Origin of the sequence: Sulfuracidifex metallicus DSM 6482 = JCM 9184 (genome assembly GCA_032834875.1) — an archaeon.
GTDB classification, from domain to species: Archaea; Thermoproteota; Thermoprotei_A; order Sulfolobales; family Sulfolobaceae; genus Sulfuracidifex; species Sulfuracidifex metallicus.
Genome location: CP135238.1, coordinates 457,397 through 513,626, shown reverse-complemented (window position 1 = coordinate 513,626; position 56,230 = coordinate 457,397). Strand labels below are relative to the sequence as shown.

The 56,230-nt window shown below is 40.6% G+C and carries 68 protein-coding genes and 1 pseudogene (1 of these 69 only partly in view); 38 read left to right on the top strand and 31 right to left on the bottom strand.

Annotated elements, in window-relative coordinates:
- The 11 genes and pseudogenes from hisC to serS form a co-directional block, all read left to right on the top strand.
- On the top strand, nt 1-634 hold the 3' portion of the coding sequence (hisC, locus tag RQ359_RS02995; protein WP_054838251.1) for a histidinol-phosphate transaminase. Its footprint begins 431 nt before the window's first position; 634 of the gene's 1,065 nt are visible here — the last part of the coding sequence; its start codon lies beyond the left edge, outside the window; the stop codon is at nt 632-634.
- On the top strand, nt 612-1,472 hold the full coding sequence (hisG, locus tag RQ359_RS02990) for an ATP phosphoribosyltransferase (protein ID WP_054838263.1): 861 nt from the start codon (nt 612-614) through the stop codon (nt 1,470-1,472). The genes hisC and hisG overlap by 23 nt, the downstream gene beginning before the upstream one ends.
- The gene (hisA, locus tag RQ359_RS02985) at nt 1,472-2,170 is read left to right on the top strand and encodes a 1-(5-phosphoribosyl)-5-((5-phosphoribosylamino)methylideneamino)imidazole-4-carboxamide isomerase (protein WP_054838250.1); all 699 of its coding nucleotides are present in this window, start codon (nt 1,472-1,474) and stop codon (nt 2,168-2,170) included. Before hisG ends, hisA begins: the two co-directional genes overlap by 1 nt.
- Before the next feature lie 109 nt (nt 2,171-2,279).
- Nucleotides 2,280-2,743 (top strand): annotated as a pseudogene (gene hisB, locus RQ359_RS02980) (imidazoleglycerol-phosphate dehydratase).
- Nucleotides 2,734-3,489 carry an imidazole glycerol phosphate synthase subunit HisF gene (gene hisF / locus RQ359_RS02975; protein WP_157042954.1) on the top strand — a complete coding sequence of 252 codons (756 nt, stop codon included), beginning with the start codon at nt 2,734-2,736 and terminating at the stop codon, nt 3,487-3,489. The pseudogene hisB and the gene hisF overlap by 10 nt, the downstream one beginning before the upstream one ends.
- On the top strand, nt 3,486-4,697 hold the full coding sequence (hisD, locus tag RQ359_RS02970; RefSeq protein WP_054838247.1) for a histidinol dehydrogenase: 1,212 nt from the start codon (nt 3,486-3,488) through the stop codon (nt 4,695-4,697). Before hisF ends, hisD begins: the two co-directional genes overlap by 4 nt.
- Nucleotides 4,690-4,968, top strand: a complete 279-nt coding sequence (hisE, locus tag RQ359_RS02965) for a phosphoribosyl-ATP diphosphatase (protein WP_054838246.1) — start codon at nt 4,690-4,692, stop codon at nt 4,966-4,968. The genes hisD and hisE overlap by 8 nt, the downstream gene beginning before the upstream one ends.
- Nucleotides 4,965-5,555 carry an imidazole glycerol phosphate synthase subunit HisH gene (gene hisH / locus RQ359_RS02960; protein ID WP_156016124.1) on the top strand — a complete coding sequence of 197 codons (591 nt, stop codon included), beginning with the start codon at nt 4,965-4,967 and terminating at the stop codon, nt 5,553-5,555. The genes hisE and hisH overlap by 4 nt, the downstream gene beginning before the upstream one ends.
- Nucleotides 5,540-5,914, top strand: coding sequence for a phosphoribosyl-AMP cyclohydrolase (hisI, locus tag RQ359_RS02955; RefSeq protein ID WP_420856760.1), 375 nt, complete (start codon nt 5,540-5,542; stop codon nt 5,912-5,914). The genes hisH and hisI overlap by 16 nt, the downstream gene beginning before the upstream one ends.
- A 25-nt stretch (nt 5,915-5,939) precedes the next feature.
- On the top strand, nt 5,940-6,335 hold the full coding sequence (locus RQ359_RS02950) for a metal-sulfur cluster assembly factor (RefSeq protein WP_054838244.1): 396 nt from the start codon (nt 5,940-5,942) through the stop codon (nt 6,333-6,335).
- 25 nt (nt 6,336-6,360) lie between these two features.
- Complete coding sequence (gene serS, locus RQ359_RS02945) at nt 6,361-7,719, top strand: serine--tRNA ligase (protein ID WP_338116935.1); 1,359 nt, start codon at nt 6,361-6,363, stop codon at nt 7,717-7,719.
- Between the two features lie 103 nt (nt 7,720-7,822).
- On the opposite strand, the gene RQ359_RS02940 is transcribed toward serS, so the two are convergent.
- The 12 genes from RQ359_RS02940 to pyrB all read right to left on the bottom strand — a co-directional run bounded on the left by RQ359_RS02940 (nt 7,823) and on the right by pyrB (nt 15,790).
- A complete protein-coding gene (locus tag RQ359_RS02940) occupies nt 7,823-9,343 on the bottom strand; it encodes a B12-binding domain-containing radical SAM protein (RefSeq protein WP_240899944.1) in 1,521 nt (506 codons plus the stop codon).
- A 42-nt stretch (nt 9,344-9,385) separates the two neighbouring features.
- Nucleotides 9,386-9,625: a hypothetical protein gene (locus RQ359_RS02935; RefSeq protein WP_156016125.1), complete on the bottom strand. Its 240-nt coding sequence runs from the start codon at nt 9,623-9,625 to the stop codon at nt 9,386-9,388.
- Between the two features lie 156 nt (nt 9,626-9,781).
- The gene (locus tag RQ359_RS02930) at nt 9,782-10,084 is read right to left on the bottom strand and encodes a DNA-directed RNA polymerase subunit M (protein ID WP_054838241.1); all 303 of its coding nucleotides are present in this window, start codon (nt 10,082-10,084) and stop codon (nt 9,782-9,784) included.
- A 53-nt stretch (nt 10,085-10,137) separates the two neighbouring features.
- Nucleotides 10,138-10,608: an Lrp/AsnC family transcriptional regulator gene (locus RQ359_RS02925; RefSeq protein WP_054838240.1), complete on the bottom strand. Its 471-nt coding sequence runs from the start codon at nt 10,606-10,608 to the stop codon at nt 10,138-10,140.
- A 55-nt stretch (nt 10,609-10,663) separates the two neighbouring features.
- Complete coding sequence (locus RQ359_RS02920; RefSeq protein ID WP_054838239.1) at nt 10,664-11,269, bottom strand: MarC family protein; 606 nt, start codon at nt 11,267-11,269, stop codon at nt 10,664-10,666.
- Nucleotides 11,266-11,562 carry a hypothetical protein gene (locus RQ359_RS02915; protein WP_156016126.1) on the bottom strand — a complete coding sequence of 99 codons (297 nt, stop codon included), beginning with the start codon at nt 11,560-11,562 and terminating at the stop codon, nt 11,266-11,268. Before RQ359_RS02915 ends, RQ359_RS02920 begins: the two co-directional genes overlap by 4 nt.
- A complete protein-coding gene (locus RQ359_RS02910) occupies nt 11,543-11,851 on the bottom strand; it encodes a hypothetical protein (RefSeq protein WP_054838237.1) in 309 nt (102 codons plus the stop codon). The genes RQ359_RS02915 and RQ359_RS02910 overlap by 20 nt, the downstream gene beginning before the upstream one ends.
- Entirely contained in the window at nt 11,848-12,729 is an 882-nt protein-coding gene (gene pyrD / locus RQ359_RS02905; RefSeq protein WP_156016127.1) for a dihydroorotate dehydrogenase PyrD, read from the bottom strand. Before pyrD ends, RQ359_RS02910 begins: the two co-directional genes overlap by 4 nt.
- Nucleotides 12,713-13,870 (bottom strand): dihydroorotase, encoded by a 1,158-nt coding sequence (pyrC, locus tag RQ359_RS02900; RefSeq protein WP_054838236.1) that lies wholly within the window; start codon nt 13,868-13,870, stop codon nt 12,713-12,715. The genes pyrD and pyrC overlap by 17 nt, the downstream gene beginning before the upstream one ends.
- On the bottom strand, nt 13,860-14,417 hold the full coding sequence (locus tag RQ359_RS02895; protein WP_054838235.1) for a hypothetical protein: 558 nt from the start codon (nt 14,415-14,417) through the stop codon (nt 13,860-13,862). The genes pyrC and RQ359_RS02895 overlap by 11 nt, the downstream gene beginning before the upstream one ends.
- Nucleotides 14,418-14,885: an aspartate carbamoyltransferase regulatory subunit gene (gene pyrI / locus RQ359_RS02890; protein WP_054838234.1), complete on the bottom strand. Its 468-nt coding sequence runs from the start codon at nt 14,883-14,885 to the stop codon at nt 14,418-14,420.
- Nucleotides 14,882-15,790 carry an aspartate carbamoyltransferase gene (gene pyrB / locus RQ359_RS02885; RefSeq protein WP_156016128.1) on the bottom strand — a complete coding sequence of 303 codons (909 nt, stop codon included), beginning with the start codon at nt 15,788-15,790 and terminating at the stop codon, nt 14,882-14,884. Before pyrB ends, pyrI begins: the two co-directional genes overlap by 4 nt.
- Nucleotides 15,791-15,845: 55 nt before the next feature.
- Here pyrB and pyrE point away from each other — a divergent pair, with 55 nt between their 5' ends.
- The 3 genes from pyrE to RQ359_RS02870 are packed head-to-tail and all read left to right on the top strand — an operon-like array spanning nt 15,846 to nt 17,735.
- Nucleotides 15,846-16,430 (top strand): orotate phosphoribosyltransferase, encoded by a 585-nt coding sequence (gene pyrE, locus RQ359_RS02880; RefSeq protein WP_054838232.1) that lies wholly within the window; start codon nt 15,846-15,848, stop codon nt 16,428-16,430.
- Nucleotides 16,431-16,435: 5 nt separating this feature from the next.
- Nucleotides 16,436-17,104, top strand: coding sequence for an orotidine 5'-phosphate decarboxylase (locus RQ359_RS02875; RefSeq protein WP_054838231.1), 669 nt, complete (start codon nt 16,436-16,438; stop codon nt 17,102-17,104).
- A 13-nt stretch (nt 17,105-17,117) separates the two neighbouring features.
- The gene (locus RQ359_RS02870) at nt 17,118-17,735 is read left to right on the top strand and encodes a hypothetical protein (RefSeq protein ID WP_240899945.1); all 618 of its coding nucleotides are present in this window, start codon (nt 17,118-17,120) and stop codon (nt 17,733-17,735) included.
- On the opposite strand, the gene RQ359_RS02865 is transcribed toward RQ359_RS02870, so the two are convergent.
- From RQ359_RS02865 to RQ359_RS02845, 5 genes are read right to left on the bottom strand one after another with little or no spacing between them, the layout of a single operon-like run.
- Nucleotides 17,698-18,729, bottom strand: a complete 1,032-nt coding sequence (locus tag RQ359_RS02865; protein ID WP_054838230.1) for a phosphate uptake regulator PhoU — start codon at nt 18,727-18,729, stop codon at nt 17,698-17,700. The two genes, RQ359_RS02870 and RQ359_RS02865, sit on opposite strands and share 38 nt — an antisense overlap.
- Nucleotides 18,730-18,754: 25 nt before the next feature.
- Entirely contained in the window at nt 18,755-19,252 is a 498-nt protein-coding gene (cdvB3, locus tag RQ359_RS02860) for a cell division protein CdvB3 (protein WP_054838229.1), read from the bottom strand.
- 58 nt (nt 19,253-19,310) lie between these two features.
- Nucleotides 19,311-19,622, bottom strand: coding sequence for a winged helix-turn-helix domain-containing protein (locus tag RQ359_RS02855; RefSeq protein WP_338116936.1), 312 nt, complete (start codon nt 19,620-19,622; stop codon nt 19,311-19,313).
- Between the two features lie 44 nt (nt 19,623-19,666).
- A complete protein-coding gene (locus RQ359_RS02850; protein ID WP_156016129.1) occupies nt 19,667-21,037 on the bottom strand; it encodes a dihydrolipoyl dehydrogenase family protein in 1,371 nt (456 codons plus the stop codon).
- Nucleotides 21,038-21,039: 2 nt separating this feature from the next.
- Complete coding sequence (locus RQ359_RS02845; RefSeq protein WP_054838227.1) at nt 21,040-21,414, bottom strand: hypothetical protein; 375 nt, start codon at nt 21,412-21,414, stop codon at nt 21,040-21,042.
- Nucleotides 21,415-21,476: 62 nt separating this feature from the next.
- Here RQ359_RS02845 and RQ359_RS02840 point away from each other — a divergent pair, with 62 nt between their 5' ends.
- Nucleotides 21,477-22,115, top strand: coding sequence for a tRNA(Phe) 7-((3-amino-3-carboxypropyl)-4-demethylwyosine(37)-N(4))-methyltransferase (locus RQ359_RS02840; protein ID WP_054838226.1), 639 nt, complete (start codon nt 21,477-21,479; stop codon nt 22,113-22,115).
- On the opposite strand, the gene RQ359_RS02835 is transcribed toward RQ359_RS02840, so the two are convergent.
- Genes RQ359_RS02835 through metG form a run of 3 tightly spaced genes read right to left on the bottom strand, consistent with a single transcriptional unit; the run spans nt 22,041 to nt 23,978 of the window.
- Nucleotides 22,041-22,661 (bottom strand): 7-carboxy-7-deazaguanine synthase QueE, encoded by a 621-nt coding sequence (locus RQ359_RS02835; RefSeq protein WP_338116937.1) that lies wholly within the window; start codon nt 22,659-22,661, stop codon nt 22,041-22,043. The two genes, RQ359_RS02840 and RQ359_RS02835, sit on opposite strands and share 75 nt — an antisense overlap.
- Entirely contained in the window at nt 22,642-23,631 is a 990-nt protein-coding gene (locus tag RQ359_RS02830; RefSeq protein WP_054838225.1) for an NOG1 family protein, read from the bottom strand. Before RQ359_RS02830 ends, RQ359_RS02835 begins: the two co-directional genes overlap by 20 nt.
- Complete coding sequence (gene metG, locus RQ359_RS02825; RefSeq protein ID WP_156016130.1) at nt 23,625-23,978, bottom strand: methionine--tRNA ligase subunit beta; 354 nt, start codon at nt 23,976-23,978, stop codon at nt 23,625-23,627. Before metG ends, RQ359_RS02830 begins: the two co-directional genes overlap by 7 nt.
- 104 nt (nt 23,979-24,082) lie before the next feature.
- Between metG and purC the strand changes: the two genes are divergently transcribed.
- The 15 genes from purC to lysX all read left to right on the top strand — a co-directional run bounded on the left by purC (nt 24,083) and on the right by lysX (nt 41,184).
- Nucleotides 24,083-24,781: a phosphoribosylaminoimidazolesuccinocarboxamide synthase gene (gene purC / locus RQ359_RS02820; RefSeq protein WP_156016131.1), complete on the top strand. Its 699-nt coding sequence runs from the start codon at nt 24,083-24,085 to the stop codon at nt 24,779-24,781.
- On the top strand, nt 24,778-25,032 hold the full coding sequence (locus RQ359_RS02815) for a phosphoribosylformylglycinamidine synthase subunit PurS (protein WP_240899947.1): 255 nt from the start codon (nt 24,778-24,780) through the stop codon (nt 25,030-25,032). The genes purC and RQ359_RS02815 overlap by 4 nt, the downstream gene beginning before the upstream one ends.
- Nucleotides 25,022-25,696 (top strand): phosphoribosylformylglycinamidine synthase I, encoded by a 675-nt coding sequence (purQ, locus tag RQ359_RS02810; protein ID WP_054838224.1) that lies wholly within the window; start codon nt 25,022-25,024, stop codon nt 25,694-25,696. The genes RQ359_RS02815 and purQ overlap by 11 nt, the downstream gene beginning before the upstream one ends.
- The gene (purL, locus tag RQ359_RS02805; protein WP_054838223.1) at nt 25,693-27,798 is read left to right on the top strand and encodes a phosphoribosylformylglycinamidine synthase subunit PurL; all 2,106 of its coding nucleotides are present in this window, start codon (nt 25,693-25,695) and stop codon (nt 27,796-27,798) included. The genes purQ and purL overlap by 4 nt, the downstream gene beginning before the upstream one ends.
- A complete protein-coding gene (purF, locus tag RQ359_RS02800) occupies nt 27,788-29,143 on the top strand; it encodes an amidophosphoribosyltransferase (RefSeq protein WP_054838222.1) in 1,356 nt (451 codons plus the stop codon). The genes purL and purF overlap by 11 nt, the downstream gene beginning before the upstream one ends.
- Before the next feature lie 2 nt (nt 29,144-29,145).
- Entirely contained in the window at nt 29,146-30,357 is a 1,212-nt protein-coding gene (locus tag RQ359_RS02795) for an amidophosphoribosyltransferase (RefSeq protein WP_054838221.1), read from the top strand.
- A 5-nt stretch (nt 30,358-30,362) separates the two neighbouring features.
- Nucleotides 30,363-31,790 (top strand): phosphoribosylamine--glycine ligase, encoded by a 1,428-nt coding sequence (gene purD, locus RQ359_RS02790; RefSeq protein WP_054838260.1) that lies wholly within the window; start codon nt 30,363-30,365, stop codon nt 31,788-31,790.
- Nucleotides 31,784-32,758: a phosphoribosylformylglycinamidine cyclo-ligase gene (purM, locus tag RQ359_RS02785; protein ID WP_156016132.1), complete on the top strand. Its 975-nt coding sequence runs from the start codon at nt 31,784-31,786 to the stop codon at nt 32,756-32,758. The genes purD and purM overlap by 7 nt, the downstream gene beginning before the upstream one ends.
- 56 nt (nt 32,759-32,814) lie before the next feature.
- Nucleotides 32,815-33,279, top strand: a complete 465-nt coding sequence (locus tag RQ359_RS02780) for a hypothetical protein (protein ID WP_054838220.1) — start codon at nt 32,815-32,817, stop codon at nt 33,277-33,279.
- Nucleotides 33,280-33,322: 43 nt separating this feature from the next.
- Nucleotides 33,323-33,526 (top strand): ribbon-helix-helix domain-containing protein, encoded by a 204-nt coding sequence (locus RQ359_RS02775; RefSeq protein ID WP_457921234.1) that lies wholly within the window; start codon nt 33,323-33,325, stop codon nt 33,524-33,526.
- Between the two features lie 75 nt (nt 33,527-33,601).
- Nucleotides 33,602-34,777: an argininosuccinate synthase gene (locus RQ359_RS02770; RefSeq protein ID WP_054838219.1), complete on the top strand. Its 1,176-nt coding sequence runs from the start codon at nt 33,602-33,604 to the stop codon at nt 34,775-34,777.
- Between the two features lies 1 nt (nt 34,778).
- A complete protein-coding gene (argH, locus tag RQ359_RS02765; RefSeq protein WP_054838259.1) occupies nt 34,779-36,122 on the top strand; it encodes an argininosuccinate lyase in 1,344 nt (447 codons plus the stop codon).
- Complete coding sequence (gene carA, locus RQ359_RS02760; RefSeq protein ID WP_054838218.1) at nt 36,103-37,221, top strand: glutamine-hydrolyzing carbamoyl-phosphate synthase small subunit; 1,119 nt, start codon at nt 36,103-36,105, stop codon at nt 37,219-37,221. Before argH ends, carA begins: the two co-directional genes overlap by 20 nt.
- Entirely contained in the window at nt 37,214-40,342 is a 3,129-nt protein-coding gene (gene carB, locus RQ359_RS02755; protein WP_054838217.1) for a carbamoyl-phosphate synthase (glutamine-hydrolyzing) large subunit, read from the top strand. Before carA ends, carB begins: the two co-directional genes overlap by 8 nt.
- Entirely contained in the window at nt 40,339-41,184 is an 846-nt protein-coding gene (gene lysX / locus RQ359_RS02750) for a lysine biosynthesis protein LysX (RefSeq protein ID WP_156016134.1), read from the top strand. Before carB ends, lysX begins: the two co-directional genes overlap by 4 nt.
- Here lysX and RQ359_RS02745 read toward each other — a convergent pair.
- Nucleotides 41,152-41,763, bottom strand: a complete 612-nt coding sequence (locus tag RQ359_RS02745; protein ID WP_156016135.1) for a translin family protein — start codon at nt 41,761-41,763, stop codon at nt 41,152-41,154. The two genes, lysX and RQ359_RS02745, sit on opposite strands and share 33 nt — an antisense overlap.
- A 209-nt stretch (nt 41,764-41,972) precedes the next feature.
- Here RQ359_RS02745 and RQ359_RS02740 point away from each other — a divergent pair, with 209 nt between their 5' ends.
- On the top strand, nt 41,973-42,938 hold the full coding sequence (locus RQ359_RS02740) for a 3-hydroxyacyl-CoA dehydrogenase family protein (RefSeq protein WP_054838216.1): 966 nt from the start codon (nt 41,973-41,975) through the stop codon (nt 42,936-42,938).
- Nucleotides 42,939-43,116: 178 nt separating this feature from the next.
- Here RQ359_RS02740 and RQ359_RS02735 read toward each other — a convergent pair whose 3' ends face one another.
- Complete coding sequence (locus RQ359_RS02735; protein ID WP_156016136.1) at nt 43,117-43,668, bottom strand: cupin domain-containing protein; 552 nt, start codon at nt 43,666-43,668, stop codon at nt 43,117-43,119.
- A gap of 44 nt (nt 43,669-43,712) precedes the next feature.
- On the opposite strand from RQ359_RS02735, the gene RQ359_RS02730 reads away from it, so the two are divergent.
- Nucleotides 43,713-43,904: a hypothetical protein gene (locus tag RQ359_RS02730; protein ID WP_054838215.1), complete on the top strand. Its 192-nt coding sequence runs from the start codon at nt 43,713-43,715 to the stop codon at nt 43,902-43,904.
- Here RQ359_RS02730 and RQ359_RS02725 read toward each other — a convergent pair.
- A complete protein-coding gene (locus RQ359_RS02725) occupies nt 43,901-44,449 on the bottom strand; it encodes a VIT1/CCC1 transporter family protein (RefSeq protein WP_256201933.1) in 549 nt (182 codons plus the stop codon). The two genes, RQ359_RS02730 and RQ359_RS02725, sit on opposite strands and share 4 nt — an antisense overlap.
- Nucleotides 44,450-44,510: 61 nt before the next feature.
- Between RQ359_RS02725 and RQ359_RS02720 the strand changes: the two genes are divergently transcribed.
- Nucleotides 44,511-44,903, top strand: a complete 393-nt coding sequence (locus RQ359_RS02720) for a hypothetical protein (protein WP_054838214.1) — start codon at nt 44,511-44,513, stop codon at nt 44,901-44,903.
- 75 nt (nt 44,904-44,978) lie between these two features.
- Nucleotides 44,979-45,467, top strand: a complete 489-nt coding sequence (locus RQ359_RS02715; protein WP_338116938.1) for an adenosine-specific kinase — start codon at nt 44,979-44,981, stop codon at nt 45,465-45,467.
- 106 nt (nt 45,468-45,573) lie between these two features.
- Here RQ359_RS02715 and RQ359_RS02710 read toward each other — a convergent pair whose 3' ends face one another.
- Nucleotides 45,574-46,620: a DUF309 domain-containing protein gene (locus RQ359_RS02710; RefSeq protein WP_457921233.1), complete on the bottom strand. Its 1,047-nt coding sequence runs from the start codon at nt 46,618-46,620 to the stop codon at nt 45,574-45,576.
- 66 nt (nt 46,621-46,686) lie between these two features.
- Between RQ359_RS02710 and RQ359_RS02705 the strand changes: the two genes are divergently transcribed.
- Nucleotides 46,687-47,445 carry an enoyl-CoA hydratase/isomerase family protein gene (locus RQ359_RS02705; RefSeq protein ID WP_054838257.1) on the top strand — a complete coding sequence of 253 codons (759 nt, stop codon included), beginning with the start codon at nt 46,687-46,689 and terminating at the stop codon, nt 47,443-47,445.
- Here the strand turns inward: RQ359_RS02705 and amrS are convergent.
- From amrS to RQ359_RS02670, 7 genes are all read right to left on the bottom strand, one after another.
- On the bottom strand, nt 47,442-48,497 hold the full coding sequence (amrS, locus tag RQ359_RS02700; RefSeq protein WP_156016138.1) for an AmmeMemoRadiSam system radical SAM enzyme: 1,056 nt from the start codon (nt 48,495-48,497) through the stop codon (nt 47,442-47,444). The two genes, RQ359_RS02705 and amrS, sit on opposite strands and share 4 nt — an antisense overlap.
- A gap of 87 nt (nt 48,498-48,584) precedes the next feature.
- Nucleotides 48,585-49,448, bottom strand: a complete 864-nt coding sequence (gene cyoE, locus RQ359_RS02695; RefSeq protein WP_054838211.1) for a heme o synthase — start codon at nt 49,446-49,448, stop codon at nt 48,585-48,587.
- A gap of 137 nt (nt 49,449-49,585) precedes the next feature.
- On the bottom strand, nt 49,586-50,518 hold the full coding sequence (locus tag RQ359_RS02690; RefSeq protein ID WP_054838210.1) for a homoserine dehydrogenase: 933 nt from the start codon (nt 50,516-50,518) through the stop codon (nt 49,586-49,588).
- Between the two features lie 50 nt (nt 50,519-50,568).
- Entirely contained in the window at nt 50,569-50,712 is a 144-nt protein-coding gene (locus RQ359_RS02685) for a hypothetical protein (protein WP_156016139.1), read from the bottom strand.
- Complete coding sequence (locus tag RQ359_RS02680; protein WP_156016140.1) at nt 50,709-51,857, bottom strand: RNA-guided endonuclease TnpB family protein; 1,149 nt, start codon at nt 51,855-51,857, stop codon at nt 50,709-50,711. Before RQ359_RS02680 ends, RQ359_RS02685 begins: the two co-directional genes overlap by 4 nt.
- 167 nt (nt 51,858-52,024) lie before the next feature.
- Nucleotides 52,025-52,204 (bottom strand): hypothetical protein, encoded by a 180-nt coding sequence (locus RQ359_RS02675; protein WP_156016141.1) that lies wholly within the window; start codon nt 52,202-52,204, stop codon nt 52,025-52,027.
- A 255-nt stretch (nt 52,205-52,459) separates the two neighbouring features.
- Complete coding sequence (locus tag RQ359_RS02670) at nt 52,460-52,852, bottom strand: CopG family ribbon-helix-helix protein (protein ID WP_054838209.1); 393 nt, start codon at nt 52,850-52,852, stop codon at nt 52,460-52,462.
- Between the two features lie 114 nt (nt 52,853-52,966).
- Between RQ359_RS02670 and tldD the strand changes: the two genes are divergently transcribed.
- The 3 genes from tldD (at nt 52,967) to RQ359_RS02655 (ending at nt 56,191) form a co-directional block, all read left to right on the top strand.
- Nucleotides 52,967-54,301, top strand: a complete 1,335-nt coding sequence (gene tldD, locus RQ359_RS02665) for a zinc metalloprotease TldD (RefSeq protein WP_054838208.1) — start codon at nt 52,967-52,969, stop codon at nt 54,299-54,301.
- On the top strand, nt 54,294-55,559 hold the full coding sequence (locus tag RQ359_RS02660) for a TldD/PmbA family protein (protein WP_054838207.1): 1,266 nt from the start codon (nt 54,294-54,296) through the stop codon (nt 55,557-55,559). The genes tldD and RQ359_RS02660 overlap by 8 nt, the downstream gene beginning before the upstream one ends.
- 203 nt (nt 55,560-55,762) lie before the next feature.
- Complete coding sequence (locus RQ359_RS02655) at nt 55,763-56,191, top strand: universal stress protein (RefSeq protein WP_156016142.1); 429 nt, start codon at nt 55,763-55,765, stop codon at nt 56,189-56,191.
- Nucleotides 56,192-56,230: the final 39 nt, after the last annotated feature.

Here is a 56,230-nt window from a genome sequence, read left to right as displayed (position 1 = left end):
CGAAGCTCTTGTAAACGCTTCAAGGGAAGCTGAAATTACGGTCATAGATAACCCTAACAACCCTACTGGTTCTCCAGTTCTTACCAAGGATATAGTTAAGGAAATAGCGGAAACTACAAAAGGACTAGTCCTTGTAGATGAGGCATACTTCGAGTTTTATGGCAAGTCAGTTATAGACCTAATTAGTGATTACCCTAACCTCATGGTAGTGAGGACTTTGAGTAAGGCTTTTTCAATGGCCTCGTTTAGGGTAGGTTACACTATCGCAGACAAGGAAATTGTTAAGGCTCTAATGAAGAGTTCCACTCCCTTCGATATAGCTCTCCCTTCTCTCGTTGCAGGCATAACTGCAATGGAGAACAGAGGCTACGTTAAGGGAATAGTAGAGGAGATTAAACGCAATAGGGAAACAATGCTTTTAGGCTTAAGACGTTTAGGACTGAAGGTATATAATTCCGTGACAAACTTCTTGCTTGTAGATTCTGATAAGGATATATGGAATGAGTTATGGAGACATGGAATAGCGATAAGGAAGTTAGGCGAACACTACAGAATTAGCATAGGTACTAGAGAAGAGGTCGAAATGTTACTTAATGTTCTAGGTGATTTCCTTGAGGATAGCAATACCAAATAAGGGAAGGCTAAAGGATCCTGCAATGCAGTTCATCATGTCAGTTGGCATAAGACCTTTGGCTGGAGATGATAGGTCGCTTATGATACCTACAAGTTGGGATAACACGGAGTTAGTGATGGTTAGAACTGAGGATATACCCAACATAGTTGAAGCCGGTGCTGCAGAACTAGGAATTACAGGTATGGACTACGTTAAAGAAGCAGGAGCCAACGTGGAGGAACTGGTTAAATTAGACTTCGGCAGGTCAAGGATAGTTCTCGCAGTTCCGTCATCTTGGGACGTAGAAACGTTAGAAGATCTTAAGGGTAGGGAAATCAGGATAGCCACTAAGTACTTTAACATAGCCAAATCCTACTTAAACGAGAAGGGAATAAAGGGCAGATTAGTTAAGATAAGCGGAGCCGCAGAGGTCATGCCATTATTAGGAGCAGCGGATTGTATAATTGATGTCATGAGTACCGGTACAACGCTCAGGCTTCATGGTCTTAAGCCAATAGACGTTGTCATGGAGTCCCATGCATCGGTCATAGGGAATGAGGGGTGGATGAAGGGTCCAGAATCTGAGAGAATAAACTTGCTACTTACAATTATGAAAGGTACAATAAATGGGAAAGGGAAGAAAATGATATTCATGAACGTAGAGGGGAAGGACTTAGAAATGGTAATAAGTTCCCTTCCTGCAATGCTGGCTCCATCAGTTTCGAAGCTAGGAGGAAAGGACGCGTGGGAAGTGATGACGGTAGCTGAAGAGAAGGATATCCCTGAGATAATATCAAAGGTGAAGAACAGCGGTGCTAAGGACATAGTCATACTAGACATAGAAAAGGTGATAAAGTGATGAAGGTTCTTCCAAGCATTGACATAAGTGATGGCGTAGCAGTGAAGAGAATAAAGGGGAAGAGCAATTCAGGCATAAAGCTGGGGAACCCTGTTGATATAGCAAAAGAAATAATCGAACTTGGCTATGATTCAGTTCACGTAGTAGATTTGGATGCTGCGGAAGGAAAGGATAGAAACCTTGAATATATAAGGGAGATCTGCAAGCTCGGTTTCAGCTTCGTCCAAGTAGGTGGGGGAATAAGGGAAATCGACGATGCATCTAAGATACTCGAAGCCGGAGCGTCGGCTATTATAATGTCGACCTTACCTTTCATGGACGAGAATAAATTTCTCAAGATAGTCGATTCAATAGGCAAGGACAAAGTGTTGGTTTCGGTTGACTATAATTCTTCAGGAGAAATTTTGATCAAGGGATGGTCCACAAGCTCGGGTTTTTCCATATCAAGGGCGATTTCAAATCTAAATAACTTTGGCATTAAAGGAATAATTCTTACTTTTGTGGAAAACGAAGGCACAAAAGGAGGGATAGATAAGCACGTGGGAGACTATGTAAAATCTTTAAATGGTATCAAGGAATATGCAGGCGGAATTTCATCCATGGAGGATTTGTTATTTTTAAGTAAAGTTGGAATAGATTACGCTATAATTGGGATGGCTTTCTATTCAGGTTCACTAAGGGGTGTGAGATATGTCTAGAGTCATAGATAAAACTAGGGAGACAAAGGAAACTAAAATTTACATCCATCTGGATATAGACAATCCAGGAGAGGTAAGAGTTACGACGCCGGTTCCATTTTTCAATCACATGCTTCATTCCTTGTTGTTTTACATGGAAAGTGAAGCCTTAGTGGAAGCCATAGATAAACAGAACTTCGACGATCACCATGTAGTAGAGGACGTTGCCATCGTTCTCGGCGACTCTCTGGCTGAGCTCTTGGGTGATAAAAAGGGGATCAAACGGTTTTCAACGTATACTATTCCAATGGACGAAGCCTTAGTAACCGTCTCTTTGGATATTTCGGGAAGGGGAGGCTCATATACGGACTTTCACGTTAAGAGGGATTCCGTTGGAGCCTATCCATGGAAAACGTTCCTCACTTTTTAGATACCCTTGCTAAACATTCAGGGATAACACTTCACGTAATTCAGCATAGGGGTGAGAACGCCCACCATGTCGTTGAGGCAATATTCAAAGGACTCGGAATTTCCCTCCATGATGCTACTAGACTTGTATCAAGTAACGTCAGAAGCACGAAGGGATCTATATGAAGAGAATTATTGCTTGTCTGGACGTAAAGGATGGCAGAGTAGTCAAGGGAGTCAACTTCCTCGGTCTGAAGGATAAAGGAGACCCAGTGGAGTTAGCTGCAAGATACGAGGACGAAGGCGCAGATGAGATAGTATTTTTGGACATCTCAGCTACTATAGAGGGAAGAAAGACCTTATTTAACGTAGTTAGGGAAACCGCAAGCATAATTTCTATTCCATTGACCGTAGGCGGAGGAATAAGAACTTACGAAGACTTTAGAAACGCATTGTCTTCAGGCGCGGATAAGGTCAGTATAAACACCGCAGCATTCGATAACCCTTCCCTCATTAGTAAGACGTCTCAAGACTTCGGAGCTCAAGCTGTAGTAGTTGCAATAGATGCTAAGAGAGTTGGAAGATCTTGGAATGTCTTTACAAGGTCTGGATCCCACGATACTGGGAAAGATGCAATCGCTTGGGCAAATGAGGTGGAGAAGCTAGGAGCAGGTGAAATTCTTCTAACAAGTATAGATAGAGATGGTACTAGGAAAGGCTATGACAGCGAATTAACCAGGGAGATATCATCGCATGTTTCAATTCCAGTAATAGCGAGCGGAGGAGCGGGCAAACCCGAACACTTTCTTGAAGTGCTAACTTATGGTAATGCAGATGCAGCTCTCGCTGCAGGCATATTTCACGATCAGATCGTTAGGATAGAGGAGCTTAAAATCTACCTCAAAGAGAAAGGTGTCGAGGTAAGACTTTGATATTCAGGGATGTTCCTCAAATTAGGCCTAACAGTCTAGATCCGGTGATGGACAAGGTAAAAGAAATAGTGAACCAGGTTATAGTTAGAGGAGACGATGCATTAATTGAATTAACTTCTAAGTTTGATAAGGTTAAGCTAATCAACTTAAATGCCACCATAGATGAGCTGAGAGAAGCTTCGGATAGCCTCTCTGAAGACGTAAAAATTTCAATTGATAGAATATGGGATCAATTAAAGAATTTTCATGACTCGGTTAAACCTCCTAACATTGGAGGCGGTAGGGATGGCATTTACTTTGGAATAATATGGAGAGCCATAGAAAAGGTTGGAATATATGTCCCAGGAGGACTAAAGTCCTATCCCTCGACGCTTATGATGGCAGGTATTCCTGCAAAGGTTGCCGGCGTTAGTGAAATTTATGTTTGTTCTCCAAGTAGAAACGGTAAGGTTGATCCAGCTTTAGCATATGTTGCGTTAAAGTTAGGAGTTAAATCTATGTATAAGGTAGGTGGAGCTCAAGCAATAGCCGCCATGGCTTTTGGTACAAAAACTGTGACAAAAGTAGATAAGATTGTTGGACCAGGTAACTTATTTGTTCAGGCCGCAAAGTTCCTAGTTAGCGATAAGGTAGGAATAGACGGCATAGAAGGGCCTACTGAACTAGTTATCATAGCAGATGATAGTGCAAAACCAGAGTTAATAGTCAAAGATCTTATGGCACAGGGTGAACATGGTCCATCCACTTTCTTGGTTTTTATCTCATGGAACGATTCATTGCTGGAGAAAGTAAACGGAATATTGGAATCTTTAAGCAAGGGCAATTCCAGCGATATGAACTTCTACTTAGTGAAAGCTAAAGATCAAGCTGATGCCGTGGATATAGCCAATAGAATATCCCCGGAGCATTTGTCGCTCTACGTTAGAAACCCAAGGGAGCTTCTTTCGTTAGTTAGGAATACCGGTGCAGTGAGTATGGGATATACTCCTCCAGCCATAATTGATTATGCGGCTGGTCCAAATCATATTTTACCTACTAATGGGTGGTCAAGGTTCAGAGGAGGTATCACAGTATATGATTTCCTCAAACCAATAATGTACGCCGACGCAATGTCTCCTTCCAAGGACTTAGTTAGAGCATCAATAACTTTGGCTAAGTATGAGGGATTTCAGATTCATGGTGAAAGTATAGGTGAAAGATATGAGTGAAATAGACGATCTATTTGAGGTAATTAAGCAGAGAATAAGTGAAATGCCAGAGGGCAGTTACACTGCAGAAATAGCTAGGAAAGGGATAGGCTTTGCGGCTAGAAAGGTTGGAGAGGAGGCAGTGGAGACAGTCGTAGCGTCTCTTAATGAGAGTAAGGAAAGGACGGTAAGCGAGGCCTGTGACTTAATTTATCACCTTTTAGTCCTTTTGGCAATAAGAGGTATAAATTTGGACGAAATTTACGTTGAGTTAAGGAGGCGTAGGAAATGAAGGCTTTGGTCTTAAACTACGGAGTAGGAAATCTATTCAGCATAAGCTCGGCTCTGAGGAGAATCGGTTTTGACGTTACGATAGGCGACTTATCAAGTGGTTACGATCTAATAGTAATGCCAGGAGTAGGGTCATTTTCGGCTGTTTCCTCCTTCTTATCTTCTAGGAAGGACTATCTGGAAGACCTTAGACGATCTGGAACATCTTTCTTAGGAGTATGTCTTGGCTTTCAGGTTCTTTTTGACGTTGGAACGGAAGGTGGAACTTCACAAGGTTTAGGGTGGATAAAAGGTAAAGTGGACTTGCTGAGGGTAAAGGATAAGCTCCCTCATATAGGCTGGGAGAAAGTTAAGGTAGATGGTTGTTACGATATCTTGGAAGGATTAGATGGCAACTACGTTTATTACGTTCATAGCTATGTGGCTTTTCCAGATAGGGAACCAGATGCAGTGTCATTTTACAATGGGGTCAAATATCCTGCTGTGATGTGCGAGAGAAATGTAGTGGGAACCCAATTTCATCCTGAAAAGAGTAGCAACACAGGAAAGAAGTTCTTTTCAAACCTTAATAGGTGGTTGAAACGTTAAAGTTGGATCAGAAGGAAGCCGAAGAATTAGTCTCAAAGATGAATTTTCGCCACGACATGCAAACCATCATAGCGGTTCTGCAGCACTTTCAAACCAAGGAAATACTTATGGTTGCGAATATGAATAAGGAAGCCTTTATCAAAACCTTAATGACTGGAAAAGCTCACTTCTTTTCTTTAAGTAGAGGAAAGCTATGGCTTAAGGGAGAAACAAGTGGTAACTTTCAAATCTTAGAAGATCTAAGGATAGATTGCGACAACGATGCTGTAGTTCTTCTTGTCAATCCATTAGGTCCAACTTGCCATACTGGAAATAGATCTTGTTTCTATAGGAGTTATGATGATATCCGCAACGGTTAAAATCCATCTTTTACACTGTTAATATATGTCTCAACAACAGAAGATAGACAAAGAGGAATGGAAAAAGAAGATAATGGAAGGTTTAACCCAGGTATATGATCCAGAAATACCAGTTGATATAGTAAGTCTGGGCTTGGTATACGACTTAAAAATAGGAGACGACGGTTCAGTTTACATAAAGATAGGACTTACTGCACCAGGTTGTCCGGTTATCGATGACCTCGTATATACAATAGAGCAAGTGATTAAGGAAAGCGTGCCTGCAACGTCGGTAGACATAGACGTAGACCTAGACACCCAATGGACACCCATGAGGATGAGTGCAGAAGGCAGAGAGAAGTTCAAGAAACTTTATGGTTATGATATAGTTGAAATGTGGATTCAGACATATGGATTACCTCCTGAGGAACAGAAGGCATAAAATGTAGATATTTTTCTATTAGAACGTGTCTTGGAGCATACTTGAGCTCTTAAGGAACAACCCTGATGAGCTAAAGGAAAACCTCAAACGCAGGTACATAGATATTTCTATAGTAGATAAGGCAGTAGAACTGGACAAGAAATGGAGACTAACCCTGCAGGAAGTTGAGAAATTACGTCATGAACACAATGTCATAAATTCTCAAATATCTAAACTTAAGGGAGACGAGAGGAAGGCTAAAATTGAGGAGGCTAAGAAATTATTGTCTACTTTAGAAGGTAAAGAGAAGGAATTAGATCAAATAGCTAAAGAGAGAGACTTGCTCCTCTCTAGTCTTCCAAACCTCATACAGACTGACGTTCCAGAAGGACCAGACGAGAATTACAGTAAGCCAATAAAGTTCTGGGGGAAGTTCAAAGTATATAAGGGAGATCTTGAAGACTTCCTTCAAAAGGTTAAGGGAGTTCAGTATGAGGTTTTAGATTGGAAACCAAAAGGACATGCAGAGATGCTAGAAAACGTTCTAAGGTTAGGTGATACTCAGACTGCAGCCCAAGTTGCAGGATCTAGATTCTATTACCTTTTTGATGATTTGGTGTGGCTAGATATGGCTATGCTAATGTACGCGATAGACTTTATGACATCCAAGGGATATACATTAGTTCTTCCTCCATACATGCTCAAGGGCGAAGTTATTCATTCTATTATTGACATAGAAACGTTTAAAGATGCCATTTACAAGCTAGAGAATGACGATCTTTACCTAATTTCCACCGCTGAGCATCCTTTAGCTTCTCTACACTTTAAAGGCGAAATAAGGAAAGAGGACTTGCCAATCAAGCTAATAGGCGTAAGTCCAGCGTTTAGAAGAGAGGCAGGAGCTGCGAACAAGGATATGAAAGGAATCTTTAGGGTTCATCAATTCCATAAAGTTGAGCAGTTCATCTTTGCTATGCCGGAACAGTCCTCTCAACTTCATATGGAACTTTTATCTAATGCAGAGCAAATAATACAAGGTCTAGAAATACCTTACAGAGTTATAAATATAGCGTCTGGAGACCTAGGAGCATGCGCATCAAAGAAATATGATATTGAAGCCTGGATGCCAGCTCAGGCTACCTTCAGGGAAATGGTAAGTTGTAGCAATTGCACAGACTGGCAGGCATTCAGAATGAAGATTAGGTACATTGATAAGAGTAATAAGGGATACGTTCATACCCTCAACAGTACTGCAATAGCCAGCACTAGGATGATTACCGCTATTTTAGAGAATAATCAACGTGAAGATGGAATGGTGGAAATACCGAAAGTTTTGAGGAAGTACCTAGAACCTTTCAAGATGGCCCCAAAGGAGATTATATCTCCCAGGAAGAAAATATTATAACATATTAATTAAGGATAGTAGCAATTTTTATGGTAATCGTATTGTGATAAGAAACTGAAGATTTATTTTAAGCAAATTCTAATAAAAATTTGATATTTATTAATTACTGTTTCATATTAGTCTCTATCCAGTTTTCGACTTCCTTCATCTTCCTCTTTGACGCAGCAAGAAACATCTTCAGTCCGACTCTCACTGGAGCGTAGAGTGGCCCCTTCAGATAGAAGGTATTGAGTATGTCTTGAGCCCAATAAATGTCGTGCCAGAATACTTTCTTGTAAAGTTCGATGTGAGCTGGAGATAACTTTGCTTGTTCTCTCCAATCGCGGAACCAGTTCTTATTCTTGAACATTCCCATAGGGACGAAGAACATTGGAACCAAGATGCTTCTATATCGCCTCAAATTATCTACTAATTCTACCGTTCTTATTACATCTTCCTCTTTCTCTTCAGGTAATCCAACTATCATAGTGCCCGCGGGAACTATGTGTTTCTCATGCATTATACTGAACGCGTCTTCAACTATCTGTGGATATTCTTCTGGTTTAAATGGAGCAGACTTAGCTGGCATTATCTCCTTTGCTAATCTAGTAGATCCAGTTTCTATACCGACTTCTACTCCTATGTACTGTTGATTCTCATCGTAAATTATTTCACCTAGTTTGCTGATTAATCCATATTTCTCCTCTGAATATTTAATTGCAGCTAGACTAGCATGACTCCATGCTATGGACTTGTAATATTTTTTCACTAACTTGTGAAGTCTAATTAAAGGTTCAGGCCTAGGGAATATTCCAGTTGCACCGTAAAATAGTATATCGTCGCTATGGATTACTCCGTATTTTACCCCATTTCTGACGTTTACTTGCAGCTCCCTTTCTATTTTTTCTAACGAATAATATCTGGTAGGCCTAAGGGTGACGGAACAGAATCTACATGATCTTGCACATCCTCTCATAACTTCTATCATCCCGTTTACGCTTGCACCCTTAATTTCAGGTATATCGTCTACATCTGGTACATCATCACCACTTACGTAAACGTACTTGGGTAACGGTTCGCCATCTAGTATTTTTTGAGCTAGCTTGACTACTACTTTTTCTCCTTCTCCATCCACGAAAGAGTCTACACCTAAGCTCTCTATAGCCTCTGGCGTCCATAGCCATTGCCAAGTCGAAGGGCCACCCACTAGAATCTTCATTCCCTTGGATTTTGCCTCCTTAATTTCTGGCCTATTCATTAAAGCTTGGAAACTTCTTCTGTTTATTGGTTCCTGCTGCGTTATAGCCCACCAAGTTGACGAAGGCGGACCGTAACCGAAATAGTCGTGGTGCGAGAACATTAACGCTTTAGCGTACGGAAGATGCTTGTTTAGGTGATCAGGATCAACTATCGCTGCGCTGAATCCCTCCTCTATTAATTTGGCCTCAACTTTCCTCATTCCGTAAGGCGCTTGCCAAGGCCTACCTAGCTTGTCTACCTTCATCTTCGGGCATGCTATATATTTCCATACGGACTCAGGAACTCCAACTGCAGGACCGGTTCCCAGGAACCCTAGGAACTCCTTTCCATGATGGTTTGTCATGAGACATCTATCAGTTGTTAGGATAAAGTCGAAATGCTCCATGAGAACCACTCCTTATATAGAGATAATAATTTAAAAAGGTTACTATAAATAACTTAATACTTTATTCAAGATTGGTTTTAAATTCTGATCCGCATCCTTGATCTTTATTTCCTTTGCGTCATCTTCCTTGGGTGTCCACGTGTTATCATCGCTTAACTTGACCTCATGAAGAGATGAGACTATGAATATTTTATCTCCCCTCTCGGTCTTGGCCTCCTCAAGTAAGACCTCCTTTCCATTCTTCATTAGCTTATATTTACTAGTAGTTTCAGTCACTTTCACTTAAATCACCTTAATTATATCGTATAACATAGTTAAAGGTTTAACTCTAAAAGATATATCGTACTATAAAGGGATAAAGCTTATCCTATATATCAAAAAGGGAGAAAAGCAAAGAGTAACAGCAAAAATGTGTTTAATGAAATAAACTAAGATTTTTCAGTCTCCTCCTTCGTCATCTTCACCTTCTTCAAACTCTTCTCTCAAAAGTTCAAGTCCTACTTCCTTATAGTATTCCTCTCTTTCTTGTTCTAAATCGTCAGTTAAATTTCTGGTGCTGCTTTCACTTACCAATGACGTAGTCTTGACGTTCTTCTTTTCTGCTGTTGCCTTTACGCTGTACTCCTTCTTTTCCTTGTCACTAACTTCCTTTTCGAATCCGCATTTATTACATTTTAATATTTCCTTACCGTCCTTTTTCGTTGGCATCATCACTCCTCCACATTTTGGACAGAACTTCATGTATTTCACCAATGAGAGTATGTTATGCTTCTCTAAAATATAAAAACCTTTTCTTAGAAAATCCTGATCCTGGGATCTTCTTTTACGATATTCAGAACTACGCTCGTGTGCGTTCTTTCTATTCTAGAGTTCTTTAAGAGTTGCTTTAGGAACTCGTCCAACTCCTCCACGTCCCTGAACTTAGCTATGATGATTACGTCGTATTCTCCAACAACGTCGTATACTGCTATAACGTTGTCAGCGTTAGCTATTTCTCTCTCGAACTCTATGAGATGCTTTCCATCAACCTTTGCCATTATTATTCCTGTTAAAATGAAACCGAGCTTAGAGTAGTCTAGAAGGGCCGCGAACCCTTTCACTATTCCTTCTTGTACAAGCCTTGTCATTCTATTATGTAACGTGGCTGGAGAGATGTTCATCTCTTCAGCTAGTCTCCTAAGGCTAGTTCTAGCATCCCTCAGGAGTTCTATTAATAATCTCTTATCTACTGTATCTAAATCTACCTTGCTTCTATTTTCCGACATAACTGGAACTAACTTCCATTACTCGTTAAAAAATTTTCATCTTAAAGATGTATTCTCATGTCAACTTTATCTGAGATATGCCGTTTATTATTAACTGAACTCCAAAAGCTGCTATGATAATTGCGGCGAATCTTCCAGCTGCCACAGTCCCAGTGTTTCCCATGACCTTGACTATGAGCGGACCGAAAGATAGGACTGCGAAGACTAGAGCTGAAGCGATTAGGCTGCTCAATATTACGGTTAATACACCGTTGGTTACACCAAGAGTAACTAGTGCGCTCATTGCTCCTGGGCCTACTAACAGAGGTGTGGCTATTGGAGTTACCACAGCCTCCTCTATCCTGCTTGACATGAACTTCAATTGCTGAAAACCACCCAGCGTGTCAACTCCTAGATATATTAGAATTAAGCCACCGCCTATCTCCAACGAAGAAACTGATAGACCCAAGTAATACAACATAGGCCTGCCTAAGACTGAAAATACCAACATGAGTCCAGTTACGGCGACGCCTATTTTCTTTACTAATAGGCTCCATGGAATTTTAGTTTGCGAATTTCTGTTGAATTCCTCGTGTAGAGAAAGAAGGAAAGGTAATATGGATAGCGGATCCATTATAGCGAATAGTTTTACTGCAAGTACGAATGGGAGTTCGAAATTCATCTTAGTAGGCTAAGCAAGTCTTTTAGATTTTTAATTTTGTCTTCCTCATTGTTCGAGGAAATCAATAATATCATCTTAGAAAGTACTAGATAGATCTTTGAAATTTCTTCTTTCAATTTCTTGGCATCGGTTTCACTCTGCGTCAATCTGTTTTCTATGCTCTGAAGTTCCCCTATCAACTCTGCGACTACATGCTCTAGATCTTCAGGGTTGTTATGCTCATGTTCGAGCTGCTTGCTAATTTCGTTTAGGTCGTCCTCATTTTTAGGTATCTTAGGAATTCTCAGATCCATTTTCATCTTCCTCAGTATCTACGTTGCTTGAGGAAACTTTTTCGTTTGAAATGATATAATTTCCAACACCTAACCTTAGGTAATGTTTAATAACTGTGGATATCTTCCCAGCTGCTCTTATTGGAACGCATTCAGTCGAAACCTTCTCGTTGGTATCAGTTATTCCAACTACCCTAGCCAACTTCTTTTCATCGTCACAGAACTCCACGTTTACTGATTTTAATCTTCCCATGAATACAAGCGATTCTAAATCCCTTCCTTTCATTATAATTTCGTTTCCATCGGTCATTTTCTCACTGCCTTTCCTATCACATCACAAAGTCTTAAACCCTTTTCTGCAAGGTATTCTTCTACTCCTTCTCTTATCTTCGGGACTATTGCTAAACCAAGTTCCAAAATCGCTGTTCCAATTCCAACCATCTTTGCGCCAACAGACATTAACTCTATTGCGTCCTCCCAAGAGAAGACTCCTCCTATTCCTATAATTTCTGTGTTGTACTCCTTGTAAACGTCGTGAATTATCCTCACTGCTAAAGAGTGAATGCATTTCCCTGAAATTCCTCCAGTCCCATAAGAGAGCATTGGAGACAACGAGTTTAGATCTATCTTCATTCCCTTCAATGTGTTTATAAGCGTTAATCCATCTGCTCCACCCTCAAGTGCCTTACCTGCTATTTCTAGAATGGAATCCCAAGGCCCAAGTTTTATAAAGACTGGTTTTTTACCCACCACATCCTTCACAGCTTGTGTTACTTCCTTTGCATACGCAGACATGGATTCTCCAAATCCCCTTCTGTTTGGGCTACTTAGGTTAACTTCTATTATTTCGCCGAAGTTCTTAACCTTTGAGGCTACTTCTGAAATCTCCTTCACCGAAGAACCCCCAATGCTGACTATGAACTGGCATTTTCCCCAACGATTCATGTACTTAAGGAATTCCAGACCAGGGTTGCCCAATCCTATGGCATTTATATAACAACCGTCGTGAAGCTTTGCGACTGTGGGAGCTTTATGCGGTTCAATGGGATTTTTCGTCAATGTCTTAAGCGTGATGGAGGCAGGCTTTACAACTTCACAAACCCTATCTACGTAATCTAGAACATCTGGGACTATGCCTGACGCAACTGTAATAAAGTCGTTCATTTCAACGTTAGCTATTCTTATCAAATACGTTCGCCCCTTTAACTGGAAGAGGTTCTCCGTCTAAGAACGCTACTTTACCTCTGACAATCGTCATGTAAACTCTTGCGTCTAAAGGATATCCATCCATTGGAGTGTAAGTTGTCTTACTAAAGACAGTATGATATCTCCAGTTCTCCCTCTTTATTACTGTGAAGTTTGCAGGATACTCATTGGCAATTTCACCGTATTTAATTCCCAAAATTTTAGAAGGATTAGTCGAGACAAGCTGCACTGCTCTTCCTAAGGATATAATTCCTTTAAACGATAAGGAAAATACGAAAGGTACAGTAAATGAGAGGCCAGCTATCCCTGGCGGGCATACTTCATAAGGCATATTCTTCTCCCACTTCGCATGTGGTGCATGGTCGCTCACTAAGGCGTCCACTTCGTGAATTCCTTGTATTAGCTTGTTTCTTTCAGTTATATCTCTTATTGGAGGGTTTACTTTGGATAGACAGTCCCTCTCTCCATCTACTATCATGTGATGTGGTGTCATATCAACCGTAAATCCCATCTTCTTCGAAATTGCTATTGTATCTATTGTGGTTGCGTGAGTTATGTGAACTCTTTTTCCTCCACTTACCATGTAAAGTGAAGCAAGCTCCATCCAAGATAGTCTGGTTCCCCTGAACAGATATAAAGGAACTTCAGGGTGTAAAATCTTGAGCTTCCTAGAATTTTTTAGAATATTTTCGGTTTCTTTCTTCCACAAATCTTCAGGAAATATTTTATAACCTGCTATTGGCATATCTTCTACGTTTTCTCCTTCATTTGGGACTCCAGAATAGATTCCGTAATTGCATCTGGAATAATATTCAAATTCACTCAGTTTTTCCTTGATTGTTTTCTTGTCTCTGACATATGGAGATGTGTTTGGCATATCTACAATAAGTGTTAATCCACCGTAAGTTGCTTCCTTGGTAGCCGAAGTGACGTCCTCTTTATATGCCAATTCCATTCCCCTTACGTGAACGTGCATATCCACAGCTCCTGGAACTACTATTGTATCGTTTGGAGTCTCTAGGTCCGGTTTGCAGTTATTTCTTATGTTTCTGATTTGTGTATCGAATTCAACGCATGCCTCAACTATTTCTCCAGAAAGAAAGAACTTTCCCTTAAGCCACAATCTTTTCACCCTCCATGAATGGACCCTCGATGCAGGGTAAATATCCCCTGTAAGAGCAGACGCCACAAACTCCAACAGAACAGTTCATTTTAACCCATCTTACATATATTAACGACCTAGAAAGAATATTTCTAGGTATTGTATTTATTTTTCCATTTGGTAACGAAATAATAAGTAGGGTGTCGTCGGGGACATACGTTGGAATGACATCTAATAGACGCGTATGAATTCCCATTCTCTCTGCCTTAACTAAAGGATAATGTACGTCATGTTCTAATCCAGCCTGCGCTACTCCGATGATTTCATTAAATTTAGTTAAGTCTATTCCCTTACCTAAAGGTCCCTTTATGTAAGCCCAATTATACCTAAAGTCACCTTTTTCTATTATCAGGTGTAACGTCCCCGCAACGTAATCGTAAATTCCCAGAGGAATTTCCTTCCCATCATTTACTATAGTAACGAATTGACCAGCCTCAGGTTCTACGGGGAACTTTATCTTAAGGAGAATTCCGTTTTCTCTCTTCTCTTTGCTTATAACCTTGAACATTCATAACACCTGTTTTATTACCTCAGCTTCGGTAATGGTGGTTTCGCAATAATCGCATTTTATTCGTAATGGATTCTCTGAGATCGAAACGAACTTAGTAAAAGCCTCAGGGTCATTATTAGTAATGCATGAAGGATTAGGGCACTTTAGAATTCCCCTTATAACTGATGGAACCTTCATCTTCATTTTCTTTACAACTTCGTAATCCTTGATTATGTTAATCGTGGCATTAGGTGCTATGAGAGTAATTAGGTTGGACTCCTTTTCATCAACAGTCCTTCCAGATATCTTCACTATGTCCTTTCTTCCCATCTTTTTACTCTCGACGTTCATAACAAGGGCAACCCTATATCCTTCGCTTCCATTAATTCCAAGTACTCTTAATACAGCCAACGCTCTACCGGAAGGTATATGATCTATGACCGTTCCGTAGTTTATCTTTGTGACTAGAAGTTCCTTGTCGCTCATCTAGAATCACCTATAACTTGATGAATTACGCCCATTCTCACTTGGACTCCCAAGGAAGCCTGATAGAAATATTTAGCTTGAGGAAGTTTATCTACCCTTCTATCTATCTCGTTTACCCTGGGCAAAGGATGCAATATCATTGAGTCCTTTCTCATGGAGTTCACCGTGGAGATGTCAACCTTGTAACTTTCTTTCACCTTCTCAAATTCTATTTCATCAGCAAAACGTTCCTTCTGGATTCTGGTTACATATAAGACGTCTGTCATATCTATAACGTCCTGAAGTGAATCTGTCTCAATTACTGGAAAGTTCAACGTATCTTTAACCTCAGTTCTAATTCTAAGTTGCTGAGGAGAGACCAAGAATACCTTCCCTGGTTTGAACTTAGTAAGCAGCCTCAACAAACTGTTTACAGCCCTTCCATATTTTAAATCTCCTAAAACACAGAAATTCAAACCATCAATATAACCTTTAACTTTCCTTACAGTGTACAAGTCTATGAGTGCCTGAGTGGGATGCTCATGTTTGCCGTCCCCTGCATTGATTATGGGGACTTTGCTTATTTCCGAGGCAAACTTGGCAGCACCATCGAGTTTGTGTCTCATAACTATCAAATCAGAGTATGATTCCAACATTCTCACTGTGTCGGCTATGGTCTCTCCTTTCTCTACTGAGGTCCCCTCTGATGATGAGAAACCTATTGTTCTGCCTCCCATTCTTTGAACGGCTGAATCGAAGCTATTCCTAGTTCTGGTGCTTGGCTCAAAGAAGGCTAATGCAACTACTTTACCCTCCAATTCCTTAGACGTTCTGTTTAACTTTTCGTATCTATCTGCCTCATCGAAAATCAATTCGATTTCTTCTTTACTTAGATCGAGTGACGAAATAACATGTTTAGGCAACAATGCCCTTAGCAACTAAAGACGGAGGATATTTAAATTCTTTTACAGAAAGACCCCCATGGACTTAGCCAACTTCTTACTAGACAGGAAAATCCTGCTGTTGGGCAACTTCGTCCTGAACTCTGGAAAGGTGAGTCCTTATTATCTGGATATGAGATCTCTACCAAGCTATCTGGAATTCTTTGACGTGGTCGAGAAGGCTGTTGAAGCTATTAAGGGAATCGAATTTGATATGATAGTCGGAGTAGCTACAGGCGGAGTTCCGTTTGCGTCTTTCCTTGCATGCAAAATGAGGAAACCAATGGGTTATGTTAGACCAGAGAAAAAAGGTCATGGAACGGATAGATTAGTTGAGGGTTACGTTGAAGGCAGAAAAGTTCTGGTAGTGGACGACGTTTCAACTACTGGAGGATCTCTAGTGTCAGCTGTGAATAAGGTAAGGGAAAGCGGAGGAATAGTGGAAAACGCTATTGTGATAATAGACAGAACCGAAGGAGCTTGGGAGAAACTTAGGGAAATAGGCGTAACCTTGGTAAGCGTCTTTACCATAAACCAGATATTGGAATCGCTTCTATCTTCGGACAAAATTAAGGAAGGGGAAAGGAAGGCGATAAAAGAGTATTTGGAAAATAACTTGAGGTAAAAAAGATGCCCCAGTCTAGGTTCATCTTAGCTTTGGACTTCCCAGTTAAAAGGGAAATTTTGGAGGAATTGTCTCCTAAGGTTCATGGTTTAAAGGTAGGATTAGGTTTAACTTTGGATCTAGGCGTACAAGGAGTTAAAGACCTTTTAAAGGGATTGGACGTTGAGGAAATCGTAGTTGATTTCAAGTTAGCTGACATTGCTCCGATTATGCAAGGAATAGTATCACGGTTAAGTTTCGCGGACTCATTCATAGCACACTCCGTAATAGGATCGAAGGGAGCTCTCCTTGATCTTAAAAGGTTTTTAGACGCAAATGGAAAGAAACTATACCTTTTAGGCGCAATGTCTCATGAGGGTTGGGATGATTCCTTGAATTCGTATACAACTAAGGTTATACTTGATGTTGATCCGTTTGGTATAGTTGCCCCTGCAACTAGAGATAAAGTTATATCTCAATTTAGAGAAAAGTTTCCCTCGAAGGTAATAATATCTCCTGGAGTTGGCACTCAGGGAGCTCCCTTTGGGAGTGCCATATGTAACGGTGCAACTTATGAGATAGTTGGAAGAAGCATATTCTCCTCAGGTGACCCTCTGAATAATCTAAAATTCATCTCGGAGAATCAGGAAAGAGAGGTGTTGAATTGTAAAGGAACAAAAGCTGGGAAACAATAAGTATACCCAAGAGATGTCTAAACTTTACGACTTAGTTACCGAAGCTGAAGACATTCATGAGGAATTCGAGGTAGTCCCTACTACAGACTACGAATATCTTTATGTGCCCCAGGAGTCAATGGTAACCTCCGAGCGTGTGAAAGTTGGCTCCAAAAACGACACATATTTCATGATCTATAGGAAGATAATGGAATATTACCTGAAATTCTTAAGGGAGGAAATGTACCCTTATGCTACAAGAACTCTTGGGAACGAAATCGAGTTCCTTAGCATAGTTTTGGAGAGCGGGGATTTCGTAGTATTTGAGGGAGATGAGAAGAAAGTAAACATGCCAATGCCTAGAGCGATAGCGTCAGTCCACACTCATCCAGGAGTTTGCCTATTTTCTCATAAAGATATAGAGACTGCGGATTCGCTTTTCATAAAGGGTTATGTTGTTATAGCGGTTATGAACAATCAGTGCGTAAGTATCTTCCTGCGAGAGGGAGTTTATACAGAAGAGGACAGAAACGTACTTAAGGATCTTAGGGAAAAGGTTAAGAAATCCAAGACGATGAATGACCTCATTTCTGCGTATAAAGGTCTAAGTTTTCCTAACTTTCTGAAGTTCTATTCATTTCAATTGATTTAGATATCAAGTCTATGGTAGCCTCAGCGATATCTATAGAATACCTCATTATTCTTCTGAAGGAATCAAGTACCATTATTCCTGAAGAGGTGGCCTTCACGTCTTTCTCGTCCTTTAACAGTAAGTTAGAGGTTGAAACTACCATATCGAAAGCCTTCATGTTGTTTCCTATCACGTCATGTGCCATCTCCTTTCTCTCATTCATGAACCCGCTCACGCTCTTTTCATAAAAGTCCATACTCATCTTTCCTGCCTCCATTATCTCTTTTCTGTGAACTATGCCTTGAAGGTTAGGTATGTTTTCAGCTATTCTTCCGGCGTGGTCTGCGACCCTCTCCACGGATTTAACCACGGAATATAGGTCCACAACCTGAGTAAGGTTATATCCTTCTTCAGTTAGTATATTTAGCGAAGATACGGATAACGTAAGTTGCCTAGCAACGTAAAAGAAGAATCTATCTACTTCATCGTCCCTTCCTAATATCTCCCTTGCAAGTTCGGAGTCTTGATCTTCTATCGACATTAACGCGTCCTTTAGCATGTTATGGGATATGGTGTAAGCCCTACCTATTGCCTTTGTAATTGGAAGATCCTTTTCATTTATTAAAAACTGAACGGTGAGGCTAGACACGTCCTCCTCAATTACTTCAGCACCAAGGAGTCTCCTTCTAACTACATCCTTAATGTATGCTCTATCCTCTCCTTTCATTTTCTTGCATGATATAGTAACTTGAGAATACCCAGCCATGTAGTATGCAATGAATTCCCTGACTATTGCCTCAGCTACCATGTTTTCGCATAAAAGAGTCTTCCTTTTCTCAACTTCCTTTCTGTCACTGTTCTTTGGTATCACTACCAATTTAAGATCAGAATCTTCCATTATCTGAACTTCATCTCCAGCCTTCAGTGATAGAGCTTTAACCCATTCCTTAGGCAAAGAAACTATGTAGGTTGATCCTCCAGTTAGTTGAATTTTTCTCGTGATGTAGTTTACCATATTTTCAAGGCTACTATATAGCATTCTAACTTATAAGCTTCTCCTCTCTGGATTCCGAGATCTTTTGTGCCTCCTCTAATACCTTCTTACCTTCCTCAGTGGACCTTATTTTCATATCCTGAGGCATATCCAACGAGGCATAAAAGCCAGCATAGATATCCTCCAACATCACGGAAAGCTCAGGAACCCCTCCCATCTGTTTCTTAAGTTCCCTAATAGCTTCCATAACTGCAGGTGCCTCATTAACTATATACCCTATATAGATTATTGTCTCTATTTTGATTTCCGCCATCTCTAAAAGTATGTCAATGGTGTTCAAGAATTGAATAATCCTCTGAAGCTGTTCGGCTTCCTTCATATACTCTATTGACACAGCAGTAAACCTACCGAAATTTCTCTCTGACATTTGATTGTATTTTTCGATTCTATCCTTCATTCTATTCTTGTAAATCCTTACTCTGTTTCTTGCTATCTTTATGTTTGTCAAAACATCAGCCAAAGTTGCTTTCTTCTTACCGAACACGAGAATATGATTGGGTTAAAAGGTTTAAAAGGAGTAACATCAAATATCAATGAGCAAATTAAGCTTTCCTTTTTTTCTCCATTCCCTCCAATTCCTTGAGCACGTCTAAATACATGTTGAAGAAGGAGGTAATTTTGTAAAGTGCACCGTATTTATCATTTTCTTTATAAACTAGTCCGTTAGATATCAGAACCTCCAGATGGTGTATGACAGTTTTGTAATCCAGGTTCAATGATGAGGCTATCTTATTAGCATTCATTGGGGACTCTTCAAGGAGCCTTACAATCTTTAGTCTGGTCAAACCTCCACGGCTTGCGAAAAAAAGGAGCTTAAATAACTTCCTGACCTCCTTCCTTTCTTTATCATTCACGCTATCGTGAGATACATATGTGCGGGTTTATGTATTTTTTCCATTTAGTACATTTCTCCTGCCACCGCTCTTTGCACTGCTTCGCTTATTACTTCAGTCACAGTGGGATGTGAGAAAGTTACTGGATATAACGAATTAACGGTTGATGATAATTCCATAGCCATGCTTATTGTGTTTATGACCTCCGTTGCACCCTCACCGACCATATGGGCTCCTAATATTTTTCCGTCTTTCCCTACTATTAGCTTGAAGAATCCATGCGGTTCATTAAGAGTCCAAGCCCTTGGTATATCCTCCATTTTAACCAATATTTCCTTTCCGTCTACACCTTCAGCCTTAAGATCGTCTATACTCTTACCCACGCTTCCTATTTCCAGATCTGCAAATATAGAGAGCGGCATGTATTTTGGCATGGAGGATGATCTTCCGGTAAGATTGTCTCCTGCAACTAATCCTTGTTTCCATGCCTTAGTTGCAGATTGAGGAACACCAGTTACGTCTCCTACTGCATATACTTTAGGATTAGACGTCATTGCCTTCTCATTGGTTATGATGTAACCTCTCTTGTCTACGTTAACCTTTATTGAGTTAAGGTCAATCCCATCCGTTACTGCTTTCCTTCCTATGGTTATCACTGCTAAATCTCCCTCAACATCCTCGGTAGAAGAAGGTGTCTCTACGTGGAACCTAACCTTTCCATCTGAACTCGTAACCTTAGACTTAGCTTGCAGGTAGATTTTGATCCCCTTCTCTTCAAGTCTAGACTTAACTGTGGAAGCTACGTCTTTGTCCAAGCCTGGAACTGGAAGGAGTCTTGGCATTAACTCTAGAATGGTAACTTCCTTTCCCATAGCTCTAAACAAGGTTGCTAGCTCAACGCCTGCAACTCCTCCCCCTACAATTATGACCTTTGGCGGGACGTAAGGCAAGTTCATTGCACTCCAAGGGTCTAAGACGTTTTTTCCGTTAAGAGGGAAATCTGGGATGGAGATAGGAACAGATCCAGTAGATATAATCATCTTATCTGTGGTAATTGTCTTGTTGCCAACTTTGACTTCACCTTCATGCTGGACCTCTCCCTTGCCGTTTATTACTGTTACACTATATTTTTCAAGGGTTCTCTGAAGGTTTAGTCTGATTCTATCTATTATTTGAGTTTTATACGCGTTTAAAGCGTTGTAATCTAGGGACAATTCGCTGTCATTACCTTTCTTTATCCAATTTGCCCTTTCAGTTCTAGATAACAGCTTAACTGCGTCAATTAAAGTCTTGGAAGGTATGCAAGCTCTATTTATGCATTCACCTCCCAATTGATCTTTTTCGACTATAGCTACCTTTTTACCTGCCTCCGCAGCCCTAACAGCTGCAGCAAGCCCGCCTACCCCTCCACCAATGACCGCTACGTCAAAGTCCATAGCTAACAATTCTCTCTAGATAGTATATAGGCTTTGAGCCTCACTGCAACTTCTGAGAAATCCCCGTCTACATGCATAGGTGGACAGTAAAGTGAGAAATATTCTAATTCAGTATAAACTTTGTATTTTTTATGAATGTCCTCCAAGGAATAGTTAAGGTTCAGGTAATCCTTTACGAAGTTAATTCCATTACATCTATTATAAATGATAGAGAGGAGTCCAAGGTCCATTAACCTTCTCCTTCCTTTTACTTCCATGATTACTGTCGTACCTAAGGGAATTTCATTCTCCTTGAATTCGTCAGGATTAATGTTCTTTATATATATTATATCTTCCTCGTCCTTTAGAAACCTATCTAGAACTTCCCTTAAAGACACTGTTAAAGTAGCAGAGAGAACTCATTTATAAGTTTTTTATCTGCCATCTAAAGCGTATCTACATGGATGAGTGGGAACAATTAAGAGAGAACGCTTGGGAAAGAATATTCAGGGATAAGGAAATAGGATACTTAGATCCTGACATATTCCCTCTTCTAGAGGCTTTCAGAAAACGCGAGAAAGCATATACTCAAAGTAGTTGTAGTGGAAGGATAACTATTATTGATTCTATGCTTCCTTGGTCTAGAAAACACTCCAGCATTATTTACAAGAACCATTTGGGAACTACAATAAACGACTTCAAGGAGATCCTTGGGCATGGCCAAGCCTGGAGATTATGGTTGGTTGTTCAAGGTCCAATAGTTCACGTCTATACTAGGGATGAGGAAGAGGCATGGGATATCTTGAGGGTAGCTAGATCAGTAGGCTACAAGCATTCTGCAATACTTTCTAAGAATTATAAAGGAATATTGGTTGAATTGAGGACTGGCATAAAGATAGTCCACTTACTACGTGAAAGGAAGGAGGAACTTATAACAGATGACTATCTCAAAACCTTGGTAAATACCTCTATTGAGATTTTGAATGAAGGAAAAAGAAAAATGGAGGAGTTAAGGCAAGCCATATTATCTGACGGAAATGATTCTGTGAAGTTGAGGGAGGACTCTGAAGGGAAGACCGAGGTTCATAACTTGAGTTGATAATTCCCTTAACGCATTAACGTAGTCCTCTCTTCTTCCATCAGGTTGTACTATAACCTTTTTGGGATCTATTCGCCTTTGACTAACGAAGCTGGAAACTTCCTTTAAGTCCTCCTCGTTTAATATAACAAATTTGTAGTACGTAGCCCATTCTACCTTATCATAACTCAGTTTGTGACCGCTGTTCCTTAGCTTTGGTGAAACTGAGAAAACGTCGACTAGTTCCAGAAGTTCCTTCTTAGGAGGTATTGTGCCATTAGTTTCAACGATTACCTTATGTCCTTCTTCCTTTAACCTCCTTACCAACGGAAATATGTCCTGCAGCAGAGGCTCTCCACCTGTTATTGTAGTAGTTTTAACGTTATTGTTGATTTGTGCCATAATTTCATCTAATGTCATCCTAGTTCCTTTCTCCCATGAGTATGTGGTATCGCACCAGACGCATCTCAGGTTACATTTAGCAAGTCTAATGAAGTTAGATGGAGTGCCTATGACATCCCCTTCTCCTTGGATTGAAGTAAATATCTCAATTATCCAGTAATCCACGGTTGAGAGGTATCCCTAGTGCTTTTAAGATTTCCCTTTTTAGCTCTTCTAATCCTATACCTTTCTCTGCGCTAATCTCCACTGCATTATTAATCAATTTCATTAACGATTGATAATATGTTTCATCCTTTTCATCAATTTTATTTATTACTGGTATAACCTTCTTTCCACTTAACGATCTAACCTCTTTATATAAAGAAAACTGATCGTCTACCCCATAGTAAGAGAAAGGTGACACGTCGAACATGAAGACCGTAATTCCGCTTAGGTTCCTAAGCGCGTTTATACTTTTCAGTTCTATTTGGTTTCTCTCAGAGTTAGGTCTGTCCAATATTCCAGGCGTGTCTATGAACTGTATTAAAGCGTCTCCTTCTCTAATGTGACCTACATGAATATCCTTAGTAGTAAAGGGGTAATTGGCTATCTCAGGCTTAGCCCGAGTTATCCTGGATATCAGAGTCGATTTTCCTACATTAGGAGAGCCAGCAACGATTACAGTAGGTAGCTTTGGATCTACTGTCATCATCTTCTTAAGCTGAACTATGACCTTTATGAGGAAGGAAGTACATTCTCTATTCTTTCTAAGTATAGACGATGTTCTGCCGAAAGTTTTCCTCATTATTTCATTGGCTTGATCCTCATCCGATGACTTTATCTTTTGAATGCCTTCCCTCAATGCCCTCATAGCTAGATCAGCAGTCCTCTTGGTATTGAACAAACAGATCTTTATTCTATCGATGTCAGCTAATATTTCAATACTCTCTCTATAGAATGGATGCAATTTCTCTATTCTGGGGAATTTATTTACGAAAGTGCTATACTTCTCGACTTGATTTATGTAGGTTAATAGCCTGTTTATTTCCCTTTCCTTTACGGTCTTTCCTCCTATCTTGGGAAGCCTATTAAGGACTATTTCAATTACATCGTCCACTTCAGGCGGAACAGGAACCCTTTCGAAGGGAGTTAACATATTGTCGTTCCAGGGGGAACTTCCCCATCTACAGTTAGAAGTCTAGGTCTAATTCCTTTCTGTTCATCCTCCTTACAGCCCGCAGCTAATATCATTCCTTGGCTTTCGTAACCTCTTATTGTTCTAGGCTTTAGGTTAGCCACGAGAATTACCTTTTTACCCACCATTTCCTCAGCCGTATATAACTCAGCTATCCCAGATATTATCTGTCTCTCTTCACTTCCTATGTCCACGACTAATTTGAGGAGTCTAGTTCCTTCTATTCTTTCGGCATTTTTGACTAAGCCTACAATTAGTTTGACCTTTGATAGCTCATCTATTGTTATTTGATCTATCTGACTTGACATACATCCCCCTCATGGAACTAATAAATAAATCAATTTTTACTTGTGCAAGTAAATACTCACCTTAAATTAGTGAATCTTTTTAACTTGTCCAAGTTAAAGCGGATATGGGGGAAAAGTTAGGGGAAGGGAAGACAAAAGAAGTTTTTGACATGGATGAAGATCATGTTTTATTGAAGTTCAAGGATTCAATAACAGCGGGAGACGGACTAAAGAAGGACGAAATGGAAGGTAAGGGTATCCTTAACGCTCAGACCTCAGCGATATTATTTCGTCTCCTTGAAAAGGAAGGAATCAAAACTCATTATGTAGGGATGAAAGACGAAAGGACGATGATAGTAAAGAAGCTGTCAATGATACCAGTTGAGGTAGTTGCGAGGAACATAGCTACTGGAAGCATAGTCAAGAGGCTTCCAATAAAAGAAGGAGAAGTCTTCAATCCTCCGATAGTTGAGTTCTTCCTGAAGGATGATGCAAGGCACGATCCTCTTCTTAATTATTCTCATATGGAGTATTTTAAATTGATGAATAGAAAGGAAGCAAATGAATCTGAAGAAATCATAAAGAGAGCAATAAATGTGATTTCAGACTACATAAAGAAAAGGGGATTAATCCTATTCGACCTTAAGCTTGAGTTCGGCAGAATCGACGGCGAGATGATAGTAGGAGATGAGATATCCTTGGATAGCATGAGGGTTAGATCTCCTAATGGAGATATTTACGACAAGGATCTCTATAGACGCGGCGAAAGCTTGGAAAAGGTTAAGTCAAGGTATCAGGAGTTCTTGAGGCTGATCTCAAATTGATTTATGAAATTGAAATGATTATAACAACAAAGGAGAACGTTAGGGATCCTGAAGGCGAGAGCATAAAAATGTACGCAGTTGACAAGGTAGATGGTAGCGTATCCGAAGTTAGGGCAGGGAAATATCTTCTTTTCAGAATTGATGCAGAGAGCGAGACTGAGGCAATGGAAAAGGTGAAAATGATTGCAGACAAAGCCAGACTTTACAACCCTATAATACATCAGGTAAAAGTGAGGTCAATTGGAAGGTAAGAAAATTGCTGTTTTAAAATTCCCAGGGACTACGTGTGAGCTAGACGTGGTGAAGGCATTGAGGGAAGCTGGCGGTAATCCTCAGGTAGTTAGGCACGACCGATTCGATCCTGATGAGTTCGACTCCGTCGTTCTCCCTGGAGGTTTCAGCTACGGTGACTACTTAACGGCCGGGGCAATAGCCTCCAGCAGCGAGGCTATGAGAGGAGTTAAAGAAATGTCTGATGAAGGAAAAGTAGTTCTCGGAATTTGTAACGGTTTTCAAATACTGGTATGGAGTGGACTTTTAGAAGGGGCTTTGCTCGAGAACATTAATCGTAGGTTTGTAAGTAAATGGGTATTCGTGAAGGTTATCGACGATGGAACTCCTCTAACTAAGGGACTAAAGGGCAGAGTTCTGAGGTTACCAATAGCTCATGCTGAGGGAAGATACTATCACGAGAGATTAGAAAGGGTTAAGCCTATTCTGATTTATTCGTCAGAGAGAGGGGACGTAAGTGAGGAATACAATCCCAACGGTTCAGTTATGAACATTGCCTCAGTGTCAAACGAGGCAGGGAACGTAATAGGTATGATGCCACATCCAGAAAGAGCATCTTTTTCCAACATATCTCCCTTTGGCAATCCAGATGGGCTTCTAATTTTGAGGGGGATAGTGAAATGACCTTATTCGAAGAGGAGAAGAGGACGATAAGAGAGAGGCTAGGAAGGGAGCCATCAAAGGAAGAATGGAGTGTATTGGACGCAGTATGGTCAGAGCATTGCTCTTATAAATCTTCTAAGTTCTTTTTGAGAAGCCTTCCAAGTACTGGAGAAAGGGTTGTGATGGGAATTGAAGATTGGCAGGACGCTGGTGCAGTAGACATAGGAGATGGCTATGCTCTAGTTCTAAAGGTAGAGAGTCACAACCATCCCTCTGCAATAGATCCCTTCAACGGTGCGGCGACTGGTGTGGGAGGAATTATAAGGGATATTATAAGCAAGGGAGCTTATCCCATAGCTCTATTGGACATGATAAGGATAGGAGAACTCAACAAGGAAAGAAACAGATGGCTACTGAGGAACATAATAAAGGGAATAGGATTCTACGGTAACAGCGTCGGTGTTCCTGTAGTTGGAGGAGAGTTATCCTTCGATTCAACATATGATGATAATCCGTTGATTGATATTGCATGCTTAGGCGTAGTAAAGAAAGATAGAATAGTTCCAAGCGTAGTCACTGAGCCTGGGTTAAGTTTAGTGTTAACGGGTCTTACTGGCATAGATGGTCTAGGAGGGGCCTCGTTTGCATCACGTAAGCTAAGTGGGGAGGACGAAATAGGCGCGGTACAGATAGCTGATCCCTTCGCTGGAAAGATCAACATAGACTCAACTCTGGAAATAGCTACTAAAGTTGAGGCAATCAAAGACTTGGGAGGAGGAGGCTTAGCAGTTGCAGTGACAGAGATGGCCAACGGTTTAGGGGCAGTTGTGGAGCTTGACAAGGTTCCGCTTAGAGTTAAGGGCATGAGACCCGAAGATATAATGATATCAGAAACCCAGGAGAGGATGCTCTTCGCAGTGAAACCTGAACTAGTAGATGAGATCTGTGAACCTTTCTTCAGGGACAAATATCCTTGTACTGTAATAGGGAGAACAACCGAAGATCATATGATAAGGTTCATATACGAAGGTAAAGAAATTGTAACGTTACCCAGCGAATTCCTTCTCACGCCTCCGAGATTCGTGTGGGATTTCTCTTACGAGGATAAACCCAACTCTGAGGATTTACCTCAATTGACAGAAGGAGTAATCAGAAGATTGCTTTCTCACCCAGACGTGACAAGTAAGGAATGGGCATATTCTCAATTCGATTACGAGGTAGGAACTTCAACTGTAATAAAACCGGGAGAGGCAGATGCGGCTGTAATCCTTTTGCCCAACGGTAAGTATCTCGCAATTAAGGGAGATGCTAACCCTGACCTCTGCGCGTCAGATCCCTATGAATGCGGGAAGATGATATTTGCGGAGGCATATAGGAACTTAGCCACAGTGGGAGGAAAGGGAATTGTTGCTGTGGACCATCTTCAGTTCGGCGACCCGAGGAAACCAAAGGTTTACGGTGCCTTCATCGAGGCAATAAGGGGCATTTCTGAAGCGTCGAAGGTATTTGATGTTCCAATTGTGGGCGGAAAGGTTTCATTTTACAACGAAAACAAGGATGGAAAGCCAATAAAACACACGCCACTAATAGTGATGGCAGGTCTATTGGAAAGGGAACCAATTAGACCCTCAGTAAAGTCTGGTCAAGTGTTAGTCCATATAGGTATTGCCAGAAACGAGATGGACGGGACTTTAGCTTCGAGGGTTTTGGGATTCAGAGGCAGACTTCAGAGGGCAAGACTTCACGAGGATCTTCTCTCTTCTGAGGTCGTAATGAAGCTAAGGTATCCGTTCATCAAAGACATATCCAGGGGTGGTCTTCTGACTGCCATATTTCCAATTATTGTAAAGGGATATGGAGTTAAGTTAAATTTGGAATCAATAGAAAGCGACAATAAAAACGACTTAGTTAGAATGCTATCTGAGGGAAGCGGCAGGTTTATCGTTGCGACTCAAGATCCTGAAAAGGTAATTCAATCAGCTTCAAGCAGAGGGATTGTCGCCAAGGTTATAGGCGAAGTGAACGACGAAAGTTACACCCTACACCTAAGGGAGAAATATGACCTCTCAAAGGAAGCTGAAAAGTTTGTTAAATATCTAGAGGAGATGTTGAATGTACCTTAAGGAACACTGTGGAGTTATAGCTGTAAGCTCGGCCTCTCCTCTTCCATTAAAGCTAACCTACGAGGGACTAAAGCTGCTTCAGCATAGAGGAGAGGAATCAGCTGGTATATCCTACTTAGAAGCTGGAAAGGTTAAGCTGAATAGGGGATTAGGATTAGTGGAAGAGGCTATAGACAAAGCAATAATTCTATCCTATACAACTTCATCCATAGGTCACGTGAGATATTCCACGTCAGGAGTATCCGACATAAGCGAGGCACAACCAATGAGCGACGGATACGTTACAGTTGCCTTTAATGGAACCATAACTAATTTCTTCAAGTTTGGGAACTATCCTACAGATACCTCATTTATCTTAGACTTCATTTCAAAGGAGGTAAAGGAAGGCAAGACACTGATTGAGGCAATAAGGCACTTCATGGAAGTTGCCGATGGTGCATATTCCCTCCTCGTGATGGACATAAAAGGAGACATATATGCTGTTCGTGATCCACAAGGTTTCAGACCTTTGGTACTCGGACGTGTTAACAATGCCATAGTTGTAGCGTCGGAGGATTCAGCAATAAGACAGCTAGGTGGAATTAAGTTGAAGGACCTTTCTCCTGGAGAGGTGATAGGAATAAGAGAAGGCAATATTTTTCTAAATGAAATAGTTAATTCTTCACGCAAGACCACATGTGCATTCGAATTCATTTATTTCTCTAGAGCGGATTCGTCAATAGACGGAAACCCGGTTTACATTAGCAGAATTAGATTGGGAGAAATTCTAGCTAAAAAGCATCCTGCTCCAGGAGAAGTTGTAGTTCCCGTACCTGACTCATCACGTCCTATAGCTTTAGGGTTCTCCAGAGCCAGCGGAATTCCGTTAGAAGAGGCGTTAATTAGGACTATTTCCTCTAAAAGGTCCTTCATCATGCCTACTCAAGAGGCTAGAATAGAAGCTTTGAAGGAAAAGTTTGGGATTGTTGAGAGCGCAGTCAAGGGTAAATCTCTGGTCCTCATTGATGATTCTATAGTACGAGGTAACACAATGAGGAGGTTGATTTCTAGGCTCAGATCAGCTGGAGCCAAGGAAATTCATGTAAGAGTCGGCTCTCCAATGATAAAGTATCCTTGTTATATGGGAATAGATTTCCCCAGTGCCTCGGAGCTTATAGCTAGATCAAAGAACGAAGAGAAAATATCTAAAGAGATAGGTTCTGACTCACTAGAATTTCTTACAGTAGACGAAATGATATCAGCCATAGGAACTACGTCCCTATGCGACGCATGTTTCACCGGGAATTATCCTCTGAAAGGTAATTATAATTTTTCTTCCTTAGATAAAATTTTTGGTAAGGTGTAAAAATGGCAGGTTTAATAGGTTTATTATCATTTGATAAAATTTGGAATATAAATAAATTTTTATATTATGGTTTAGTCGGTCTCCAACACAGGGGATACTCGCAGTCGGGTATCTCGTTGTTAAGTGAGGGAGGTATAATCAAGAGCATGAAGTCCAAGGTTGCACCAGAGGATCTTGAAGTGGGTGAACTTGAAGGGTGGGCAGGAATAGGTTATACAGGAACTTCTGGGTATCCCATTCAAGTCGATGGGCTAAGTGTGGCGATAGACGGAGTGCTTAGCGATCCAGATTCTTTCGTAAGTTTTCTTCAAAAGGATCCAAAGGAGGCAATACGAAGTACTCGTTTTCCATTTTCTTTTGTGGCAATAACTAAGGAAGGAAAGCTCATGGCTTACAGAGACCATTTAGGTCTGAAACCTCTTTCCTTAGGAGGATTCGGCTTTGACATGGCAATAGTGGCATCAGAAATGACAAGTATGAACGTGATAGGCGGAGAGTTTAGAAGGGAAATGAAGCCCGGAGAGTTGGTGATAATAGACAGATTTAACGTCAAAAGTGTGCAAGTAAGGGAACCTGAAAAGAATTACTGTTCTATAGAATACATATACCAAGCCAGGATAGACAGTTTTGTCAATGAAAATGACATTTATTCCCTCAGGCTTAGAATAGGAGAAAAGTTAGCAGAGGAATTTCCTATAGACGCTGATACTGTAATAGGCGTTCCAGATACTGCACTGCCTTTTGCTGTAGGTTATTCAAGGAAAACCGGAATTCCCTTGGATTTGGGCTTTACTAGAACTGGCAGTCCTATTAGGACAATGTTAGCCTCCGATGATTTTACGAAAGTCGTTGGAATCCAGCTCAAACTTAATCCCATAAAATCCGCTGTCTTTAATAAGAGAATGATACTTATAGATGATTCCATGGTTACTGGGACCACATTAAAGAATACGGTCTTCAACCTCAGGAGGCTTGGAGCCAAAGAAGTTCATATACTAATAGGAAGTCCTAAGCTTTCCAACAAATGCCCCTACGGAGTTGCTGTCCCTGAGGAAAAGGAGCTTATAGCAGCCAACCTTCCCGATTCGGAAATAGCCAAGGTTATAGGTGCGGACTCAATACATTGGCTTTCCCTAGAAGGCCTTTATTCAGCTATAGGACATAGAGCACTGTGCATAGGCTGCATGACGGGGAAGTACCCAACTAAATGGTGAAGAAGATGAAAGTATTAATAGTAGGAGACGGTGCAAGGGAGAACGCAATAGCCTCATCCCTTTCCTCTAAGTACAAGGTATATGCATTCTCTTCATATGTTAATCCTGGAATAAAGGAAGTAGTACAGAGAACTGAAGGAGAATATCTAGTCGGAGAAATAGAGCCAGCTCAGATTAGGGACGCAATCTCAAAGGTTAATCCAGATATGGGAATAATAGGACCAGAAGAGCCTCTTTTCCACGGCGTCTCTGACGAATTTAGGAAGGAAGGAATACCAGTCTTTGGCGCAAGCAAGAACAATGCTAGGATAGAGGAATCTAAGGTGTGGGCAAGGAGTCTTATGTGGAAATACGGCATACCAGGTAGACTTAGGTATAAGGCATTTCAGAGCATAGAAGAAGCTGCGGAGTTCATATCTAGATATGGAGGCTCACTGGCTGTAAAGCCAGCAGGTCAAGCGGGAGGAAAAGGAGTTAAGGTTATAGCTGATATACAAGCGTACCTTTCAAAGGAGAAGAGGGAGGCAATGGCGAAAAGCGTCAACGAGATTGGAACGTATTATAACAAGGAAGGAGAGCCGAAGATCATCGTGGAGGAGAAGGTTGACGGTCCAGAGTACACCCTTCACGTCCTTTCTGACGGCAACACCTTGCTTCCATTACCTTTAGCTCAGGACTATAAGAACGCCTATCAGGACGGCATAGGGCCAGAGACTGGAGGTATGGGCTCAGTTTCTGGACCGATGGAGTTGCTTCCGTTTATAAGCAAGGAAGAATATGAGGAAACGTTCGAAATAATTAAACAAACAATTTCAGCCATAGAGAAAGAAACAGGAGAGAAATACAACGGAGCGATAGCCGGTCAGATGATGCTCACTGGGCTTTGGGGACCAACGGTGATAGAATATTATTCTCGTTTTGGTGATCCAGAGGCCGCAGCTATAATTCCCAGAATTAAGGATGACTTTGGAGATTTAGTTGAGAAGACTGCTACCGGTCACCTAAACAAGGCAAAGGTTGAAGTTGACGAAAGGGCTTCACTGGTCTGGACAGTTTCTCCCTTAGGCTATCCGTTAGATAGAAAGATGGCCTCAAACCATAGGATATCAGTTGACGTAAAGAAAATAAGGGAGATAGGATGCGAGGTCTTCTTTGGTTCTGTATCCCTTGAGGACGGTTTTCTGGTGACCAAAGGATCAAGGGCGTTGGAACTGGTATGCTTAGGAGATCTTAACGAATCTAGGGCAAAGCTTACCAAATCTATTTCATGGATTGGCGCAGATACCGAACTTATCTATAGAACCGATATAGGATCTACTATGGAGGAGCAAATCCAAAAAGCTGAGGTAGTAAGGTATACTTACACTTCAAGAAGGAAGAAGGGATTTCTTGGGGCATCTGCTGATTGGTCTCCAAACGGTGGTTTATGGTGAACGAATATAAGAAATCCGGAGTGGATCTGGACTCCGTTAAGGGCATACATTCCGCAATTGTGGATATACTTTCAAAAACCTACAAGAATACAGTTCTAGGTGCTGGACATTATGCAGGCGTAATAAAGATAGGAGATCTCAATCTAGCCATGCATGTGGACGGGGTCGGAACTAAAACGCTATTAGCATTGAAGACTGGCATTCTAGACACAGTAGGAATAGACTGCGTCGCAATGAACGTCAATGACATTGCATGCGTAGGTGCGAGACCTCTAGCTATTCTTGATTACTTAGCTCTAGAAAAGGAAGACAAAGACTTAGTGATGTCAGTCCTTAGGGGCATCCTAAAGGGTGCGAATTATGCAGGTGCAGAGGTAGTCGGAGGGGAAACCGCAATAATGCCATCGGTTGTCAATGGCTTTGATGTATCTTGTTCTGTTCTAGGTAAGGTAGAGAAATTGATCACTGGTAAAGAGATATCTCCTGGAGACCTAGTCATAGGTCTACCTAGCAACGGATTACATTCCAACGGGTTTTCCCTTGTTAGAAGATTAATAGATGAAGGAAAGATTAGCTTGAAGGACTACGGCGAAGAAATCATGAAGCCAACGGCGATTTACTCAAATATAATCCTATCTGTTCTAAATAAAATAAAAGGTGCAGCACACATAACTGGAGGATCCTTCTCAAAGCTTCATAGGGTAACTGGTTATGGAATTGACATGAAAATGCCGGATCCACCAGAAATTTTTAAAGTTATAGAAAATGCTGGGGTTCCTCATGATGAAATGTATAAAGTGTTCAATATGGGAATAGGAATGATTTTATTTATTTCAGAGGAACATGTAGATGATGTTAAAAGGGCAATTGCAGAGAAAAATATCAATGCAATAGATCTCGGAAAAGTTACTAAAGACCATTCCGAGGTCATACTTAGGACATACAAAGGCAGTGTTCTTCATTTATAGAATGATCATACTTGTTTTTAAACTCTAATTCGTATAGTCCACTCTAGTGACTAAGCATGAAGCAGACAGATGTAAAGTCTTTAATAAATTATATAGCTCTAAAAATATTGGGAGGAAGTGACTACGTCCTCAATGCACTTGAGGAGTACCTAGTCAAAGGTGAGGGTCCAGCCTCAGTTGCATATAAGTATAACATCTCAAAGCATCAACTCCGTGGCTACGCGCAGAGAATTATTGAGAAAAGTGGAAGCGAGGGCAAGGCGAAGAAGATTGTCCCGATTCTTAAGGACATTTCAGTCAACATTAAACCGATTGTCAAGAGAAGTGATGATGGTATGTATAAATGCTCGATATGTAGCATGACAATGTCAAGAGAAGACACAGAAGAACATGTTAGAAAATATCACAAAGAGGCACTTACGGTAGCTATAAAAGAAATGCAGACACGTCTTGACCAGATAAAGCAGGAGCTGCAGAAGGCAAAGGAAGAGAAGACCGTAATATTTACTTCTGCAAGTTAATACTAGGCTAGGTTTTCTCCGTAATACTTCTTCTAAAGTTAATATGTTTTGGTTTCACATACTTTTTATTTGGGTATTACTTATATATCATGAGATTATGCGAAAGGTTGTAAGTGTCAGACTAAAGGAGGATGTTGTAAATGAAATTGACTTTTATTGTAAAAAATTAAATAAAGATAGTAGAACTGAGTTTATAAAGGAGGCACTAGATTTTTTTGTTCAAAAGAAAACTAAAGGAAACCTTTAACATGCTCTTTATAAAGAACAACGTGATTTTTATTATAGTCATCATTTATAACTTCATTAACATCGTTCTTTAGGGATGAAAATAGTCTTAGCATACTCTGGAGGTTTAGATACGACAGTTGCGATATCCTGGTTAAAGGAAACCTTCAAGGCCGATGTTATAACAGTTACTGTGGATGTTGGACAGCCAGACGACTTTAAGAGGATTGAGGAGAGGGCATATCAAGCTGGGTCTTGGAAGCACTTTACAATTGATGCAAAAGAGGAATTTGCTAATAATTACGTTAAGTATGCCATCCTTTTGAACGCACTTTATGAGGGAGTCTATCCACTTGCTACGGCATTGGCTAGGCCATTAATAGCGGAAAAGGTAGTTAACATAGCTAAGAAGGAAGGAGCTGAAGGTGTCGCTCATGGTTCAACTTCAAAGGGGAACGATCAAATAAGGTTCGATCTTTCGGTTAAAGCTTTGTATCCAGAATCAAAGCTAATTGCTCCAGCCAGAATCTGGAACATGACAAGGGATGACGAGATAAAGTATGCAAAGGAGAGAGGGATACCTATAAAGACTGAAAGTAGCAAATATAGCATAGACGAAAACCTTTGGGGAAGAAGCATAGAGGGCGATGTAATCTCTGACTCTATGACTCAAGTTCCCGAAGACGCGTTTGAATGGACTAAGAAAACCAAGACCGATTCCTCCACCATTAAGATAGGCTTTGATAAGGGAGTTCCAGTCTCGGTTGATGATGAAAAACTTAACTTATTAAAATTAATTCAAATTCTTAATTCGATTGTTGGAAGCCATGGTTTCGGCAGAGTTGATCATATAGAGAACAGAGTAGTGGGATTCAAATCAAGGGAAGTTTATGAAGCTCCCGCAGCGCTCACTTTAACGTTGTCACATCAGGACTTAGAGAAAACGGTCATGACACCTCATGAATTAAGGTTCAAAAGGTATATGGATTCAATTTGGTCAGATCTTGTATATCAAGGTCTTTGGTACGAGCCACTCAGGGAGGAAATACAACATATGGCTGAAGAAATGAATCGGTGGGTTACGGGGGAGGTCTTAGTTAAGCTTGAGGGTGCAGGTGCTATCGTAGTAGGTAGGTCTTCCCAATTCTCGCCATATTCAGAGAAGGTTGCCAGCTACAACAAGGGTTGGTATCCATCTGACGAGATGGCAAGGGGCTTCATAGAAATCTGGGGAATGCATTCTCTATTAGCTCATAAGACGAGGTTTGGATGAGATGCTGTATAGAACTTGGGGCAACGCTAAGGACGAAGTGGTAGACTATACTAATTCCGTAGCTGGAGATCAAGCTATACTAGATCAGGTTAAACTTACTATGAAAGCTCACATTATATCGCTTTACCTTGCTGGTGTCATAGCTAAGGACGTAACAAAGGAGTTGATAAAGTCTGTCAACTCATTTAAGGAGATTAAGGAAGGATATGAGGATGTGCATGAGGCTCTAGAGGATCATCTCATAAGTCAGACGGGAGAAAACGGCGGATGGGTAGGCTTAGCAAGGAGCAGGAATGATCACGTTTCCACTGCACTCAGACTGAAGATGAGAAATGCATTAATTGAATTACTAACTACCATGTTGGAAGTCAGGGAAGCAATCATAGTTAAAGCTGAGGAGAACAAGGATGTGATATTTCCGGTCTACACTCATTTTCAATTAGCTCAACCATCTACATTATCTCACTACCTACTATATATAGAGGAGGAAATCTCTTCAAGGTGGTCGGCAATTTTTTCCCTAATGCCTTTGATTAATCGATCTCCGCTAGGGGCAGGTGCAATAGTTGGGACAAATCTGAAGATTGATAGGCTTAAGGAAGCTGAAATGTTAGGTTTCGACGATCTAGCATATAATACGTTGTTTGCAACTGGCTCCAGGTCGGACCTGATATCGCCTGTCCTAGAAGTAGCCAATATGATGTCATCCCTAAGCAGAATAGCGGAGGACTTGATTTTACTTTCGTCAAATATCGTTGATGTAATAGACTTACCTGACTCTCATGTAAGCACTAGTAGCTTAATGCCTCATAAAAGGAACGCGGTGACGATGGAAACTTTGAGGGCAAAGGCTGGAACAGTTATAGGTGAGGCACTTTCCCTCTTAGCTATTTATAAAGGAATTCCCTCAGGCTACGACCTAGACCTTCAAGAGATGAACGCGCATTATTGGAACGTTATGGAGGAGTCAACATCTTCCCTTAAGGTATTTAAGTCAGCTATACTTGGCTTGAAGGTAAAAAGGGAACTAACAGATTCGAAGTCGTTATCTACAGATGAAGCCGAACTTTCCTCAATAAGGGGAAAAATGCCTTATAGGCAAGCTTACTTTGAAGTAGCCAAGAGAATCAAAGAGGGAACCTTTGAGTCAAACTTAAAAGCTAGGGATTCTATCAAAATGAAGGCAGTCATAGGTTCTCCTAACCCTGATTTAATAACAGAAGAGATAAAAATTAAAAGAAATAAATTGAAAGAGGACAAAGCCAAGTTAACTTCTTTCTCCTTAAAGATTAGGAACGGGCTTAACTTAATGAAGGTGATAGAAGATGATCTACTGCAAGAGTGACTATTTAGGTTATGTGTACTTGGAGGACGGAACCCTTTTACAAGGCTGTGGCTTCGGTGCTAAAGGGATTAGAGCCGGTGAGGTTGTATTCAGCACAGCAATGAACGGCTATCCTGAAAGTTTAACTGATCCTTCGTATAGGGGACAGATCTTAGTTTTAACTCATCCATTAATTGGAAATTACGGCGTTCCAAGGAAGCAGGCTGTTGAGGGAATTTACCAAAATTTCGAGTCAGATTCAATTCAAGTGGAGGGTCTGGTAGTGACTGAAGTGACAGAACCTTACAAGTGGAACTCGGAAAGGTCATTGAGTAAATGGCTATCTGACGAGGAAATACCTGGAGTTTCAGACGTGGACACTAGAGCCATAGTAAAGAGAGTAAGGACTGAGGGATCAATGATGGGTATAATAGCATCAGGCATGGAAATAGACGATCCTAAGAAGTACCTCCAAAAGAGGTATGATGAGACCGACTTCTCTCCGTTAACTTCTCCCAAAACGCCAGTAGTTCATAAGGGGAGAGGCGACAAGGGAATAGTGGTAATGATAGACTGTGGCACAAAACATGGAATAATCAAGGGTTTATACGACCAAGGCTTCACAGTGGTTAGGGTTCCATGTTGGTTCTCACCGAAGGAAATAATGGACTATAACCCTAAGGGTATAATCTTCGGTAATGGTCCAGGGAACCCCAACTTATATGTGAATCAAGTGAAGAACTTTAGGGAGATTCTTGAATACAAGTTGCCTACAATGGGTATATGTCTAGGTCACCAGTTACTTACCATTGCTTTAGGAGGTAAAGTAAGGAAGATGAAGTTCGGTCATAGAGCCATAAACAAGGCTGTTGTGGACTTGACAACTGGAGAAGGATATATAACTACTCACAATCATGGTTATGCTGTCCTTTCTAAGGATGATGTTCCCAAGGGCATGAAGGTGTGGTTCTATAATCCTGACGATGGAACAGTGGAGGGGATGTACCATGAAAAGTTACCTATTATAACTACTCAATTTCACCCAGAGGCACGTCCTGGTCCATGGGACGTGACTTGGGTATTTAAGAAGTTCGCCAAGATGGTGGAATCAAATGGTTGAAACTCCTAAGAAAGTGATGGTAATAGGCTCAGGTCCTATAAAGATTGCTGAAGCTGCAGAATTTGATTACTCTGCAAGCCAAGCTCTAAAAGCCTTCAGGGAAGAAGGAATCTCTCAAGTATTAGTAAACTCAAACGTAGCTACAGTCCAGACCAGCAAGCAATTCGCAGATAAGATTTACATGGTTCCCGTTACGTGGTGGTCCGTAGCCAAGGTTATAGAAAAAGAGAGACCAGACGCCATAGCAATAGGATTCGGAGGGCAAACTGCTCTTAATGTCGGGATTGATCTATTCAAGAAAGGAATACTTCAACAGTACGGAATAAAGGTACTGGGCACTCCAATTCAAGGTATAGAGAGGGCATTGAGCAGAGAGAAATTCAGAGAGACAATGATTGAGAGGAACCTTCCAGTACCTCCAAGCATGAGTGCAACAAGCGTGGATGAGGCGCTGAAGAAAGCCAAGGTTTTAGGATATCCAGTAATGGTCAGGGTTAGCTTCAACTTGGGTGGCAGAGGCTCTACTGTAGCGTGGAATGAGAACGAACTAAGGGAGAATATAATCAGGGCTCTATCCCAAAGCTATATAGGTGAAGTCTTAATAGAGAAATACCTTCACTTCTGGAAGGAACTTGAATACGAAGTAGTGAGGGACAGCAAGGGGAATGCAGCTGTAGTAGCTTGTATTGAGAACCTTGACCCAATGGGCGTTCATACAGGCGAATCAACCGTGATATCACCTTGTCAAACCCTAGACAATAAGGAGTTTCAGGACATGAGGACGCTGTCAATAGAGGTTGCAAAGTCAATAGATCTAGTAGGAGAATGTAACGTTCAGTTTGCGCTGAATCCATCATCTTACGATTTCTTCATTATAGAGACCAACCCAAGGATGTCTAGATCAAGTGCACTTGCAAGCAAGGCTACAGGATATCCACTTGCGTATGTGTCAGCCAAGTTATCCTTAGGCTACTCAATTTACGAGATTTTAAATAAAGTATCTGGTAAGACTACAGCCTTCTTCGAGCCAAGTCTGGACTACCTAGTCATGAAAATTCCCAGATGGGATATGTCCAAATTCGAACATGTGGATAGCTCTCTAGCTACTGAGATGAAAAGCATAGGAGAAGTAATGAGCATCGGAAGGACATTCGAGGAGACGTTCCAAAAGGCCGTAAGGATGCTAGATATAGGCGAGCCAGGTCTTGTGGGCGGTAAGATATATTTCTCCTCCATAACCAAGGACGAGGCTTTAAACTATATGAGACAGAAGAGACCTTACTGGTTTTTATATGCAATGAAAGCCTTTAAGGAGGGAGCTACAATCGATGAAGTCTATGATTCTTATGGCGTTGACAAGTTCTTCCTCATGAAGCTTAAGGCATTAGTTGACATATACGAAAAATTTAGGAAGGAGCCTAATCTGAATGCGGAATTAATCCAATATTTGAAAACGTTAGGATTCTCAGATGAACAACTGCAGGACGAAGCTAAGATAAGAGATAGGGAGGGAATATATCCCAGAATTAAGAGAATTGACACTTTAGCGGGGGAATGGGATGCTGTAACAAACTACCTTTACACTACCTATAAGGGCGTTGAGGACGATGTTAAGCCTTCTGATGGAAGGAAATTGCTAGTTGTAGGAGCAGGTGGTTTCAGGATAGGAGTCTCAGTTGAGTTCGATTGGAGCGTCGTTTCTGTCCTTAACGAAGCCAGGAAGTACTTTGATGATGTTGCTGTCCTCAACTATAACCCAGAGACGGTATCCACGGACTGGGATATAGCTGGCAAACTTTTCTTCGACGAAATATCCGTAGAGAAGGTTAAGGATATAGTAAAGAAGGAAGGCTTCACTGACGTATGTCTGTTCTCGGGAGGTCAGCTGGGCAACTCCATTGCTAAGAAGCTAGAGGAAGAAGGAATTAGGATATATGGTTCATCAGGCTCTGCTGTGGACTCAGCAGAAGACAGGGAGAAGTTTTCCTCACTTTTAGATAAGCTTGGCATACCTCAGCCAAAGTGGATCTCAGCAAGGGATATATCTCAACTACGTCGTTTCATTGATGAAGTAGGTTTCCCAGTGCTGGTTAGACCTAGCTACGTACTGAGCGGATCCTCAATGGCAGTTGCATATAATAATGTTGAACTTAACTCAATATTATCTAGAGCAAGCAAAATATCTGAAAAATATCCTGTCGTAATATCAAAGTATCTAACTGATGCAGTAGAGGCAGAAATTGACGGGGCAACAGACGGTAAAAAGGTAATAGGCGCAGTACTTGAACATGTGGAAGAGGCAGGAGTACACAGCGGAGATGCAACTATCTCAATACCTAACAGAAAGCTAACTCACGACCTAGTTCTAAGGATGAAGAAATATGCGGTTTCTATAGTTAACGAACTTGGAGTTAAAGGACCTTTCAATCTGCAGATGGTGATCAAGGACAACACTCCTTACGTTATCGAGATGAACATGAGGGCTAGTAGGTCAATGCCATTCACAAGTAAGGCTAAGGGTTTCAACATTATAGGCAAGGCCGTAGAGGCAATAGAAAAGGGATTAGATCAGGACGAAGAATTCTACGAGCCTCCTTCATCAAGCTGGGCTGTGAAGTCTCCCGAGTTTTCATGGGCTCAGCTGAGAGGGGCATATCCTTTCTTAGGACCTGAGATGAGAAGTACGGGTGAGGTTGCCTCGTTCGGCGTTGACTTTTACGACGCTTTAATAAAGAGCTGGTTATCCTCTCCTCCTAACGCTATACCAGACAAGGGAAAGAAAGCGCTTGTATACGGTGAAAGGAACGTTGAATATCTGGAAGAAACAGCAAGGAATTTAAGCCAGTATGGTTTGGATATAATAACCCTTGATGGGTTAAATATAAAAGAGGGCGAGGTAGTTGCACTTAAACCCGCAGAGGAACTTCTCCTAAAGAAAGAGATAGGAATAGTTGTAACAGAGGGATTCTTGGAAAGCAAAGATTATAATGTTAGGAGGCTTGCGGCAGACCTTAATATTCCTCTCATTCTTAATGCTAGGCTAGCCTCTGAGGTATCTAAGGCATTTAATAAGGAAGATATTACGTTTTTTGAAATTAGCGAATATGGTGGTGGAATATGAAACTAGCTCTGGTAGTAGACATAATTAGGCAAGAGGAAAAAATGTTAATAAATGCCTTAAATTCAAGGAAAGTAAATTATGATGTGATAAATGCCTCAATGGAGCCACTTCCATTTAATAAGGCAATGGGTAGATACGACGTAGCCATAATTAGAACCATAAGCATGTATAGGGGACTGTATGCCAGTGCTGTGCTAGAATCTGCAGGAGTGCATACAATAAATTCTACTGATGCCATCACCATATGTGGAGACAAGATATTAACTTACTCAAAACTCTTTAAGGAAAACATACCAATACCAGATTCTCTTATCTCTATGTCACCAGACTCCACTATGAAGGCATACGAAGAGATGACGTTTCCCGTCATAGACAAGCCACCAATAGGAAGCTGGGGAAGGATGGTATCCTTAATAAGGGACATAATGGAGGGCAAAACTATAATCGAACATAGAGAAATGTTGGGAAATGCAGCTCTTAAGGTTCACATTGTACAGGAGTATATACAATACAAAGGACGGGATATAAGGTGTATAACGATAGGAGATCAGCTGGTTGGTTGCTACGCTAGGAACATTCCACCTAACGATTGGAGAGCAAACGTGGCGCTTGGAGGAATGCCATCCAAGTTGGAAGTTGACAATGACCTTAAGGATCTAGTTTTAAAGGCTTCTAAGACAGTTATGGGAGAGTTTATATCAATAGATATACTTGAACATCCAAAGAAAGGGTATGTAATTAACGAGCTGAACGACTCTCCCGAATTCAAGGGATTCCTTGTTGCAACTGGAATAAACGTTGCAGAGAGACTAGTGGACCACATTATCGGAAGATATTCTTAAAGAAGCCAGGAAAATATCGTGATATGTTTCTTCCAGTATTCTCCTCAAGGCATCTACTTTTTGTCTCAAACCAGGAACTACGGACTTAGGATACTCCAAGTTCCAGAGCGTTTGATAAATATCTTCCATTATCCGATACGTTTTTTCTGCTTCTTGGTTTTTTCCTTCCTTCAAAAGTTCCAGAACCCTCCTTCTCATCTCACCTACGGAATCTGCTATTCCAGTGATATAATATGTATCAGGTACACCAAGGTCAGACGCAAGATTTAACTTCTCTCCAAAATACATTGATATAACCACAGAAGCTTCGGCCAGTTCTTGGAATGCAGTTCCGACATCTCCGTAAAGTAGCTCTGGAAAGTTGCTTACAACTTGTTCTATTTCCTTTGATTTCTTTATTGCGTCTTGATATCTTTTTAGAGCCCTCTCTTTTTCACCTCTATGAGAAAGAGAGACGGTTTCGCCACAATATCTTATGAGTTCCCTTGACATTAGAAGTAATTTTTCCCTATTATCAAACCTTTCCATTAATCTGGCGTTAACCGAGTTTATATATTCCTTTATTTGATCAGATATCATAGTAATGACTAACATTTGTTCGATAAATAGTTGACTAGCGTTTAGATGTTATGCCGATTTTTGGAAAAACATGAACTGGCAGTAAACTCTTGTCATAGTTTTCCTTATTGATATGTCATAATTTATCATTGGAACATATTTATTTTTATTATTATAGAATAAAGTGAAAAGCCGAAACTTACTTATACTACTTATATATTTCTTATATCATGCGAGATATCAAGAAGGTTTCTGTAATAGGTGCAGGTGTAATAGGTGCAGGATGGGCAACGCTTATAGCAACCAAGGGCTATTCCGTGTCCCTATATTCTGAGAAAAAGGAGACCCTAGACAAGGCCATGGCTAAGGTAAATGGCTATCTCGAAGTCATGAAGAACGTGAAAATGGTAAGCCAAGAGCCAGAGTCTTATACGTCAAAGATACAGACGACAACTAATCTTGACGAAGCGATAGAGGGAACGGATTACGTTCTTGAAGCCATAATAGAGGAATATGATGCTAAAAAGAAGCTCTTCGGTTACCTTGACGAAAGACTTGACAAGGACGTAATATTGGCAAGCTCGACCTCTGGTCTTCTAATGACTGAAATGCAGAAGGCAATGAAGAGACATCCAGAAAGAGGAGTTATAGATCATCCTTGGAACCCACCACATCTGTTACCTCTAGTTGAGATAGTTCCTGGGGAGAAGACGTCAAAGGAAACTTTGGATGCTTCAAGAGAATTTATGGACAAGTTGGACAGAATAGTTGTAGTCCTTAAAAAGGAAGTTCCAGGCTTCCTAGGTAATAGGTTAGCTTTCGCGTTATTTAGGGAAGCGGTTTACTTAGTCGATGAAGGAGTAGCAACTGTAGAGGACATAGATAAGGTAATGACGGCCGCAATTGGGCTGAGATGGGCTTTCATGGGACCCTTCCTCACTTATCACTTAGGAGGAGGAGAAGGTGGTCTAGAGTACTTCTTCAACAGAGGTTTCGGTTACGGTGCAAACGAATGGATGTATGATTTAGCAAAGTATGATAAGTTCCCATATACTGGAGTAGTTAGATCTGTATCTCAAATGAAAGATTACGAGTTCTTAAAGGGGAAAACTTTCCCAGAGATATCTAAGTGGCGTGATGAGAAACTAATAAGTATATTCAAGCTTGTGTGGGGAGATAAGTTCAACATGAAATAAAAGGAAGTGAAAAGAAGATTCTACTATTCTTGAATTTTTCGTTTTATTGTATTTATAGTAACCTTGCTTTTATCATGACTCAGAGTTTAGAGATAAAACAGCGTTGAAAAAGAGAAAGAGATGGAGAAGATAAATAAAGGGAAAAAGTTTTGGAGGACGGAGAGAGGATTCAACTGCCTTACTCCTGTTCTCTGAACTCCAATATGCCAAGACTTTCCAAGAGTCCAGAATCTGTGACGTCGAATAACACAGCATCATCAGTTCCAGTGTTAGTATGGGAATGCACTGCGTTTGCTGGAACTACGAAAACGTCACCCTCATTCCACTCATATTTCTTTCCGTCTATCATGGAATAGCCTTTCCCTTTAACTACAAGGTATATGGATGCCATATTATGCGAGTGAGGTTTAGTGGTCTTTCCAGGCATAACCAACTGAAAACCCGGCATCATAGTTGGCGTTAGACCTCTGTTTCTTCCAGTGGACTTAGAATAGAACATTATCTTTGCAACTCCTTCTTCTATATTGTTTGATTCCGCTATTGTCCTTAATAATGGCAATACCTTGGAGAAGCTTATTACCTTAGGTTTCACTTCTTCAGGTGGTGTTGTATATTCCATGAAAGTTACTACCTTTAGATCCTCTGATTCCTCCTCCACAGATTTAACAATGGAGTTCACTTTCTCCTTAAGTTCCTCCTGTTTGTCCACTCTTTCAACTAGCTTTGACATCTTAAGTTTAAATTGTATAAGTAGTATAAAAAGGTGCGTCATAAATGAATGAAGAATGTTATATAATTTTAGAAGGAAAGAAATGCGTTGAGATATGTGGAAGAGTAATATGTGACGAGGAGACTGTTAAAAGCTACGTAGAAATATGCGAAAAATGCAAGAAAGGAGACAGAAAAGCATGTGCCACTCTATACGAAAGGTTCGGCTGCATGAGTATATCTGGTTGGTGGATTTAGGAGATTAAGAAAATCACTAGAACAGCTATAACTCCTGCTACAATCATTACTAAGCTGGTTTTCAGCTTCTGCTTGATCTCGTTACCGTACAGTAGTCCCATTAAGAATAGCATTGAAAGGGATATGAGTAAAGTATACATCATGCTATGGGTCGTAGAGAAAACCTCGAATGGTATCAAACCTAGAAACGGCGAAACTCCGTGAGATATTCCAGAAACAATTGCAGATATCTTGCCGCTATAGTCGTATACTGTTCCCTTAAGGCTCCTCATAACTTGCTTCTCCAACTCCTCAAGTTCTTCCCTTTTTTGGCTTAATTCCACAACGAATGCGTTCCAAAGCGACGATATTGACGTGCCTACTAGTCCGCTCACTATTGCCGTTCTCATGTCAGCGGTGGAGATTCCGTATAATACCGAACCCATGATGATGCTTATGGACAGCAGTAATCCATCAAAAGACCCTAAAACGACGTAGTTCCTGGCACTCTCCATATCGTTAAGGAGAGCATATTTTATTGCGTTTAGAATCTTTTGATTATACACAAGTAGCTCTCACTTATCTTATGCTTGAACTTATATATTAGTTTTTGGGAAAGGGCACTAGATGAACAAAAGAATACTACTCGGTCTACTAGTAGTTGTGCTGGTAATAACTGCAATAGGAGTCTTCGCAGCTTCTAGCTATAGGACCACAGTATCTGTTACTCCTATGACAACCACGTCTAACGGAGATGTACTTAAAGTGAAGGTAATAATGAACTATGGTCCCTTCGGAGGCCAATCCCCATTGGAGGGTTCTGACGTTTGGTTATACTCCTATAACGGAACGGCATACGTTTTTCATGAAATGAACTTCACTGCATCAAATGGGGTTGCAACCTTCCACGTTCCTCCAGGAAAGTATAAAGTATTGGTAACAGACCTTCATTATTCATACGTTTTCACGATGAGTGGCAGTGAAGAAATAACTGTGAATTACGCTTACTTATACAGATGAAGACTAAGGAGTACAACTGAGAAGTGATGAAGTGGTCCTCGACGGATTTTTAATTTCCTTTTCTTAATTAGAAATGTGAGTGTAAAGATAGATGTAGTAAGGGTAGAGATTCCTGAAGGTACAAACGTAATAGTAGGTCAGTCACATTTCATAAAAACCGTGGAAGATCTATACGAAGCTTTAGTGACATCAAGTCCTGTAATTAAATTCGGAATAGGCTTCTGTGAAGCAAGTGGAAAGAGGCTTATAAGGAAAGATGGAAACGATGAAAAGTTAACTAACCTTGCCGTGGAGTCTTGTAAGAGAATAGCTGCAGGTCATGTATTCGTGATTTATATACTAAACGGATATCCCATAAACGTTCTGAATAGAATAAAGAACGTCGACGAGGTAATTAGGATATTTGCATCTACTGCAAATCCTTTGCAGGTCTTAGTAGCTGAGACAGATCAAGGTAGAGGAGTTATAGGAGTAGTAGATGGAATTACGCCTTTAGGCGTGGAGGGCGAAGAAGACGTAAAAGAAAGGCATGATTTGCTGAGGAAAATTGGATATAAACGATAAAGAAGTATTTATAACTCTAGAATATATAAATAGTGCAACTTATATTTAGTCAAGACATAAAACTCTTACTTTTTCTTATAACATATGCTTCTATAGAAGACTATATTTACTCTCCGTATAAGGCCTTTAGTCCAGCATTTATCTTGGAATCCGATACTCTTAAAAAGAGCCTAAGAGCACTTTCCATTAATTTATCTGATATTTCATTCTCTCCCTTATTGAATTTTATCATAGAAGCACAAACTAAAATTAATCCTTGATAAAAGTCCTTGAGTTCTCCGTCTGCTTCGGATCTCCATTTAGACTCAACGAATTCATGCACCTCCCAAAATCTCCCTTCCCAGAAAAGTTCAAAGTTACCATTTTCATTTATATTCGATACGAATAAAGGTCTGCCTAGAACGTTGATAATATAATCATAGTTTCCAATTATATCTACTTCCAAGTATTTCAGGCCGTTTCTTATATCTATTACGTTAGACCCTCTTCTTAGCTTTTCCTTTAAAGAAAAGGAATATACATCTTTTTTATAAAACAAAATATGACGGTCTTTCTCTATATTCTGACCTTTTTTATTGCCCATTTTAATATGCCATCCTAACTGACATGTTGGCTCTCTCTGAGGAGTTATCGTAACTTCTACGAACAACTCTCCACACCTCCTTCTGAGTACCATCTTGTCATCTCCTATGTATGTGACTTTGAGGTGACCACAGTTATTTAACGGACCCAACTTCTTGGAGTAATACGGATTTCTTATGCTTCTGGAAGCTTTCTTATATACATGGTTAAAGAGCTCATTAGGGTCATATGAAGATATATTTACAGGTACCTTTAGGTCAATCTCAATGTAATTTTCGGTTATTTTAGTTTCAACGCTCTTATACTTCTGTGATGCGACTATGGGAACTATGAGAGGTGTCAATATAGATGCAGCAACAAGATATAGGGCAAAGTAAATATTTCCTAGGATAACATAAGAAGCTATTCCTGTTGTAAACGCAGTAATAGGAATGCAGGACAAGAGGTACTGATAAGATGAGAATATATCCCTTAATTTTATATAAAGGAAACCAGATGCAATACCGCTTCCCAAAAGCGGTACTACCGATGCTGACATTGATGTTAGTAATAATTTCTTGTCCAGACCCATAAGCTATATTCACACTCTGAGCTTTAAAGCATTAATACTAAGTCTTCTCTTCATATGGAGGGGAAAATGGAGACAATATCCTTAAAGAGGGAACCTCCTTTCGGATGGATATATCTAAACAGACCAGATAAACTTAACGCTATAAATGAAAAAATGATAGAAGAGCTAGGAGAGACAATTAAACAATTAGAAAATGATAATGAGATTAAAGTAATAATAATTACAGGAACTGGTAAGGCATTTTGTGCAGGTGCTGATATTTCTCATTTTAAAACTCTAAATCCAGAGAGAGCATGGCTATTTGCAAAGAAAGGTAGAGAGCTCATGGATAAGATAGAAAATTTAGGGAAACCGGTCATAGCAATGATAAACGGATATGCCCTAGGAGGAGGTTTAGAGATCGCAATGGCTTGTGACATAAGAATAGCATCTGAGGAAGCCCAGTTGGGTTTACCTGAAATCACTTTAGGAATATATCCTGGCTTTGGTGGAACACAGAGGCTGCCCAGACTAGTTGGCAAAGGTAGAGCCCTACTTATGATGTTCACCGGAGATAAGATAACGGCTAAGGATGCAGAGAGGTTTGGCTTAGTTGAGGTCGTGGTGAGTAAGGAAGCTTTAGAGGAGGAAACGAGGAAGATGGCTACTAAGATCGCATCTCAGTCACAAGTGGCCATTTCAGAGATAAAGCTTCTAGTGAATAAAGGATTGGATTCTTCTATAGACGCAGGGCTTAACATGGAAAGCCTAGGTTGGGGAGTGGCCTTTACTACAGATGACGCAAAGAAAAGAATAGATGATTTCCTAAGCAAAAGAAAGGGTTAAACGTAAACTTCCTCAAACCTATCATTGAAGGCATTTTTAGATAATTTGCCTATGATGGGTAATTTGAAACCGCAATTTTTACATCTCATATCATTAGTTACATTCCATTCTAGTATTCTAAATCCATACCTTTTCACAACTACGTTACCGCATGAAGGACAATACGTATTCTCTAAAGGATGTCCGGGGACGTTTCCTATATAGGGGAAATTAAATCCCATTTTTCTTGCTAAGTTGTAATGTGACTCTAGCAACTTTATGTCGGTTAAGGGCAAATCTATTAACTTATAGTCTGGATGAAACCTGAGGAAATGTATAGGCACATCAGGACCTAACACATCATAGATCTTCTTGAGGAGAACTTCAGCGTAATCCAAGGAATCTCCTATTTTAGGTATTATTAAGTCAGTTATTTCTACATGAATTCCCTTCTCCTTTAAGTACGATATAGTTTCAATGATTGGCTCTGGTCCCGAGGCTCCCGTATACCTTTTCATAAATTTAGGTTCACCGTTCCCCTTGAAGTCCACAGTTACCGCATCTAAGAAATCCTTTGCATAGTCAACTGCGTCTTCGGTCCAGTAACCATTGGAAACCATGGTATTGAATAAACCGTAACGCTTGGCTTCGATACCAATGTCATGAGCATACTCGATGAAAATAACTGGCTCATTGTAAGTGTAAGTTATACCCTCGGTTTGGTATCCTCTAGCCAGCAACACTACATCAGAGGGAGACAGTTCAGCCCCCTCGGCCTTCCTCCTTTGGCTAATGTCATAGTTTTGACAGTAGGCACACATCCAATTGCATCCAAAGGTCGACAGTGAGAAGACTTTAGAACCAGGATTGAAGTGCACTAGAGGTTTCTTCTCTATTGGGTCAATGTGAACAGCTGCAACTTTACCATACACTTCCAGTCTTAGTTCTCCTCCTCTAACTGACCTTACTCCGCAGAATCCTACTTGACCTTCCCTTATCATACATTTCCTGGCGCAAGCGGTGCAGATTATCCTGTCCCTGTTCTTTTTATAAAGTACGGCTTTACTTTCCATGACTCTAATATAACTATTAGGATTACTGCAAAATAAAGGTACAATAAGAAGCCAACTATCTTGGTTATGAACTTTCTCTTTATCTTTTTACACTATCTTGGAAACAATTAATGCTATTAGTATGATGGCTAAGTAAGGTGCGGATATCTTAAACGACGTCCAAGCTTCTTCTACAGTGGGATTCTTTATTAGCTTTATACTATAAGCCATAAGGATTGCTGAAAATATTAATGTAACTCCTAGATAAATTAAGTTTGTGTAAAAATAGAGTAGGATAGCCACAGGTATCATCGCAGCATTAGATATAGCAATTGCAGTTGCTGCCTTCCTTTCATCAGTTATAACGGGAAGCATGGGTACGCCAGCACTTGCATAATCATCCTTAAATCTAAGAGCTAAAGACCAGAAATGACCAGGGGTCCACATGAATATTAAGAACCCTAGTATAAAGGAAGCTAGATCGAATTTTCCAGACAGAGCTGCATATCCTGCCCAAGCCGCTGCACTACCTGCGAAGCCTCCTATTACTATGTTTGCAGGATGTCTAGGCTTTAGCCAAATAGTGTATACGAAAACGTATATGAAAGCGCCTAAGAAGATGAAGAAAGCAGTTAATGGGTTTGCCAATAAACCTATCCCAGTTCCTAGGGCAACAAGCAAAGTGCCAACTGTAATTGCCTGATTCTTGTTCACGTAACCTAGTACTGTTGGTCTCTTCGACGTCCTTTTCATCTTAGAGTCCTTATCTATCTCCCAACCACCGTTTATTATCATGGCACCGCCTGAGGCTAAAGTTCCTCCGATTAAGACAACTGCCAGCGCAAGCAGATTTATTACATACCTGAAGGCTAGGAAGTACCCACCTAAAGCCGCTAGGTCAAGAAGCCATATGATTCTAGGTTTGCTAAGGTTAATGTAAAACATTATGCGATTTCCTAAGGTAACTGCCATAGTTTAATTGCCGTATTATGAGAATAAAAATTAGCCTATATATGTCTTTAACACCTTTAAATTTAAGTCAGTGAAAACGTTAGCATTATATCTAAATTTAATTATAATTAGATTTTATAAAAAATTAGCTTAAGATTTTATTTCATAACTTTAAATAGGAATAAATCAGAAATTGCTGCATATGCAGCTGTCTCAGATCCTGCTCCTGGTCCTCTTATGGTAACGCTTTGAACCTCATTGGTTACTTCCAAAGAATTGTCAACTCCATCTATAGAGAAGAACGGGTCATCTTTGTTTACCTCCATCGGAGATACCTTTATTTCCTTATCATCAGCGTAGGCTATCAACTTCATTTTAAGCCCTCTCTTTTTAGCGTCCTCTATGCTTTGCATCGATATTCCTTCTATGCCCTTAAACGGAAACTGACCTAACTTCACGTTCCTGTTAAGCATCCAATTAGTCAATATCGTGAGCTTAGCTGCTGCATCGAATCCGTTTAAGTCTAACGTTGGATCTTCCTCTGCGTAACCTTTCCTCTTAGCTTCCATCAATGCCTCATCAAAACTAACGCCATTATACATCATTGTTAGAATAAAGTTCGTTGTGCCATTAAGTATTCCTCTTATTCTCCTTACCTTGGCGACAGGGAGTACTCTATAAAGGTTTATGGAAGGAGTTCCACTCATAACAGTACCTTGGAAGCCTACCCTTCTTCCTAATTTCTTTGCTTTATCTAAAATTGCTGTAAAGTTCAGAGCCAAGGGAGCTTTGTTTGTAGTTATGACGTCTATTCCGCTTTCAAAGCACCTATAATATGCCGAAATGGAAGGTTCACCGTCCTTATAATTAGCAGATGACGTGTCAACTAGAACGTCAGGTTTCACCTTGCCTAATGCCTCGTTTATGCCACCCTCAATGTCCTTTCTGAAATCTGGGTTGTCCCCTAGCATTATTCCTCTTCTAGTTACAACTCCCGCTATCTGCGCATCTAGTTCAGAAGACCATCTGGAAAGAAATTCCCTGAAAGTCTTTCCTACGTGACCGTAACCCAGTAGGAGAATTCTTTTCATGTTAAAACCACGGTGTCAATGAGCCTTCTGCCCATAAGAAGCTTTTCTATTTAGAAAACTACCGAATCTACGACTTCCTTTACTAGGCTAAACGGAACTTCCTGAACGCCGGCACCAACAATTAAAGCATTAGTTGCATTGTCCTTATACTTCTGACTTCCTCCCCGCCCTGGAAGGGCGAGGGTTCCCCTCATCGATTCGCTCTTACATCTCTCATTTGAGGGGCAGTCGAGAGGCTCAGAGAACCCCTCCCATTTAAATTCATGATTGCAATTACATCACGGTCGTTCTCGTAACCACATAAGCACTTAAACCAACGATGGGAAACCTCAACCATCCTTTGACCGCATTTTGGGCATGAGACTGATGAATAACTAGGATTAACGTACTGAACTAACATTCCCTGTTTCTTAGCCTGCCAAGAAATCCAATACTGCAAACGACGATACTGCATTAGATACAGCTTGTCGTGAAACCCCTTAGGTAGTTTGTTAACATTCTTGAGGAGGTTCCTGAGACTCTCCAACTTAATGATGTTGGAACCAAAATCCTTAGCAATCTCAACAACCCACTTCCCCACTTTTCTAGCGAAATCCTCCATAACCCTCCTAGCCTTTAGGTGGAAGGAATGAATCCTGTTTAGGATCCTCTTATTCTCCCTCCATCTCCTTGGATATTTCTTTTGCAAATTCTCAGCTAATGATTTCCAGTGATGAACCTCTTCGAGACGAGTTGGGATCCTAACGTAGTTTCTGTCGTCTTTGCCAACTACTATCTCACTCATGTTAATGTCTACGGCAATACTTTCCTTTGGCTCAACCTTCTCAAACGGTTTCTCAAAAACGACCTTGAGGAAGGTCTTCCCGTCCTTAACCACTAACCTAGCCTCCTTAATCCTCCAACCCATGTACTCCTTGAGGTTTCTAGGATAACCCAAGATTGGTAGTTCACCAACACTTGCTATCCTAACAGTCATCCTCTCGAAGTTCACGCTATAACTCGCTTTAGGAGTTAGCCATACCGTAGGTTTGTACACTCTTGGAAAACGCCCCCTCCTAGGATTATTATACCAACCCTTGTATGTCGAGAGTGAATCCCTATAGCAGTCCTCAGCAACCTTTGAAGGTAGATTATACTCCTCCCTTAGCCTCGTGCATAACTCCTCGTGGACTTTCGAAAGCACTCCCTTCTCATTCGGGTTTTTCACATTTTCCTTTAACCAAAATAGGGTGAAACGGAGTGCTTTAACGTAGTTGTTCACAAGGGCTAGGAGGGAGTCTGAGACTGCGATCTTCATAGAAATAGTAGCTCTGATCGCTTTACTACCCCTCCTAGCCATTGATAGAAAATTTTGACAAAGAAATATTTTAATATAAGTGGGCTATCCATCCCCGCCTTAAAAGGCGAGGCTTTCCGCCCCCTTAACCCCCTTCTCTGTAATTCTAGAGTCTATGCGGGAAGACGTGAAGGACCTTCCCTGAGTTTTCCTTCACGATTGGAACTCCGTCAGATAGCTTTTCTTGTTCCTTTTTCCCAATTCTGGAGAACAGATCGTCCCTTGATAACGTTAGTGTCAAGGAAGAAGTCCATGTAATGCATATCGTAAATACCTATTGGCACAAGCAATGACGTACTCACTACGTTTCCTATGTCTACTAAATCATCTATTCTAGGAAGAAGTTCCATAAATATCTCCGTCTAAGGGCTTCGCCGCTAGGTCAAGTCTTAGTCGGATCAGTACCTATATTTCCATATAGAAATCTCTATAAGCCCCTACAATCGGATTATTTCTCAGAGTTTCCACGTCTCCTTTGGCCTTTCCGTTCAGTTCAATAATTGGATCAATCATCTCCTTAGAGTTCTTTAGTGTTGCAACTGAATGTGATATGAAAACTCCCTTTTCCTTGAAGGCGGATCAAATAATTATCTTGAGTTCTTCTTTCATTCCTCGACGTAAGAAAAAGTAGGTTTCACCTTTTTTATACCTTTAATTTGATTAATGCTCCCTATTAATTTCATTACTTCTGACTTCCTTCCCTTGACGAATATTGCCTCCATACATTCTCTGGCTGAAACGTGAACATGCATGTTTGACATTATTAGCTCTGCGTATTCATGTTGAACTTTGGTGAACTCGCTCTCAGCTGTTATGAAATCGTATATTACGCTAATGACGCTGTAGGTGAAGGCGTCGGATTCTTTGTTCTCATCTAGGAAGTTTCTTAAAGCAAGTTGTACTATCTTTGACCTATCTCCTGCCTTGTTCTTCTCCATGAAGTTCTCAAGTTCCTTAAGTAAGTCTCTAGGCAAAGATACGCTAATCTTCTCTGACACGTTATATCAACATAAAATTAGAAAATTTATGTGTATCTATAAGTTTTCATACCTTATCATAGAGAACATACGATTTACTTGCCTTTAAAATCCTAGATTCGACTTTTACAGAGCATGTGGAAGCTATTAAAGAAGGCAGAGGAATTAGGAGCTACTTTCGCTGACGTTAGAAAGAAGAGGACCGAGGTTATAGAGTTTCTGTCCACCGAGGATCGAGATGAGGTTAGATCAAACGGTATAGATGAAGGGTATAGCCTCAGGGTTCTTTATAAGAAGAATTGGGGTTACTACTCTTCTCCAGAGCTGTTAACAGACGACGTAAGCAAAGCAATTTCCTCCTCGTATGGAGACGAGAAGGTCAACATAGTGTATTTGCCAAGCAAGAAGGATAAAGTTGTTTTGAAGCCAAAGAAGTACGTTGAAATGTCGGTCGAGGAGAAGTTAAAGACAATTAGATCCATAAAGAACGAGATATTGTCTGAAGTTAAAGCGAAGAACGTTTCCGTAATTTATAGTGAGACGAGAATTCATGATCAATATATAAGCACGGAGGACAGAGATCTGGAAGTAGAATACCTTACTTCAGGCATAATTTTTATGGCTGGAATTCAAGAGGGCGACAAGAGAGCCTCTGCCTTTGTAAGTAAGTTTTCTCTGTCAGATTTCGTCTTAGAACAGGATTATCATGAGCTGATCTCCACATTGAAGAGAAGGATTGAGAGTCAATTAAAGGGCATAGTTCCTAAGGGAGGTGAGTATTCAGTAATTTTAGCACCAGAGGTTACTGGCGTCTTCGCACATGAAGCTGTAGGTCATTTAGCAGAGGCTGACGTAGGAATATCTGGAATATTGTCCAAGCTTAGGGGAAAGAAAATAGCCCCTGATAACGTTAGCGTGGTGGATTCTCCCTTGCCCAAAGAAGGTAGTGTAGGCTTTGTTCCATACGATGATGACGGCGTAGAAGGAAGGGATGCATATATAATACAGAAAGGAGTAGTTAAGGAAATGCTCACCGATCGTTACTATTCCGCATACCTTGGGCAGAGACCCACCGGAAATGCAAGAGCCGAGGATTATAGGAACCCAATTTTAGTCAGGATGAGGAACACATTCATTGAGCCTGGTGACTTAACGTTGGAGGAAATGCTCCAACAAGTTAAAGAGGGATTTCTCTTTACGTCTGTAGTTGGCGGGGAAACCTCTCCAGATGGAACCTTCCAGTTCGGTATACAAGAGGGTTATAGGATAGAACGAGGCGAAATCAAGGAGCCTTTAAGGAACACTGGAATATCAGGATTCACAATTGAAACCTTGTCTAGGGTGAAAATGATATCTAAAAACTTTGAGATGATAACTGGTTTCTGTGGCAAAGGAACTCAAAACGTACCAGTTGGCACTGGAGGACCTTACATACTAGTAGATAAAATGAAGGTGGGAGGGAGTGCTTGACGAATATATCATTTTGGATAAGGCTAAATCATTAGGAATATCAGCTGAAGTTTTTAGGTTTAAATCAAAGGGTTATTCAGTTCACATAGAAAAAGGGCAGAAGACTGGGTTCAACTTATCAGATGTGGGCTTCTCCCTGAGAGTCGTTAAGGACGGCAAGGTAGGTTTCGCTTACTCGACCGTATTAGACGATAGACTCCTCGAAAGGGCTTTAGAATCTATGAAAGCTTCCTCCTCAGATCCAGATTATTCTCTTCCATATGGTAAAAAAGTGAGCTATCTAAACGGACTATATTTCAAGGAAGTGGAAGATCCATACGAAAAGGTAAAAGAATACATGGAGAAAGCGGAGGAGCTCAAGGAAACAGTTAACCTTACTTACGTTAACATGTCAACCGAGATAATCGACGTGAAAGTTGTAAACACTGAGGGAGTAGATGTCAACGAAAAGAGGAGTTTAGTTTACTTTGGCATTTCATGTAATTACGAAACATCTAACGGGGTTTCTCCAGAGGTATATGAATCTGCAGAATCCAGAAGGTTTGACATAAACGTTGAGGACTTAAAGCAGAAGCTAGAGAGTAAGATCAAAATAATAAAAGAGAGAAAGGTCGCTGAGATTAAGGGCAAGGACGTGGTTTTCACGGTATATGCCCAAGCTAATCTTTTCACTGAAATGTTGAACTTCTCTTTCTCAGGAGAAAATTACTTTAGGAAGAGAAGCTCGTTCAGCTTAGATGAAGAGATAAATCCAAAACTGGAAATAACAGATTCACCCCATTATGAGCAAGGGATCTTTTCTAGGTCTTTTGACGCAGAGGGTATGCCTACAATTGAGACTAAGCTAATAAGCGCCGAGGTGAAGTCCTTTTTAACTAACTATTATTGGTCAAGGAAGGCATCTTTGCCTCATACAGCATCGGCATCGAGAAGTGTACATTCCCTCCCCTCTATTTCCAGCTCAAATTTGATACTCGATTATAAGGAGAAGGGGAACGACGTTTATTCAGACTCCATAGTTGTAGATTCAGTTCAAGGTACCAATACGGTAAACCTAGAAACGGGAGAGTTTGGCATTGTGGCGTCAGTTGCATGGTTCAATGATGGGAAAACTGCGACAGGGTTAAGGGAATTAGTTATAACTGGAGACCTTAAAACTATGCTTAGGAACATAGTACTGCAATCCAATAAGAAGGAGAAGTCCGGACCTTTAATTTCAGCTGATCTAAGAGTTAAGAACCTCTCTGTAATTATCTGAAAAATGGTTAATCTGGGGTGCAAGACATAGTAATTATTTTCCATATGGAATATATTATAAGGAAAATAATAATAAAGGTAAAATAATAGTCTTCGGTCTACGTTAGCCGTGGAATTTTACTGGGTTTAAACGAATTGTAAAAGGCGGACTTAGACCAATTATTTTTAAAGTTCTTTCTTTCAAAGTTATATTGGGTAAGCTAAATGTTTAAGTCGATAATAGTTGCGTACGACGGATCGGAACATGCCAACAAGGCCTTAGATATAGGGATAGACTTAGCTAAGAAGTATGGTTCAAAATTAGACATCGTAGAAGTTATAGATACAGCAATGCTTACTGGAATGGGTCTAGCGCCAGTTCCAGCTGAGGTTGTGGACCAGATATATGGCAAGGCTAAAAGGGAAGTGGAAATGGCTAAGAACAAAGCAATTCAAGCTGGCATTTCAAACGTTGGTGGGGAAACTCTAGAAGGCGATCCAGCATCATCAATTCTTGAATATGCTGGCAAAAATGGAGCAGACTTAATAGTCACTGGAAGTAGAGGTCTATCTACATTGAAAAGGATAGTCCTAGGAAGCGTATCAAGTAGGATAGTTCAGGAGTCTAAAATTCCAGTTTTAGTGGTTAAATAGACGTGTAACTTTAAACTACACAACTTAGAAAATAACATA

Bases quoted from the DNA above. Each gene is read 5' to 3' on its own strand.
- RQ359_RS02920 (WP_054838239.1), bottom strand. From the start codon at position 11,269: ATGAATTTCGAACTCCCATTCGTACTTGCAGTAAAACTATTCGCTATA.
- purF (WP_054838222.1), top strand. From the start codon at position 27,788: ATGTACCTTAAGGAACACTGTGGAGTTATAGCTGTAAGCTCGGCCTCT.
- RQ359_RS02675 (WP_156016141.1), bottom strand. From the start codon at position 52,204: ATGGAACTTCTTCCTAGAATAGATGATTTAGTAGACATAGGAAACGTA.
- RQ359_RS02865 (WP_054838230.1), bottom strand. From the start codon at position 18,729: ATGGTAAACTACATCACGAGAAAAATTCAACTAACTGGAGGATCAACC.
- cyoE (WP_054838211.1), bottom strand. From the start codon at position 49,448: ATGGCAGTTACCTTAGGAAATCGCATAATGTTTTACATTAACCTTAGC.
- RQ359_RS02680 (WP_156016140.1), bottom strand. From the start codon at position 51,857: ATGGCTAGGAGGGGTAGTAAAGCGATCAGAGCTACTATTTCTATGAAG.
- RQ359_RS02780 (WP_054838220.1), top strand. From the start codon at position 32,815: ATGAAGCAGACAGATGTAAAGTCTTTAATAAATTATATAGCTCTAAAA.
- RQ359_RS02775 (WP_457921234.1), top strand. From the start codon at position 33,323: ATGTTTTGGTTTCACATACTTTTTATTTGGGTATTACTTATATATCAT.
- RQ359_RS02940 (WP_240899944.1), bottom strand. From the start codon at position 9,343: ATGGAGCATTTCGACTTTATCCTAACAACTGATAGATGTCTCATGACA.
- RQ359_RS02895 (WP_054838235.1), bottom strand. From the start codon at position 14,417: ATGTTCAAGGTTATAAGCAAAGAGAAGAGAGAAAACGGAATTCTCCTT.
- amrS (WP_156016138.1), bottom strand. From the start codon at position 48,497: ATGGAAAGTAAAGCCGTACTTTATAAAAAGAACAGGGACAGGATAATC.
- RQ359_RS02925 (WP_054838240.1), bottom strand. From the start codon at position 10,608: ATGTCGGAAAATAGAAGCAAGGTAGATTTAGATACAGTAGATAAGAGA.
- purL (WP_054838223.1), top strand. From the start codon at position 25,693: ATGACCTTATTCGAAGAGGAGAAGAGGACGATAAGAGAGAGGCTAGGA.
- carA (WP_054838218.1), top strand. From the start codon at position 36,103: ATGATCTACTGCAAGAGTGACTATTTAGGTTATGTGTACTTGGAGGAC.
- lysX (WP_156016134.1), top strand. From the start codon at position 40,339: ATGAAACTAGCTCTGGTAGTAGACATAATTAGGCAAGAGGAAAAAATG.
- purD (WP_054838260.1), top strand. From the start codon at position 30,363: ATGAAAGTATTAATAGTAGGAGACGGTGCAAGGGAGAACGCAATAGCC.
- tldD (WP_054838208.1), top strand. From the start codon at position 52,967: ATGTGGAAGCTATTAAAGAAGGCAGAGGAATTAGGAGCTACTTTCGCT.
- RQ359_RS02770 (WP_054838219.1), top strand. From the start codon at position 33,602: ATGAAAATAGTCTTAGCATACTCTGGAGGTTTAGATACGACAGTTGCG.
- RQ359_RS02685 (WP_156016139.1), bottom strand. From the start codon at position 50,712: ATGAGGGGAACCCTCGCCCTTCCAGGGCGGGGAGGAAGTCAGAAGTAT.
- RQ359_RS02930 (WP_054838241.1), bottom strand. From the start codon at position 10,084: ATGAAGTTCTGTCCAAAATGTGGAGGAGTGATGATGCCAACGAAAAAG.
- RQ359_RS02875 (WP_054838231.1), top strand. From the start codon at position 16,436: ATGCCCCAGTCTAGGTTCATCTTAGCTTTGGACTTCCCAGTTAAAAGG.
- argH (WP_054838259.1), top strand. From the start codon at position 34,779: ATGCTGTATAGAACTTGGGGCAACGCTAAGGACGAAGTGGTAGACTAT.
- RQ359_RS02740 (WP_054838216.1), top strand. From the start codon at position 41,973: ATGCGAGATATCAAGAAGGTTTCTGTAATAGGTGCAGGTGTAATAGGT.
- carB (WP_054838217.1), top strand. From the start codon at position 37,214: ATGGTTGAAACTCCTAAGAAAGTGATGGTAATAGGCTCAGGTCCTATA.
- RQ359_RS02950 (WP_054838244.1), top strand. From the start codon at position 5,940: ATGTCTCAACAACAGAAGATAGACAAAGAGGAATGGAAAAAGAAGATA.
- purM (WP_156016132.1), top strand. From the start codon at position 31,784: ATGGTGAACGAATATAAGAAATCCGGAGTGGATCTGGACTCCGTTAAG.
- hisH (WP_156016124.1), top strand. From the start codon at position 4,965: ATGAAGGCTTTGGTCTTAAACTACGGAGTAGGAAATCTATTCAGCATA.
- RQ359_RS02655 (WP_156016142.1), top strand. From the start codon at position 55,763: ATGTTTAAGTCGATAATAGTTGCGTACGACGGATCGGAACATGCCAAC.
- RQ359_RS02745 (WP_156016135.1), bottom strand. From the start codon at position 41,763: ATGATATCTGATCAAATAAAGGAATATATAAACTCGGTTAACGCCAGA.
- RQ359_RS02870 (WP_240899945.1), top strand. From the start codon at position 17,118: ATGTCTAAACTTTACGACTTAGTTACCGAAGCTGAAGACATTCATGAG.
- purC (WP_156016131.1), top strand. From the start codon at position 24,083: ATGGGGGAAAAGTTAGGGGAAGGGAAGACAAAAGAAGTTTTTGACATG.
- pyrI (WP_054838234.1), bottom strand. From the start codon at position 14,885: ATGAGCGACAAGGAACTTCTAGTCACAAAGATAAACTACGGAACGGTC.
- RQ359_RS02720 (WP_054838214.1), top strand. From the start codon at position 44,511: ATGAACAAAAGAATACTACTCGGTCTACTAGTAGTTGTGCTGGTAATA.
- RQ359_RS02795 (WP_054838221.1), top strand. From the start codon at position 29,146: ATGGCAGGTTTAATAGGTTTATTATCATTTGATAAAATTTGGAATATA.
- hisA (WP_054838250.1), top strand. From the start codon at position 1,472: ATGAAGGTTCTTCCAAGCATTGACATAAGTGATGGCGTAGCAGTGAAG.
- RQ359_RS02705 (WP_054838257.1), top strand. From the start codon at position 46,687: ATGGAGACAATATCCTTAAAGAGGGAACCTCCTTTCGGATGGATATAT.
- RQ359_RS02730 (WP_054838215.1), top strand. From the start codon at position 43,713: ATGAATGAAGAATGTTATATAATTTTAGAAGGAAAGAAATGCGTTGAG.
- metG (WP_156016130.1), bottom strand. From the start codon at position 23,978: ATGTCAAGTCAGATAGATCAAATAACAATAGATGAGCTATCAAAGGTC.
- RQ359_RS02690 (WP_054838210.1), bottom strand. From the start codon at position 50,518: ATGAAAAGAATTCTCCTACTGGGTTACGGTCACGTAGGAAAGACTTTC.
- RQ359_RS02840 (WP_054838226.1), top strand. From the start codon at position 21,477: ATGGATGAGTGGGAACAATTAAGAGAGAACGCTTGGGAAAGAATATTC.
- hisE (WP_054838246.1), top strand. From the start codon at position 4,690: ATGAGTGAAATAGACGATCTATTTGAGGTAATTAAGCAGAGAATAAGT.
- RQ359_RS02710 (WP_457921233.1), bottom strand. From the start codon at position 46,620: ATGGGTCTGGACAAGAAATTATTACTAACATCAATGTCAGCATCGGTA.
- RQ359_RS02915 (WP_156016126.1), bottom strand. From the start codon at position 11,562: ATGGATCTGAGAATTCCTAAGATACCTAAAAATGAGGACGACCTAAAC.
- RQ359_RS02735 (WP_156016136.1), bottom strand. From the start codon at position 43,668: ATGTCAAAGCTAGTTGAAAGAGTGGACAAACAGGAGGAACTTAAGGAG.
- RQ359_RS02910 (WP_054838237.1), bottom strand. From the start codon at position 11,851: ATGACCGATGGAAACGAAATTATAATGAAAGGAAGGGATTTAGAATCG.
- RQ359_RS02830 (WP_054838225.1), bottom strand. From the start codon at position 23,631: ATGTTAACTCCCTTCGAAAGGGTTCCTGTTCCGCCTGAAGTGGACGAT.
- RQ359_RS02850 (WP_156016129.1), bottom strand. From the start codon at position 21,037: ATGGACTTTGACGTAGCGGTCATTGGTGGAGGGGTAGGCGGGCTTGCT.
- pyrE (WP_054838232.1), top strand. From the start codon at position 15,846: ATGGACTTAGCCAACTTCTTACTAGACAGGAAAATCCTGCTGTTGGGC.